55 protein-coding genes and 3 tRNA genes (1 of these 58 only partly in view) are annotated in these 57,671 nt (G+C 51.6%); 36 read left to right on the top strand and 22 right to left on the bottom strand.

Annotated features, from left to right (window positions below; all coding sequences use genetic code 11):
* Positions 1 to 123: 123 nt before the first annotated feature.
* Positions 124 to 576: a hypothetical protein gene (locus L0665_RS05690; protein ID WP_274924729.1), complete on the top strand. Its 453-nt coding sequence runs from the start codon at positions 124 to 126 to the stop codon at positions 574 to 576.
* Between the two features lie 139 nt (positions 577 to 715).
* Positions 716 to 2,185 (top strand): MFS transporter, encoded by a 1,470-nt coding sequence (locus tag L0665_RS05685; RefSeq protein ID WP_274924728.1) that lies wholly within the window; start codon positions 716 to 718, stop codon positions 2,183 to 2,185.
* Between the two features lie 114 nt (positions 2,186 to 2,299).
* Here L0665_RS05685 and L0665_RS05680 read toward each other — a convergent pair.
* The 5 genes from L0665_RS05680 to L0665_RS05660 form a co-directional block, all read right to left on the bottom strand.
* Positions 2,300 to 2,371: transfer RNA gene (locus tag L0665_RS05680), tRNA-Ala, on the bottom strand.
* Positions 2,372 to 2,415: 44 nt separating this feature from the next.
* Positions 2,416 to 3,423: a transcription initiation factor IIB gene (locus L0665_RS05675; protein WP_274924727.1), complete on the bottom strand. Its 1,008-nt coding sequence runs from the start codon at positions 3,421 to 3,423 to the stop codon at positions 2,416 to 2,418.
* A 12-nt stretch (positions 3,424 to 3,435) separates the two neighbouring features.
* Positions 3,436 to 3,660: an H/ACA ribonucleoprotein complex subunit GAR1 gene (locus L0665_RS05670; protein ID WP_274924726.1), complete on the bottom strand. Its 225-nt coding sequence runs from the start codon at positions 3,658 to 3,660 to the stop codon at positions 3,436 to 3,438.
* 201 nt (positions 3,661 to 3,861) lie between these two features.
* Entirely contained in the window at positions 3,862 to 4,539 is a 678-nt protein-coding gene (locus L0665_RS05665; protein WP_274924725.1) for a histidinol phosphate phosphatase domain-containing protein, read from the bottom strand.
* 16 nt (positions 4,540 to 4,555) lie between these two features.
* A complete protein-coding gene (locus L0665_RS05660; RefSeq protein ID WP_274924724.1) occupies positions 4,556 to 4,819 on the bottom strand; it encodes a signal recognition particle subunit SRP19/SEC65 family protein in 264 nt (87 codons plus the stop codon).
* A 54-nt stretch (positions 4,820 to 4,873) separates the two neighbouring features.
* Here L0665_RS05660 and hypB point away from each other — a divergent pair, with 54 nt between their 5' ends.
* From hypB to L0665_RS05640, 4 genes are all read left to right on the top strand, one after another.
* Positions 4,874 to 5,521, top strand: a complete 648-nt coding sequence (gene hypB / locus L0665_RS05655) for a hydrogenase nickel incorporation protein HypB (RefSeq protein WP_274924723.1) — start codon at positions 4,874 to 4,876, stop codon at positions 5,519 to 5,521.
* A gap of 96 nt (positions 5,522 to 5,617) precedes the next feature.
* Positions 5,618 to 5,992 (top strand): 30S ribosomal protein S8e, encoded by a 375-nt coding sequence (locus tag L0665_RS05650; protein WP_274924722.1) that lies wholly within the window; start codon positions 5,618 to 5,620, stop codon positions 5,990 to 5,992.
* A 72-nt stretch (positions 5,993 to 6,064) separates the two neighbouring features.
* Positions 6,065 to 6,487 (top strand): hypothetical protein, encoded by a 423-nt coding sequence (locus tag L0665_RS05645; RefSeq protein WP_274924721.1) that lies wholly within the window; start codon positions 6,065 to 6,067, stop codon positions 6,485 to 6,487.
* Positions 6,488 to 6,958 (top strand): DUF2240 family protein, encoded by a 471-nt coding sequence (locus L0665_RS05640; protein WP_274924720.1) that lies wholly within the window; start codon positions 6,488 to 6,490, stop codon positions 6,956 to 6,958.
* Positions 6,959 to 7,002: 44 nt separating this feature from the next.
* Here the strand turns inward: L0665_RS05640 and L0665_RS05635 are convergent, their stop codons facing one another.
* Both L0665_RS05635 and infB read right to left on the bottom strand, forming a co-directional pair.
* Positions 7,003 to 7,401: a 30S ribosomal protein S6e gene (locus tag L0665_RS05635; RefSeq protein ID WP_274924719.1), complete on the bottom strand. Its 399-nt coding sequence runs from the start codon at positions 7,399 to 7,401 to the stop codon at positions 7,003 to 7,005.
* Positions 7,402 to 7,491: 90 nt separating this feature from the next.
* Positions 7,492 to 9,294 (bottom strand): translation initiation factor IF-2, encoded by a 1,803-nt coding sequence (gene infB / locus L0665_RS05630; protein WP_274924718.1) that lies wholly within the window; start codon positions 9,292 to 9,294, stop codon positions 7,492 to 7,494.
* Positions 9,295 to 9,883: 589 nt separating this feature from the next.
* On the opposite strand from infB, the gene L0665_RS05625 reads away from it, so the two are divergent.
* The 3 genes from L0665_RS05625 to L0665_RS05615 all read left to right on the top strand — a co-directional run bounded on the left by L0665_RS05625 (position 9,884) and on the right by L0665_RS05615 (position 12,991).
* Positions 9,884 to 9,955 (top strand) — tRNA-His (locus tag L0665_RS05625).
* Positions 9,956 to 10,090: 135 nt separating this feature from the next.
* Positions 10,091 to 10,615, top strand: a complete 525-nt coding sequence (locus L0665_RS05620; protein WP_274924717.1) for a DUF6141 family protein — start codon at positions 10,091 to 10,093, stop codon at positions 10,613 to 10,615.
* 204 nt (positions 10,616 to 10,819) lie between these two features.
* Positions 10,820 to 12,991: a PAS domain S-box protein gene (locus tag L0665_RS05615; RefSeq protein WP_274924716.1), complete on the top strand. Its 2,172-nt coding sequence runs from the start codon at positions 10,820 to 10,822 to the stop codon at positions 12,989 to 12,991.
* 39 nt (positions 12,992 to 13,030) lie between these two features.
* On the opposite strand, the gene L0665_RS05610 is transcribed toward L0665_RS05615, so the two are convergent.
* Positions 13,031 to 14,446, bottom strand: a complete 1,416-nt coding sequence (locus tag L0665_RS05610; RefSeq protein ID WP_274924715.1) for a PAS domain-containing protein — start codon at positions 14,444 to 14,446, stop codon at positions 13,031 to 13,033.
* Between the two features lie 181 nt (positions 14,447 to 14,627).
* Here L0665_RS05610 and acs point away from each other — a divergent pair, with 181 nt between their 5' ends.
* Complete coding sequence (gene acs, locus L0665_RS05605; protein ID WP_274924714.1) at positions 14,628 to 16,520, top strand: acetate--CoA ligase; 1,893 nt, start codon at positions 14,628 to 14,630, stop codon at positions 16,518 to 16,520.
* 163 nt (positions 16,521 to 16,683) lie between these two features.
* Here acs and L0665_RS05600 read toward each other — a convergent pair whose 3' ends face one another.
* From L0665_RS05600 to L0665_RS05560, 9 genes are all read right to left on the bottom strand, one after another.
* Positions 16,684 to 16,920 (bottom strand): hypothetical protein, encoded by a 237-nt coding sequence (locus L0665_RS05600; protein WP_274924713.1) that lies wholly within the window; start codon positions 16,918 to 16,920, stop codon positions 16,684 to 16,686.
* A 77-nt stretch (positions 16,921 to 16,997) separates the two neighbouring features.
* On the bottom strand, positions 16,998 to 20,141 hold the full coding sequence (locus L0665_RS05595; RefSeq protein ID WP_274924712.1) for a DEAD/DEAH box helicase: 3,144 nt from the start codon (positions 20,139 to 20,141) through the stop codon (positions 16,998 to 17,000).
* 63 nt (positions 20,142 to 20,204) lie between these two features.
* Entirely contained in the window at positions 20,205 to 20,618 is a 414-nt protein-coding gene (locus tag L0665_RS05590) for a DUF4377 domain-containing protein (RefSeq protein WP_274924711.1), read from the bottom strand.
* 72 nt (positions 20,619 to 20,690) lie between these two features.
* A complete protein-coding gene (locus L0665_RS05585; RefSeq protein WP_274924710.1) occupies positions 20,691 to 21,563 on the bottom strand; it encodes a PhzF family phenazine biosynthesis protein in 873 nt (290 codons plus the stop codon).
* A gap of 131 nt (positions 21,564 to 21,694) precedes the next feature.
* Positions 21,695 to 22,996 carry a methyl-coenzyme M reductase glutamine C-methyltransferase gene (locus L0665_RS05580; protein WP_274924709.1) on the bottom strand — a complete coding sequence of 434 codons (1,302 nt, stop codon included), beginning with the start codon at positions 22,994 to 22,996 and terminating at the stop codon, positions 21,695 to 21,697.
* 71 nt (positions 22,997 to 23,067) lie between these two features.
* On the bottom strand, positions 23,068 to 24,384 hold the full coding sequence (locus tag L0665_RS05575; protein WP_274924708.1) for a PEGA domain-containing protein: 1,317 nt from the start codon (positions 24,382 to 24,384) through the stop codon (positions 23,068 to 23,070).
* A gap of 133 nt (positions 24,385 to 24,517) precedes the next feature.
* On the bottom strand, positions 24,518 to 25,819 hold the full coding sequence (locus L0665_RS05570) for a PEGA domain-containing protein (protein WP_274924707.1): 1,302 nt from the start codon (positions 25,817 to 25,819) through the stop codon (positions 24,518 to 24,520).
* A 54-nt stretch (positions 25,820 to 25,873) separates the two neighbouring features.
* Positions 25,874 to 26,950, bottom strand: a complete 1,077-nt coding sequence (locus tag L0665_RS05565) for an ABC transporter permease (protein WP_274924706.1) — start codon at positions 26,948 to 26,950, stop codon at positions 25,874 to 25,876.
* A 2-nt stretch (positions 26,951 to 26,952) separates the two neighbouring features.
* Positions 26,953 to 28,740 (bottom strand): ABC transporter permease family protein, encoded by a 1,788-nt coding sequence (locus L0665_RS05560; RefSeq protein WP_274924705.1) that lies wholly within the window; start codon positions 28,738 to 28,740, stop codon positions 26,953 to 26,955.
* A gap of 184 nt (positions 28,741 to 28,924) precedes the next feature.
* Between L0665_RS05560 and L0665_RS05555 the strand changes: the two genes are divergently transcribed.
* Positions 28,925 to 29,815, top strand: coding sequence for an ABC transporter ATP-binding protein (locus L0665_RS05555; protein ID WP_274924704.1), 891 nt, complete (start codon positions 28,925 to 28,927; stop codon positions 29,813 to 29,815).
* Between the two features lie 111 nt (positions 29,816 to 29,926).
* On the opposite strand, the gene L0665_RS05550 is transcribed toward L0665_RS05555, so the two are convergent.
* Positions 29,927 to 30,000, bottom strand: a tRNA-Lys gene (locus L0665_RS05550).
* Between the two features lie 91 nt (positions 30,001 to 30,091).
* On the opposite strand from L0665_RS05550, the gene L0665_RS05545 reads away from it, so the two are divergent.
* Genes L0665_RS05545 through L0665_RS05535 form a run of 3 tightly spaced genes read left to right on the top strand, consistent with a single transcriptional unit; the run spans position 30,092 to position 33,816 of the window.
* Positions 30,092 to 31,561: a DHH family phosphoesterase gene (locus tag L0665_RS05545; RefSeq protein ID WP_274924703.1), complete on the top strand. Its 1,470-nt coding sequence runs from the start codon at positions 30,092 to 30,094 to the stop codon at positions 31,559 to 31,561.
* Positions 31,551 to 32,171: a 6-hydroxymethylpterin diphosphokinase MptE-like protein gene (locus tag L0665_RS05540; protein ID WP_274924702.1), complete on the top strand. Its 621-nt coding sequence runs from the start codon at positions 31,551 to 31,553 to the stop codon at positions 32,169 to 32,171. The genes L0665_RS05545 and L0665_RS05540 overlap by 11 nt, the downstream gene beginning before the upstream one ends.
* Positions 32,161 to 33,816 (top strand): radical SAM protein, encoded by a 1,656-nt coding sequence (locus L0665_RS05535; RefSeq protein ID WP_274925726.1) that lies wholly within the window; start codon positions 32,161 to 32,163, stop codon positions 33,814 to 33,816. The genes L0665_RS05540 and L0665_RS05535 overlap by 11 nt, the downstream gene beginning before the upstream one ends.
* Before the next feature lie 36 nt (positions 33,817 to 33,852).
* On the opposite strand, the gene L0665_RS05530 is transcribed toward L0665_RS05535, so the two are convergent.
* A complete protein-coding gene (locus tag L0665_RS05530) occupies positions 33,853 to 35,031 on the bottom strand; it encodes a CBS domain-containing protein (RefSeq protein WP_274924701.1) in 1,179 nt (392 codons plus the stop codon).
* A 43-nt stretch (positions 35,032 to 35,074) separates the two neighbouring features.
* Between L0665_RS05530 and L0665_RS05525 the strand changes: the two genes are divergently transcribed.
* Both L0665_RS05525 and L0665_RS05520 read left to right on the top strand, forming a co-directional pair.
* Positions 35,075 to 35,347 (top strand): PRC-barrel domain-containing protein, encoded by a 273-nt coding sequence (locus L0665_RS05525; protein WP_338036420.1) that lies wholly within the window; start codon positions 35,075 to 35,077, stop codon positions 35,345 to 35,347.
* 49 nt (positions 35,348 to 35,396) lie between these two features.
* On the top strand, positions 35,397 to 36,137 hold the full coding sequence (locus L0665_RS05520; protein WP_338036419.1) for a tRNA(His) guanylyltransferase Thg1 family protein: 741 nt from the start codon (positions 35,397 to 35,399) through the stop codon (positions 36,135 to 36,137).
* A 163-nt stretch (positions 36,138 to 36,300) separates the two neighbouring features.
* Here the strand turns inward: L0665_RS05520 and L0665_RS05515 are convergent, their stop codons facing one another.
* Both L0665_RS05515 and ileS read right to left on the bottom strand, forming a co-directional pair.
* Complete coding sequence (locus L0665_RS05515) at positions 36,301 to 36,489, bottom strand: hypothetical protein (protein ID WP_274924700.1); 189 nt, start codon at positions 36,487 to 36,489, stop codon at positions 36,301 to 36,303.
* 88 nt (positions 36,490 to 36,577) lie between these two features.
* On the bottom strand, positions 36,578 to 39,748 hold the full coding sequence (ileS, locus tag L0665_RS05510; protein ID WP_274924699.1) for an isoleucine--tRNA ligase: 3,171 nt from the start codon (positions 39,746 to 39,748) through the stop codon (positions 36,578 to 36,580).
* A gap of 104 nt (positions 39,749 to 39,852) precedes the next feature.
* Between ileS and L0665_RS05505 the strand changes: the two genes are divergently transcribed.
* From L0665_RS05505 to L0665_RS05445, 13 genes are all read left to right on the top strand, one after another.
* A complete protein-coding gene (locus L0665_RS05505) occupies positions 39,853 to 40,362 on the top strand; it encodes a TIGR00725 family protein (protein WP_274924698.1) in 510 nt (169 codons plus the stop codon).
* Positions 40,359 to 41,690 (top strand): D-aminoacyl-tRNA deacylase, encoded by a 1,332-nt coding sequence (locus tag L0665_RS05500; RefSeq protein WP_274924697.1) that lies wholly within the window; start codon positions 40,359 to 40,361, stop codon positions 41,688 to 41,690. Before L0665_RS05505 ends, L0665_RS05500 begins: the two co-directional genes overlap by 4 nt.
* Positions 41,687 to 42,793 (top strand): cell division protein FtsZ, encoded by a 1,107-nt coding sequence (ftsZ, locus tag L0665_RS05495; RefSeq protein ID WP_274924696.1) that lies wholly within the window; start codon positions 41,687 to 41,689, stop codon positions 42,791 to 42,793. The genes L0665_RS05500 and ftsZ overlap by 4 nt, the downstream gene beginning before the upstream one ends.
* Before the next feature lie 8 nt (positions 42,794 to 42,801).
* A complete protein-coding gene (locus L0665_RS05490) occupies positions 42,802 to 42,984 on the top strand; it encodes a protein translocase SEC61 complex subunit gamma (RefSeq protein WP_274924695.1) in 183 nt (60 codons plus the stop codon).
* A complete protein-coding gene (locus L0665_RS05485) occupies positions 42,984 to 43,463 on the top strand; it encodes a transcription elongation factor Spt5 (protein ID WP_274924694.1) in 480 nt (159 codons plus the stop codon). The genes L0665_RS05490 and L0665_RS05485 overlap by 1 nt, the downstream gene beginning before the upstream one ends.
* Positions 43,464 to 43,578: 115 nt before the next feature.
* Entirely contained in the window at positions 43,579 to 44,055 is a 477-nt protein-coding gene (locus L0665_RS05480; RefSeq protein ID WP_274924693.1) for a 50S ribosomal protein L11, read from the top strand.
* A 57-nt stretch (positions 44,056 to 44,112) separates the two neighbouring features.
* The gene (locus L0665_RS05475) at positions 44,113 to 44,757 is read left to right on the top strand and encodes a 50S ribosomal protein L1 (protein ID WP_274924692.1); all 645 of its coding nucleotides are present in this window, start codon (positions 44,113 to 44,115) and stop codon (positions 44,755 to 44,757) included.
* Positions 44,757 to 45,605, top strand: a complete 849-nt coding sequence (locus L0665_RS05470) for a 50S ribosomal protein L10 (RefSeq protein WP_274924691.1) — start codon at positions 44,757 to 44,759, stop codon at positions 45,603 to 45,605. The genes L0665_RS05475 and L0665_RS05470 overlap by 1 nt, the downstream gene beginning before the upstream one ends.
* A gap of 25 nt (positions 45,606 to 45,630) precedes the next feature.
* On the top strand, positions 45,631 to 45,933 hold the full coding sequence (rpl12p, locus tag L0665_RS05465; protein ID WP_274924690.1) for a 50S ribosomal protein P1: 303 nt from the start codon (positions 45,631 to 45,633) through the stop codon (positions 45,931 to 45,933).
* A gap of 191 nt (positions 45,934 to 46,124) precedes the next feature.
* Positions 46,125 to 46,892, top strand: coding sequence for a DUF6159 family protein (locus L0665_RS05460; protein ID WP_274924689.1), 768 nt, complete (start codon positions 46,125 to 46,127; stop codon positions 46,890 to 46,892).
* The gene (locus tag L0665_RS05455) at positions 46,889 to 47,260 is read left to right on the top strand and encodes a cupin domain-containing protein (RefSeq protein ID WP_274924688.1); all 372 of its coding nucleotides are present in this window, start codon (positions 46,889 to 46,891) and stop codon (positions 47,258 to 47,260) included. Before L0665_RS05460 ends, L0665_RS05455 begins: the two co-directional genes overlap by 4 nt.
* A gap of 59 nt (positions 47,261 to 47,319) precedes the next feature.
* Complete coding sequence (locus tag L0665_RS05450; protein ID WP_274924687.1) at positions 47,320 to 48,564, top strand: cytochrome c biogenesis protein CcdA; 1,245 nt, start codon at positions 47,320 to 47,322, stop codon at positions 48,562 to 48,564.
* A gap of 243 nt (positions 48,565 to 48,807) precedes the next feature.
* Positions 48,808 to 49,206, top strand: coding sequence for a response regulator (locus L0665_RS05445; RefSeq protein WP_274924686.1), 399 nt, complete (start codon positions 48,808 to 48,810; stop codon positions 49,204 to 49,206).
* A 22-nt stretch (positions 49,207 to 49,228) separates the two neighbouring features.
* Here the strand turns inward: L0665_RS05445 and hypF are convergent, their stop codons facing one another.
* Positions 49,229 to 51,445 (bottom strand): carbamoyltransferase HypF, encoded by a 2,217-nt coding sequence (hypF, locus tag L0665_RS05440; RefSeq protein ID WP_274924685.1) that lies wholly within the window; start codon positions 51,443 to 51,445, stop codon positions 49,229 to 49,231.
* A 59-nt stretch (positions 51,446 to 51,504) separates the two neighbouring features.
* On the opposite strand from hypF, the gene L0665_RS05435 reads away from it, so the two are divergent.
* From L0665_RS05435 to L0665_RS05405, 7 genes are all read left to right on the top strand, one after another.
* Complete coding sequence (locus L0665_RS05435; protein ID WP_274924684.1) at positions 51,505 to 52,017, top strand: ArsR family transcriptional regulator; 513 nt, start codon at positions 51,505 to 51,507, stop codon at positions 52,015 to 52,017.
* Positions 52,001 to 52,810, top strand: coding sequence for a DUF7839 domain-containing protein (locus L0665_RS05430; protein ID WP_274924683.1), 810 nt, complete (start codon positions 52,001 to 52,003; stop codon positions 52,808 to 52,810). Before L0665_RS05435 ends, L0665_RS05430 begins: the two co-directional genes overlap by 17 nt.
* Positions 52,807 to 54,822: a DEAD/DEAH box helicase gene (locus L0665_RS05425; protein ID WP_274924682.1), complete on the top strand. Its 2,016-nt coding sequence runs from the start codon at positions 52,807 to 52,809 to the stop codon at positions 54,820 to 54,822. The genes L0665_RS05430 and L0665_RS05425 overlap by 4 nt, the downstream gene beginning before the upstream one ends.
* 303 nt (positions 54,823 to 55,125) lie before the next feature.
* Entirely contained in the window at positions 55,126 to 55,569 is a 444-nt protein-coding gene (locus L0665_RS05420; protein ID WP_274924681.1) for a nucleoside deaminase, read from the top strand.
* Between the two features lie 436 nt (positions 55,570 to 56,005).
* The gene (locus tag L0665_RS05415; RefSeq protein WP_274924680.1) at positions 56,006 to 56,170 is read left to right on the top strand and encodes a rubredoxin; all 165 of its coding nucleotides are present in this window, start codon (positions 56,006 to 56,008) and stop codon (positions 56,168 to 56,170) included.
* Between the two features lie 3 nt (positions 56,171 to 56,173).
* A complete protein-coding gene (locus tag L0665_RS05410) occupies positions 56,174 to 57,358 on the top strand; it encodes an FprA family A-type flavoprotein (protein ID WP_274924679.1) in 1,185 nt (394 codons plus the stop codon).
* 18 nt (positions 57,359 to 57,376) lie between these two features.
* Positions 57,377 to 57,671: the 5' portion of a desulfoferrodoxin family protein gene (locus tag L0665_RS05405; protein WP_274924678.1), read on the top strand. 107 nt of this gene lie beyond the right edge of the window; the window shows 295 of its 402 coding nt (coding positions 1-295); it begins with the start codon at positions 57,377 to 57,379; its stop codon lies beyond the right edge, outside the window.

Raw genomic sequence — 57,671 nt, 5'->3', positions numbered from 1 at the left:
TGGTACGATGGTTTAAATATGGTGATGGAGGTATATGCTGCGTGGCTCTGCAGATCAAACAGGCATGAACTATTGTTCAACGGTCCGCAGTAGTCAGTAATACTGTATCATTCGGGTGATTGATTGAAGATGGATTGTGTCAGGTCCGGCAGGAAATGCATGTACAATAATATCCGGCTCCTTGCCATGTTCCCGGCCCTTTCGGTGATTGCCGACTATACTCTGACGTTTGTCTTTGCGCATGGTCTGGACGAAATTCTCATGTATGAGTTTTCACCGATCGCACGGACAGCTGCGGTGTACGGCCTCGTACCGCTTGTGGTGATGGGCATTGCGGTATCCTATTTTCTCCTCTCTTACCTGGCGTTGCGGACACTGGACGGCACCTGTGTCTATCCCTTTACCGTTGCCGTTCTGGTAGTCGTCTCGATGACTCATGTGATGGGCGGCCTTTCCTGGCTGGTGCGGGTACCCCTCTATTCCAATATGGTACAGGGGCTCTCTATAATGGCGTTCGTCCTCGCGGTGGTGGGGATTATCTGGGGAGTGTGCCGCTGCCCTCAGCATTTAATCTGACTGTGTTATTGGTCAGCGTGATATTCCGGCTGAGTGTCCCGTTCCGGTATTTTTTCCCATGGTTTATGGGTTGCCCAAAAAAAGCAATCCTCAAATATCACCCTGAACAACCGTTTGATACGAAACTCCGGAGCCCCCCATGGAAATTCCCCCTGTAATAAAAAATCAAAAGATGCTGCTCTTTGCGATATCCATCGCTTCATTTATGAGCGCCCTGGACAGTTCCATTGTCAATATCGCCCTGCCAACAATTTCGACTTCTTTTGATGTCTCGACTGGGCTTGTCTCCTGGGTATCAACCATGTACCTCTTGGTTCTTACGAGCTGTCTGATGATCTTTGGAAAACTATCGGACCGAATCGGTTTTCGGCAGATATTTCTGGCGGGGTTTCTCGTATTTGCTGCAGGGTCACTCTTCTGTGCACTCTCCCCGTCGTTTCTCATACTGGTAGGCTCCCGTGCCGTACAGGCAGTGGGCGGTGCGATGCTCGGTGCCATTAGTATGGCAATGGTCTCTGTCTTTCTGCCGCCGGGAGACCGGGCAAAGGCCATCGGGTTTGTCGTGACGATGTCGTCTCTGGGTGTCGCTGCCGGTCCGTTTCTCGGTGGTATTCTCACCGAGATGCTCTCCTGGCACTGGATCTTTTTGATCAACGTCCCGGTGGGCATTCTCGCCTGCATCCTCGGTGCAGCCGTCATCCCGTCGCTCCCTGCCCGTGAGAAGACAGAATCGTTTGACAGCCTGGGTGCCCTGTATCTCTTCGCCATGCTCGGAGCCTTCATCTATGCCCTGAACATGGGAATCTCCCTCGGGTTCACTTCAGCCCCGATTATTGCAGCCTTTGTTATCTGTATCGCCGGCGCCGTTCTCTTTGTCCGTCAGGAACGGTCCGCACCCGACCCCCTGCTTGACCTGCAGCTCTACCGGAAACGGGATTTCCTCTTCGCAAATGTCGGGGCGATGCTGATGATGTTTGCCTACTGCGGGTCAAACTTCCTTCTGCCCTTTTTCCTCGAGTATGTGCAGGGAATGTCAACAATGGTGGCCGGCCTCTACCTGACGGTACCCTCTGTCACTCTGATGCTTGGCGGGACAATGTCCGGCTCTCTCTACCACCGGTTCGGGCCCCGGAAACTCTGTGTCGGGGCGTCTGCCATCTATCTTCTTTCGTTCCTTCTGCTCTCCACATTCGGGGTGGCAACTTCAACACTGCTCATCATCACCACCCTTGCTCTCCTTGGCTTCGGTCTCGGTCTCTACTACTCGCCGAACACGAGCGAAATAATGTGCCTTGCGCCGCGGGAGAAGCAGGGCATGGTCTCCAGCCTTGCGACGACAGAGAGGAATGCCGGGGCCACGGTGGGCATAGTTATCTTTGAACTGGCCTTTATCCAGTCGCTCATCACTATCTCCAGTATGAAGGGACTGACTGAGGGTTCACTTGCTACCCAGCCCCAGCTCGTGGAAGCCTTACTGGCTTCTGCCTTTGACATTGCATTCTTTGTGGGTGCGATTGTGGCATTCGTCGTTATCATCCTCTCATTTTTTACTCATGATCCGGAAAACGTGGAAGAATGTGATGGTGAAGAAGCAGGGATGATGGCGTAAAGAAAAGGAAAAATCAGATATTTTTTTTTTAAAAACCGTTTGTCGGTGATCCTATCTTTCGCAGGATCTTCTCCGTTTTACGTAAAGTCCCTGTCTGGAGGGAGGACAAAAGTATGGACCTGGCGGGATTTGAACCCGCGGCCTCTACGTTGCGAACGTAGCGATCTACCCCTGATCTACAGGCCCATCGAAAAATACCAAAATAGTATTGGTGGGGGTGATTATTAATCTTACAGAATAATCTCGATGTCGAGCTTCTCTGCAAGTTCTTTGTAGCGGTTCCGGATGGTCACCTCAGTGACACCGGCAACCTCTGCCACTTCACGCTGGGTCCGGCGTTCGCCGCCCAGAATGGAGGAGATGTAGATAGCTGCTGCGGCGACACCGGTTGGGCCCCGTCCGCTTGTCAGTTCACGCTCGCCCGCCTGTCGGAGAATCTCAACCGCACGCGACTGAACCTCTCCTTTCAGGTTCAGACCGGAGCAGAACCGTGGGACATAGTCAATCGGTGAGGTGGGGAGCAGCTTTAATCCGAGTTCACGTGAGATGAACCGGTAGGTCCTGCCGATCTCCTTACGGGAGACACGGGACACTTCTGCAATCTCATCGAGGGTACGTGGGACATTACACTGACGGCATGCTGCGTAAAGAGCTGCTGCAGCGACTCCTTCAATCGACCTGCCACGGATAAGGTTCTTATCGACTGCGTCACGGTAGACAACTGCTGCTGTCTCACGGACGTTACGTGGCAGACCAAGGGCAGAAGCCATCCGGTCAAGTTCTGAGAGTGCAAACGCAAGGTTTCTCTCGGTCGCGTTTGATACACGGATACGTCGCTGCCACTTCCGCAGACGGTAGAGCTGGGCACGGTTCTTTGATGAAATAGCACGGCCGTATGAGTCACGGTTCCGCCAGTCAATCATCGTGGACAGACCTTTATCGTGAATGGTAAAGGTCATCGGTGCACCGACACGTGACCGCTTCATCCGCTGGTCATGGTCGAACGCACGCCATTCGGGGCCGCGGTCAATGACTTCATCATCGAGGACAAGACCACAGTTCTGGCATACCAGTTCTGCACGCTCGTTGTCCTGCACAAGCTGGCGGCTGCCACATTCAGGACAGACCGTTTTTGTCGTCTCTTCTGTCCGTGATTTTAAACCCTCTCCTTCTTTGGTTCTTTTCCTGAGGGTTTCCCGCTGTGACTGGAGTTGTTTTAATTTTTCAATTTCCTGCATAATTCATCATCCTTATTCTGTAAACAGCTGGTCGCCCACATTGCATTCGCATGGTCCTTTGCAGACCACAAGTGCATATGGTGTTTTGATATTGCCGAACACTTCTACCAGTTTTCCGACAGGTTTCTTTCGCTGGTCAACAACCTCGCTGTGGAGACGAGGCAACTGCCCTCCGTCAATAGTGATGACGGCACTGTTTTTACTGCAAATAGTATGAACTTGACCAACGATCTTCACGTTATAAAACCTTCCAAAAATTTGGTACCCTGTGGGTTCGTAACTGTTATAAATTGAATCCAATAGTATTTAAAGATTGGCATAATTTTTATATATTGCATGGATGGGGATAAGGGTAATGCATACTCTTTCGCATGCAAATGAGGGGTATATGGCTCTTGTGTTTCATTTTGGTGCACACCCCCCCGGATGGTAATATTTCTATGCGCGCTTTTTTTGAAGGAAGGGGAGGTTCTTTCCGGAGAGAATTGAGACACTCTCTATTTCAGTAAGGCCCGCCCCCCGTGCAACCTGCATCCGTTCGGCCATTCCCATCAGGTCAGACGGTGCGTGGGTATCCGAATTGACTGCAAGCAGACATTCCTCTGCCCTCGCCACGCAGACAACATGGCCGTTGGTCCGGTTGTGGCCACCTCTTGAGGTGATCTCAAGTGCTACCTGGTTTTCACGGGCCATCCGTGCATCCTGTATTGATATGAGTCCGGGGTGGGCCAGGACATCGACGTCAGCACAGGCACAGGCTGCAGCATTGGTACCCGGTGCTACAGGTTCTGTGATTGTCTCACCATGCACGATGATGATGTCAGCCCCTGCATCTCGTGCTTCACGGGCAAGGGTGGGGATTTCCACTGGCGGAACATGAGTTATTTCAACGCCGACGAGGAGCTGGATTCCGTATGCCTGTGCTGTCTCACGCATTGGACAAAGGGTGTGGACAAGTGAGGTTACATTCGAACGGTCGGCGTGGTCAGTGATTCCTAACGTCAGGTATCCCAGCACTGCTGCCCGACGAATAAGTTCAGCCGGAAGCAGTTCGCCGTCAGAGTAGATGGTGTGAGTGTGGAGATCGTACATGGTGTGAGTGTGGAGATCGTACATGGTGTCCTCCTCCCTCTCAGATTTTGTTTGCGATCTTTTTCATCAGCTCTTCTTTCGTTCCCTTCCATTCGACAATAACTCTGCCATCCTGTTTGCCCCAGTATGCGGGGTGTGAGGCCCCCTCTTCAATCCGTGCAGAAAGGCCTGACTTCTTTGCAGCCTTATGGATTGCTTTGGCTTTTGGCGTCTCCCGTGCCATCTCCCGGGATACCCTGCGGCCCTGACTGCGGGTGAGAGCACGGTCAAAGTAACATGGGTAGAGTGTCCGCTCAGGATTCATACAATATATATGACTTTGTGAAGGTATAAACGATACTTTGTCGTACCTACTACTATGCATCACATTGACGTCAGTATCGAAAAGGACATCTTTGAAGCAAATAATCGTCTTGCTGCGAAGAATCATGCCGCGCTTGCCGCAGCTGGCATTCGTGCCTTTGACCTTCTCGGTGCCATCGGGTCCGGCAAGACCTCACTTGTGGAACAACTGGTGCCTATGCTGAAGGAACGCGGGCTGAATACAGGGGCCATCGCAGGTGATGTCTATGGGGATGATGATTTCCAGCGGATTGTTGCAACCGGTGCTCCTGCGGTGAACGCAAATACCGGTAAGGAATGCCACCTGGATGCACACCTCGTGGAGCATGCCATTTCTCACCTCCCCCTGGACGAGATTGACATTCTCTTCATAGAAAATGTTGGGAACATGGTCTGCCCGACTGACTTTCTCCTCGGCGCGGAGAAGCGTATTGTGGTGGTCTCCACCACAGAAGGTGATGATGTCGCAAACAAGCACCCGATGATGTTCCGGGAGAGCACGATGGCTGTCATCAACAAGGTGGATCTGGCAGAATACGTCGGTTGTGATGTTGGGCGGCTGGAGTCCGATATTCATCGCTATAATCCGGAAATGCCCGTATTCCGGACAAATATGAAGACCGGTGACGGGATGGAAGCCCTTCTTGATGAGATAATCCGGTGATCAGTGAGATTAAATAGCTACAGATGCTATATTTATAGACTTCAGCGAAGGGCTTAATGCCCTTCCGAATACATTTCATAAAATTCAGGTGTTAAAATGCAGTGGCATGGCAGATCAGTTCGGAAAGAAACCGGTGGAAGAATCCGGTTTGCACGGGGTAAGAGGAGAAATGAGATTGGCAGTTCACCTGCTGATTCGCATATTGGCGAGGACCGCACAAAGATTATCCGTACTCTGGGAGCAAACCAGAAGATTCGGGTCATGCGTGCACAGTTCGCAAATGTGGCAAACAAAACCAACGGTGAAACACGTCGGGTGGCAATTGAAACCGTTGACAAGAACACTGCGAACCCGAACTTCGTGCGCCGGAACCTTCTCACGAAGGGCGCCATCATCAAAACTGAGATTGGCGAAGCACGTATCGTAAGCAGACCTGGTCAGGACGGCGTTATCAACGCTATCCTCATCTAATAGTTCTTTTTTATCATTCTTCAGCAGGCGAGCGCATGCCTTTATTATGCATATAATCTAAAGAATGGTATAATGCGCAGAATATACCACCGTTTCCCGATAAGAAGCGATCTGGTTTTTACAATACAGCGCCCGTTCATTGACGTGGTGTCAGCACTTTGTGCCCTGCATGGGACGCATGATGTTGGCAAAGCACCCGGGGGGGAGATGGTACGGATTGATTTTAGTGCAGCAGTGGCAGAGAAGAAGATCTCCTTTGTTCCGGTTGACCGCGTTCCTGACCTGCTCTACACGATTACCGAGGCAGTTGATTTCCAGATTGAACTCAAAGAAACAACGCTCATGTCAGACCGGCGTATCCCCCGTTCAAAGAATGTCTTTCTTCTTCATATTGCTGAAGTGGGGATGGCCAGTGAGTGTGTTGTGGTGAAGACCAGTACGATGAATGGGCTGGATGCAATGGATTTGAAGACTCTGCTTGAGGGTGTGGTATAGGTGGCTCTCAGAACCGCTGTAGCAGCGCCTTTCCGGCATATGCATCGGGATCGCCTGCGTCGTCCGGAATTTATCTATTTTCTTGCAATTGACCGGCGCTGGATGAATCGTGATCAGGCGGGTTCCCTCATTACGATTGCTCTTCGTGAAGGTCTTCTGCAGGAGGAGGGGGGGGTACTGGTGCCTTCCTTTAATCCGGCAGAGGTGGAAATTCCACTGGGGTTCCGCCCGTCAGAGGATATCTTTCTTCAGGGGGAGAATTATTGTGATACTCTGATGGTCCGTATTGCTGAGGCACGGGGTATGTCGCAACAGGAGGTGGCTGCAGAGATTCATAGTATCATCAGTGAGCAGTTTGATGGTCGTCTTCTCCCTGAAGCTGGTGCGGTTATCCTTGCCCGGAAATATGCGGTGCCGTTTGAGGATCTTATTGAAAAACTGCGTGAATCACTCAGCGGTTCTGGTTGCTGAGTGAAAAATCAGCAAAAAAAAAATATTTTTAATTTTTTTCAGGGTTACTCTGCTGCTGCTTCTGCAGGTGCAAAGTAGTCCTTCAGGCTCTTTTCGCCATATTCAACAACCTTTGCATTGATCTGGACAAAGTCCCCGTTGATCTCTGCGCCACGGATGGTCATTCTTCTGCGCTGACCGTTGTAGGTAGGGCGGAAGCCAGTACCATTTGCGAGGAGAAGTTTCCTTCGGGTGAGTCCCGGGAGATCGCGACGTGCGGGGATTCCCGTCTTGTCGGTTGCTCCGGTGATTGCGATCTGGTACCCTGCGAATCCGAGTGCATCGCCTGCAATGATGTCGCCTACGCTCTTACCGATGAGTGCTCCTGCCATGCCGCCGGTCGCCTCAACTTTGTATGATATGCCCTCCTGTGGATCTGAGAGAACTACTTTGAAGTCTGCCATATTGTAATGCTCCTTTTTGAAAGTGTCTACTATGTTCGTTTGAATGATATTAAAAATTGTGGGGAGTGGATGTTTGCATATTTGAACACGTTACTTGCCCCAGAACGGCCGTTCTTTCCGTTTAATGCGCGTATACTCCTCTAAAACATCGATCATTCCGCCGGTGAGGTGGGTGGTCATCTCTCCTTCGAGCACCTTGACATGGTGTTCGGGGATCTCGACATAGAGGTCATCTCCCACATTGATCTGGCGACCAACTGTTGGTCCTTCAATGGAGATTGCAACCTCGGCACCCTGGTTTGCTTCGTTAATATTTTCCTGCCCCATCTTCATCTGTTTGATCCGGCCGATCCTCTTTCCTGACGGGAGGACGAGGTTGACACCTGACTGCAGTTTTCCAGACAGTACCCGGACACCAACCACTGCCGGGTTGGACTGCCGGAAGACACAGTCCGGGAGAAGGGATATTTTTGCCGGGAGAATGAGTTTCTCAAAACTTTCCTTGTGCATGAGGCGGCGTGTCTCCTTTTCCCAATCGATGTAGTCATCGATGAGGTGGTAGATGACATCCGACTCAAAGAGACGTACGTGGCCCATCGAATGCTCGGCAAGGATGTCGATGGCATCCGGGAGGATGGGGGTGTTAAAGGCGAGAATGATGGAGTAGAGTGGGTCTTTTATGGTGGAGACTTCTACAATGTCATGTCGGGAGACCGGACCTACCTCTGCATGCATGATGGGGATCTTGTTCTCCTCCAGTTCCTTGGAGAGTGCCTCCAGAGCGCCGATGGTGTCGGCCTTGATGAATACTCCCTCATCGGAGAGGTTCACCTGTATGTCCTGCATCTCGTGGAGGACAGAATCAACAATCTCCTCACGGTTGCCTCTCACCACGCGGAGAGGTGATCCGGCGATGGCACCTTCCAGTTTCGGGGCGGAGACCTTGATACCGGATGCAGCGCTCACCTGTTTCACCCGCTCAAACCGTTCTTCGGTAAGAATTTCCTGCATAGGTCGGGGTTTTAACAGGGAACGAACCTTTGTCTCGATGACGCCGTGTTCCCCGCCGACTACGATCTCATCTCCCACGCTCAGCTGGCCATCAATAAGGATAACGTCAAGGGTGGTTCCGAGCCCCCGTTCTTCTTTCACTTCCAGGACAGTGCCGTATCCCGGGCCGGTGGTGGAGAGTGTGAGATTTTCTGTCAGGTACCGCTGTGCCAGGCCGATCATTATCATCAGAAGGTCGGGGAGACCTTCTCCGGTGATGCCTGAAACCGGTACTATGGCGATATTCCGGGCGAAATCCCGGACCCGATCGAAGCGGTCGCAGTTGAACCCCATCTCTGAAAGCTCGCCGACCAGTTCATAGGTCTTTGTCTCAATCATCCCCTGAACCCGTTCGTTCTGAGCTGCATAGGTCTTCATGAAGGGTGCGTTCTCCTGCACTCTCCAGCCATGGATACGGTCTATCTTTGTGGCAGCGATGACAAAGGGTGTCTTGAAATTCCGGAGAATCTGGAGCGCTTCTTTGGTCTGTGGCTGAAACCCGTCGTTGATATCGACTACGAGGATGGCCATGTCAGCAAGTGCCCCACCGCGGGAGCGCAGTGTGGTGAAGGCATGGTGGCCGGGTGTGTCGATGAATAGCAGTCCCGGGACGTCAAATTCCTTCGCCCCGCTGGTGTTACTCATCTTCTGGATCGCGCTGAGAGGTACAATGGTTGCCCCGATATGCTGGGTGATAGAACCTGCCTCACGATCCACCACCGATGAACCCCGGATGCGGTCCAGGAGTGATGTCTTTCCATGGTCTACATGTCCCAATACGCAGACCACTGGTGTACGAATGGATGGTGCAGCTTCTGATGCTTTCTTCTTCTTTTTTGCCATGCGTTCCGGTCTCCATATTTAGTATTGTTATAAAAAAAATTCAATTCATTCGCCGCTCATCCGGTATGCTCCGTGTTGCAGCTTTTTCATATAAATAGTTCACCTGAAGTATTAATGGTGTTTGTGTGGGTGGTTGCCATGCAGCCTTCCTGTTGGGTTCTAACCATCTTTTTTTGTGATTTAGCCCATTATTTGGTGTCCTGTGGGGCGTGGGCAGATGGAGGGGGTGCCGGATGTGTGGGTGACTTCGGTACGGCCGCGGGAAAGGTGCGGAGAATGCCCAACTGTCTCATGATCTTTTTATCGGGTGGTGAGTTCCGATGGTTTTGGAGGTATGGCTGTACTCTCGTTGGCGATGAAGAGGGGATATTGGGTTATTCTGTTCCTCTCTTTGACTTAATAATTCGTTATTTCCTGTTTATTCCTGGAAGGGGGGTCTTATCCGGAATTTTGTGCAATATATTTTGTTCTGCTGCCTAACGGTGCGTTCATGTCTGTTCTTGTGCCAAATGATGGTTTTTACCTCGGTTGTGTGAGGACAAATAAGATAGATTAAATACTGTTCGTGTCAAAATAAGAGAGGCATCTTGCCGGGGTAGGGTAGTGGTTATCCTCAGGGATTGTGGCTCCCTGGACTCGGGTTCAAGTCTCGGCCCCGGCCTCTTTATTTTTTTGGATTCTTTTGGAAATAGTTTGTTTTTGGGCATAGCTCTGTTTTTGCTCTGGTTTGTTTCTCCGGTTCCTCTAAATGTGAAGAACTCCCTATCCTGTTTGGATGTGGGTGGGGGCAGACGATATGCGTGATGGTGTTCTCTTTTCAGAGGTGCAGTGGTTTCGTACTCAGGGTCTGGTGATGATTGTCTGGTTTGGTGCCCTTCTTATCTGGTACGGATTTTATCTCCAGATTGTGGCGGGTGTGCCCTTTGGGGACAATCCAGGGCCGGACTGGTTGATGTGGGTGCTTCTGGTGGCATTTGGTATTGGTATGCCGGTATTTTTTCTCCTCCTCCGACTTGAAACAGAAGTAGTGGACGGGTGTTTGTCCTATCGGATGTATCCGGTTCACCTGCAGTTCAGGGTGGTGGCCTGTCATGAAATTGCGGCAGTTGAGGCTATTTCATACCGACCGCTGCGGGACTATGGCGGTTGGGGCATCCGGCGGGGGAAGATGGGGCCTGCTTATACCGTTTCGGGTAATCAGGGTGTCCGCATTTCCCTTGTTGATGGCACATCCCTTCTCATCGGGTCACAGCGGGCAGATGAGCTTGCCGTTGCGATTTTTCCGGGTATAATGTATGAAAAAAGGGCATCTTCGGTGTGATGGTATTCATTTGTTCAGGACAGGCGCCTCCCGTTTAGGGAAGATGTGCATATTTATCTCATTTGGTCTCGGATTTTTCTCATAAGAGAGGGGTTTTGCGATGTTCTTTCTCCCGTGCTCCGGGTTGTGCCGAAATGCTAAACAATAAACGTAGGTACACTCAAATTTTAAGGACTGAGGCAGGTTTCTGTCCTGGATGATATCATGCGTGTCCTCTATATTGACAATGATGAAGATTTTCTATATACGGCAGCAAAATGCTTGTCTGATACGGGGAGTTTTCATGTCGATGTCTCATCATCATCTGTCGATGCGCTTCTCAAACTGAAAGAAAATAGATATGATGCTATCATCTCGGAACATGTAATCCCTGCAATAGATGGAATCGGGATTCTGAAAGATCTCCGTCTTGCCGGTGATGCTATCCCCTTCATCTTTTTTACGGCTTATCATGGAGAAAATACTGCCATTGAAGCCCTGAATGCGGGCGCTGATTATTATCTCCGGAAAGATGGGTTTTCCTCTGCACAGCAGGAAGTACTCATCAATATTCTCCATCGGCTGGGAGCAGGGAAACGGGCATCCTGCCCGCCGGTGCCACTCCAGTCTGAGCTGCGGATGATTCTGGACTCATCGGATGAACCTACCGTCTTCACTGGACTTGACCATGTTATTCTCTGGGCAAATAAGTCCTATATCGTTTGCCATGGGGCGGAGAGCCATGGTGTCGTCGGCAGACACTGCTATGAGGTTGGATGGGGGAGGGATGTGCCCTGTGCATATTGCAGGGTCTCTGAGGTCATTTCCACCGGAAAAAGTGTGTCTTCTGAAATTGCTCACCCTGATGGTCGGTTTACCTGGATCACTGCCTATCCGGTAACGGACAATGAGGGGAGGGTATGTGGGTTTGTCGAGAAAGAGACTGACATCACTGCGATAAAAAAGTCTCAGGAGGCTGTCCGGCAGGAAAAAGAGAAATATAATCTTCTGATTCAGTCGGCCAGTGATATGATCTATCTGTATGCGCTGCTGCCGGGAGGTAATTGCGGAAGAATTCTGGATGTTAATGCTGCTGCGTGCAGGAGGATGGGTTATTCGCGGGAAGAATTTCTTCAGATGGTTGCCACTGATATTGATGATCCCGATATTGAGCAATTCCGTGACTCTCTCATCTATGAAGTTGGTGAGATGGGTCATTTTATCTTTGAATGGCAGCACGTGACAAAGGAGGGGGGGGCGGTGCCTGTTGAGGTCTCCGTAAATCACTTTATGCTGGATGGTGCGCCTGTCGCACTCTCTGTTGTCAGGGATATAACGGAGCGCAAAGTTTCAGAACGGGCCCTCAGAATGCGTGAGCAGGAATATCGTGATCTGGTTGAAAATATCGATGAGGTTATTTTCCGAATTGATCCCGAGGGAAATTTTACCTATCTTAGCCCTGCCATTGGGAAGATGGCGGGGGGGGCCGGATATAGTCCGTCAGAACTTATCGGGAAGAATTTCATTGATTATATCTATCCTGCCGACCAGCCCATGTTGCAGAGACATTTCCGGGAGCGTCTCTTGGGGATTACCAAAAAGTCGACGTTCCGGTTGGTGACGAAGGCGGGAAATGAGCGCTGGGTGCTGGAATCCAGCAGGCCAATTAGGGAAGATGGTGCGGTGGTTGGTGTTCAGGGGGTTTTTCTTGATATCACTGATTTAAAACAGATGGGGGCTGCCCTGAGGAAGGCAAACAAGAAACTGAATATCCTCTCCAGTATCACACGCCATGACATCCTGAACCAGATCACTGCAATGAATCTGTATCTGGAACTTATTGAGGGTGATTCCGAGGATTCTGGGAGGCTTAAGGAATTTTTCGAAGCAACCGGGAAAATAATGGGGAATCTGGAGCGGATCATCACCTTCACCCGTATGTATGAGGATCTGGGTGTAAATGAACCTGAATGGCAGGATATTGGTGCCATTGTTGAGCAGGAGATGATTCCGGTCTCTGGTGGGCTGACGGTCAAAAATGAGGTGCATGGCTACGAGGTCTATGCCGACAGCATGCTGGGGAAGGTCTTCTCCAATCTGATGGGGAATTCAGTGATGCACGGGGGGGATGCACATGGTGTCACGGTCTTGCTTGAAGTGCATGGTGCTGAAGTGTGTATCCTCGTCGCTGATGATGGTGCGGGCATTCCGACAGATATGAAAGAAAAAATTTTTCAGAAAGGTGTCGGGAAAAATACCGGATTCGGATTATTTTTGTCCCGGGAAATTCTTGACCTGACTGGATTATCAATCAGGGAAATCGGTTTGCCGGGTGTTGGTGCCTGTTTTGAGATTCATGTTCCCGAAGGGAATGTCCGGTACGTTTCCGGTGCCTGACCAGGCCTTTGTTGTTAGCCAGTCTTGTAAGAGATTTTGTTACTTTGATTTGATTTCCCGTGCAATAGAACAGAAATACATCTCCTCGTCTGCTTTCACGAATGTTCGTGAAAGGTCGACATCAAAGATGGTTCCATCCCGTCTGCGGTGCACTGATATGGTTCGCTCTTTTCTGCCGGGTTCCGGTTTGTTCCACATTGTGTCCCATTTTTCCTGAGTGATTGAAGGGTTTACATCATAGATGGTGCATTCTGCAAGTTCTTCCCGTGAATAGCCCATCAGTTCCTCAGCCGTCCGGTTTGTCTGGCAGATGCTTCCGTCCCGACTGAAAAGGAGGATGGAATCTGAAGCCTGGTCAAAGGCCTGTCGTGTGAAGAGCAGTTCCTGTTCAAGATCTTCTTTTTCTGCAAGAACTGTCATAAGTGCCTGATTTGCCTGCTGCATCTCTGCTGTACGCTTATGGATATTCTCTTCAAGATTCTGGTGATACTGGAGGACTTGTTCCTCGTAGTGCTTCAATGCTGTAATGTCATGTCCGGTGGCATGATATCCGGTGATAGGGCCACCAACCTCTCCAATGGCACGGATGGTCCACGTTTCCCAGCCGGGGGATCCGTCGCGACGGATGGCATGTATGTCTTCTCTCACCGGGCTGCCGGCGGGCTGGAGGGATGCAACGAGGGAGTCCAGGTGGCGGCGTTCATCCGGCCGGAATGCCGGCATAAATCGGATGCCTGGCATGTGGTTTGCCGGGCGCCCGACATGACGGCAAAATGCTTCGTTTGCATATTCGATAGTCATCGCGGGTGAGGTGGAGACAACCCATTCGGTGACATCTTCACTGAGTGCAGTATAGCGTTCTTTCCAGGTATTGAGCTCTTTTTCTGCGGCAGCTTTTCCGGTGATGTTGATGAAGGTGACGGCACATCCTGTGGTGCCACTGGTGAATACGATGGGGATGAACCGGATAGCAAGGTCTGTCTTCTGCCGGTTTTGGGTGATGGCGGTGTGGTATTCTCCTGGTGTTCCTGCCACTGCATTGTGGCATTTTGTGAGGAATGCCTCGTCACGGAAAAGTGGTGTGGGCACTGCCGTATATGGGGTGTACTTTGTCTCTCCCGGGAGGTTGAGGAGTTGCACTGCCTCTGGGGTGGCTTCTGTCACTTCCAGACGGCTTGTCAGGCAGAGACAAGTGGGTGGAGTGACGAGTGGGAGTGCCTGCACCGGCACCCGACGGGATGGGAAGTAAACCTTGGCGGGTCCCATGCGTTTCCGGTCAATTTCTCCGGTGACGACCAGCATGTCCAGATATTTGGCGGTGGTATTGCGGTGCATGGCGAGGCTGGTGGAAATTTCCGTGATGGTCATACCTTTTGATGATTTCTGCAAAAGATTCCGTATCTTTTCTGTTTCTTCAATTTTTGGTTTCATCTTCCATCCTTTTCTGATTTTCATCGCCCTGCTTATGCAGTGCATATGTGTTGTGCTTAAACAATATTTATACGGTGCACTGTCAATAAAGGTGTAGCAGTGCATTGCATTGGCACGCTATTTCTCCTTTTTCGGTAGCCATACCCGGGAGGGAGGGATCAACGCAACAAAAAATATACATGATTAATCATGTGGGTGGAATATCATGCCAGGTTCATTTGATGTAAAACTCGAAGAAACGGTGTACCTTCCTGATCCTTCAGTTCGTGAACAGTCGTGGATCGGTGACTATGATACTGAATATCAGCGATTTCTCCGTGATCCGGATGGATTCTGGGAAGGGATCGCGGATGAACTCGACTGGTTCAGGAAGTGGGACCACGTGAAGAAGTGGAACCCTCCGTACGCGGAGTGGTTCACAAATGCACAACTCAATATCACTCACAATTGCCTTGACCGGCATGTGAAAGATGGGCGGCGCAACAAGGTGGCTCTCATCTGGCGGGGTGAGAAAGAAGGGGAAGAGCGGGTGCTTACCTACCGGCAGCTTCACCGGCAGGTTATGCGATTTGCCAGTGCCCTCAAAAAGATGGGTATTGAAAAGGGGGATACAGTCTGTCTTTACATGCCGCTTGTGCCTGAACATATTGTGGCACTTCTGGCGTGTGCGAGAATCGGTGCGGTTCATAACATCGTTTATGGAGGGTTTGGGGCAGGAGCACTGAACTCCCGCATTCGTGATTCTGGAGCAAAACTCGTTATAACATCAGATGTCGGATACCGTCGCGGCAAACGCGTGGCACTGAAGGCAATTGTTGACGAAGCGGTGGTCAATGCCCCAACGGTGGAGAAGATAATCGTCCTCCGCCGGTCTGATCCGGGCCCTGAACTCTTCAGTGAGATGGAGGTGGACTTCTACGAGGTACTGGAAAGCGGGGATGAAACCTGTGAGGCAACCGTGATGGACGCGGAAGATCCTCTCTTTATTCTCTATACCAGCGGGACGACTGGCCAGCCGAAGGGCATTGTTCACACCTGTGGGGGATACATGGTCGGTGCCTACTATACGACAAAATATGTATTTGATATGAAGGAGAAGGATGTCCATTGGTGTACGGCTGACCCCGGATGGATCACCGGCCATAGTTACATCGTCTACGGGCCGCTCTCCGTGGGTGCGACAGTTCTGATCACCGAGACCGTGCCGGACTACCCTGACCCCGGCATCTTCTGGCGCATCATCGAGGACTTCGGGGTGACTATTTTCTATACTGCCCCAACGGCCATCCGGATGTTTATGCGGGTTGGAGAAGAGTGGCCGGATAAATACAATCTCGACTCCCTGCGGGTCATCGGTTCGGTTGGTGAACCCCTCAACCCTGAGGCGTTTGAGTGGTATTACCGGGTCATCGGGAAGAACCGCTGTCCCATCCTTGACACCTGGTGGCAGACCGAAACGGGGATGCATATGATCACAACGATGGTTGGAGAACCAATGAAACCGGGATTTGCCGGTCGACCAATTCCTGGTGTGGTTGCCGATGTTGTCGATGCAAAGGGCAACCCCGTTGAGCCTGGGACAGGTGGGTTGCTTGTCATAAAGGAACCGTGGCCTTCACAGATGCGGGCGGTGAATAATGACGATGCCCGCTACCGTGCATACTGGGAAACGATTAACGGCTACTATACCGCAGGTGACCTCGCGGTAAAGGATGAGGATGGCTACATCATGATACTCGGGAGATCAGATGACATCATCATCGTTTCCGGCCACAACATAGGGACGGCGGAAGTAGAGAGTGCGCTTGTTTCCCATGAGGCGGTGGCAGAGGCAGCTGTTGTTGGTCTCCCTGATCCGGTGAAAGGCCAGATGGTGAAGGCCTTTGTCATCCTTGTTGATGGGCACACACCCACAGAGAAACTGAAGTCTGATCTCATCTACCACGTGCGGATGGGTATCGGCCCGATTGCGATGCCTTCGGCAATTGATTTCGTGGAATCGCTTCCAAAGACCCGCAGCGGCAAGATCATGCGACGGGTCTTAAAAGCTCAGGAGCTGGGGATGGACCCCGGAGACCTCTCGACACTGGAGGAGTAACTCCTCTCTCTTTTTTCGCATCAAATACCACCTGAATAGCAAACTGCTGAACAGAGGGGATGGTTCTGTCTGATAGGAAAGATGATACCGGTGAGTGTTAGTGGGGTTGGTTGGTAGAAGGTGTGACCATCATGGATGCCGCCGGTGCCCACACTCCTTAACCCTAAACTGCTGCCGCTGTCAGGTTATCCGTCGGTTCACAGACAATTGTCGGGGATGGGATGGGGATGTGGGTCGGGCGGATGGTCGGCTCAAAAGTGGAGGGTTGGTATCCATCATCATCCGTTCCGGAGGAAAAGGAGGTGCACCCACAGGCAATGCAGGAAAGGATGAGGCAGACAGCAATAGCTGTGATGAGTGTGATACGCCGGAAGAAAAATGGAAATCCTGATTTCGGCATGTGCTACGATCGTGTTTAGGGCGGTGGAGCATTTATGAGTGTTGGTGGGGGAGAACCGGCACGGTAGGGATGACGGTTCACACACTCATCTTCAGTGCCTTCTCCAGAAGGCGGGGCGGCATCGGCACGTCCAGTTTCCAGATGATACTCATCGGCCGGCTGCCTTCGTGCCTGACGTAGGTAGCTGTCCCAAGGCAGGTGTAGGGTTCGGCACGGCCATTTTTCTTCTTATTCTCCCGTGCAAAGAGAAGCACCTGTGTCCCCTGTTCGGCGTGGTGAATATAGCGTTGTCCTGTAGGTGATTCAACAGATGTGGTGCTCTGCGACTGCCAGTGGAAGAGTTCATCATTGATTGCATAATCCTCGTACATGGTCGTGGGTGAATAGTCTTCCTCGGTTTTGTTGAGGTTGATAAAGAAGACATCGAGGTTTTTCTCCACAAGATGGACCACTCCCTCCCGTTGCCCTCTTGCCGGTTTGGTGGTGGCGGTAAACTGCCCGAGTCCTGCAAAGATCTGGTCGCGGGTGTAGACCCCGTGCAGGGAGAGTGGTGTCCATGATGAAAGGCCGAGGGGTTTTTCCATGACTGAGAGATGTGCAGAGAGATACGCGATGATGGTTCGCACCTCTTCTGTCATCCATGGATGCGCACCGAATTCTGCAAATGGTTCGTGCAGTGAGACGAAGGTCTCCTCGTAGGGCCGTGTGTAGAAGGTATAATAGAGCATGGCATACTGCTGTTTTTCCCGTTCAGTGAGTGACGCACAGGGCCGGGGTGTGTGTGCCCGGAAGAATCCGGCACAAAACGAGAGGAATGATGATGAATTAGACGGAAGAAGGCGAAGAATACCATCTTTGAGCAGTTTAGCGGTATTTTTATCCGGTTTTTCCCCGGTCCCCGCGGCATAGCACAGCTCCTGAAATGTTCCCTTCTCATATATTTCGCGGGGCGTGAGATCGAAATAATCCATAAATGCAGAGAGGGTGAGTTTTTCCCCGGTCTGGCCTTCATAATTTCGTATCTTTGCAATGAGACGTTTTTTATTCTGAATTGAGTCATCAATATTTTGGAGTATGTGCTTTTGTGCCACACGTTCAAGGTGAATATTGCATCCTTTCGGGAGGAAGAATGACCCTGTTGTCACCTGCCTCTGGAGTGATTTGCAGGACTGGTAGAGTAGTGCCTCCAGATGTTCGGCACATTTATACTGTGCCCGGTGGTGTCCCACAAAGTCCAGGACGGTGAGGCATTCCTTTCCATCAGCCAGGCGGAGTCCACGTCCCAACTGCTGGAGAAATACCGTCAGACTTTCTGTTGGACGAAGGAAGAGGATGGTGTTCACCTCTGGAATGTCCACTCCTTCGTTGTAGAGGTCTACGACAAAAATGAAGACGATTTCACCGTTGACAAGGCGCTTCTGAATAGTATTTCGTTCTTCATGCGTGCTCTTTGCATGGAGAGATGCCGATGGAATGCCTGCATCCGTGAATGCCTGTGCCATGTACTCTGCGTGGTTCACCGTCACACAGAATCCAAGTCCGATGACGCCTTTTATGTCTGCCACATACCGGTCGAGTGCTCCGAGAATGGTTGCAACACGTTCGGTATTTCCGGTGAACAGATGGTCCAGCTCCCCTCTGTCATATCCGCCGTTCATCCAGCGGATCTGATCCAGGTCAACGCCATCGGCGACACCAAAGTAATGGAACGGGGCGAGCAGTTTCCGGTCAATTGACTCCGGGAGGCGAATCTCTGCAGCAACCCGCCCATCAAAGTGGGAGAGGATGTCGAGGCCGTCCATTCGTTCAGGCGTTGCGGTGAGTCCAAGGAGAATCCGGGGTGTGTAATACGAAAGTAATTGTTCATATGAGGGTGCAGCAGCGTGATGAAATTCATCGACAACGATGTAGTCGTAGTAATCGGGGGGCGTTTCTTTGTAGAGTTCCCTGCTGTTAAAACTCTGGATGGAGACAAAAAGGTGGTCTTTCTGCGTTGGCATGTGGTGACCGGTCAGGAGTTCTCCAAAATTCTGATCCTTAAGAACACCGCGAAATGTGGCACAACTCTGTTTTAGAATCTCTTCTCTGTGTGCCACAAAGAGAAGGCGGGGGTGTCTGGCATGTGTCTGTGCAAATGCCTTGTAATCAAAGGCCGCAATGACGGTTTTCCCTGTGCCTGTGGCGGCAACGATGAGATTTTTGGTGCGGCCAAAAAGCGTTCGTTCAGTCTGCAGCTTCTCTAAGATCTCTTTCTGATAGTAATAGGGCTGAATATCAAAGGGAGATATGAATACTTCGTCTGTGTTTCTCTGATGTTCACTCTGTAATGCCGTTCTCAGAATATCTTCATCTTCTTTCGGTCGATACTGATGAAATTCCGGGTCATTCCAGTATGTCTCAAAGGTCGCCTCCATTTTCTTCATGATATCAGGGGCATCCTGTGCCGTGAGTTTCACATTCCATTCAAGACCACTTGTAACGGCAGCATTTGAGAGGTTTGAAGAACCTACATAGGCAGTTGAAAATCCTGAGTAACGCTTGAAATAGTATGCTTTCGCATGCAGACGGGTCCGCTTTGTATCATATGATATCTGTACTGTGGTCTGTGGAAGGGATGACAGAAAGGCGACCGCTTTGAGATCGGTTGCACCCATGTAGGATGTGGTTATCACGCGAAGTGTTCCCCGTTGTGTGAATTCACGCAATTCATCCATGATGAGGCGGATGCCGCTCCACTTCACAAATGAGACCAGAATGTCGATTCTGTCTGCAGACTGGATCTCTTTTTTGAGTTCTCCCACCATGCTAGGTTCAATGTGGGATCCGGTAAAAAGAGAACTCAGGGAGAGTGATGTTTCAGGGCGGGTGATGGTGAGGTTTTGATACTGTGCCGTATGCGATTTGTCAATGATGGAGAGGAGGACTTCACCATCTTCTCCAATACGGCACCGATTGAGTGAGGCGTCACCGGTCTTCTGAGCGAGAGTTTCAATGAGGGCATTTGCGGTATGTATCTGGAGATCTACAGAATCTGATGATTCCTTCAGGGAAGCAAATGATTTCCTGAATATCCGGGTGAGATATAATGATATGAGTGTTGTGGTGTCAAATTTCAGAATGCTCTCGCAGGAGTATTCCGATAAATCGGCTGCAGGTTCATTCCGTTTTTCTGCAATGTACTCATTGATGAGCTGTTCATAGATGCCGGGGGCGAGACCCATTTTTGTTTATTTAAATATTGAGATGAAAAACCTGTGGATTTTGGTGTGAATGGTCTTTTTCGTTCATAATGTTGGTTTCTTCTCCATCACTTCAATCAGTTCATACCGCAGGTCTGGTGCATCGGCTGGTGGGTTTTCGACTTCTGTCACGTTCACCCGGAGCGTCCACAAATATCCTTCTGCATATGTGAATCCCTCAATCTGGTCGTAGAAGAGTTCCCAGCCGCCGTCTTCCGGGGCCGGTATCTCGCGGATGAGCATACATTTTTGTGGCCCGACACCGGTGCAGTCTTCCAGGGTGGGTGCAATCTGGATGGTGATTATTGTGGTTTTATTTTCTGTACCGTTCTGGTATCCCTGGTATGGATTTTCAGTGACGGTGTCCAAAAGCATGGTGCCGCCGATAACAAGCAGAACCACCACAGCTCCGCCGATGAGATATGGCCAGCCACGTTTCTCCCAAAATTTACATCTCATTTGTTCTCTCTCCGAATTTTTTGCAGTGTCCTCCGCTCACCGGTTTCCCTGGTATCCGCATCCGGCATCTGCTCATGTGAGTGTCCCTTTCATCACCGTTATTGCATTTCCGGTGAGAATCACCCGCCTACCGGTGGTACCTTCTTCGGTTTTGTCCCCGCCTTTGCCTTCTTCCAGTACCTCCACTATCAGTTCCCCTCCCCGCCGGGATGCCTGGAAGGCGTGGAACCGGTTTCGGCCGGTGAGGTGCTGCCAGTATGGCCCGAGGACGCAGTGGGCAGAGCCTGTCACCGGATCTTCAGGTATCCCGATTTTTGGGGCAAAGAACCGGGAGACGATGTCATAGCGTCCGCCATCAGCAGCGCCGGTGAGGATGATGCCTCGTGGTGGCATGGCGGCAATCGCTGCCATATCGGGTTCTGCTGCCTCGACCATCATCGCACCGCCGGTCCGTACCAGCCAGTCCATTGACGAGATACAGAAGTCTTCCACCGGTACGCCGAGTGCTTTCTCCAGTCCGTCCGGAACGGGTGCGGGTGTTGCCGGCAGGGCGGGAAAAGTCAGGGTGACGGTGCCCATATTCAGAGACTGGCTCCCCCCGGTGTCTCCTGATGTACACGGTTCTGATGCCGCTATGAGTGGGCCGCCACGGGAGGAAAATCGAATGTCTGTACCCTCCTCTTCCTCCCCCTCCTGCACGAGTATATGGGCGGCAGCACAGGTGGCGTGTCCGCAGAGGGTGACTTCAACCTGTGGCGTGAACCACCGTATGTCCCAGCCATCTTCTGTTTTGGAGAGGAATGCTGTCTCTGAGAGGTTCATCTCACGGGCGACATCCTGCATCCATCTGTCTGTTACGGGTGTGTCGGTGATACAGACTCCTGCCGGGTTGCCGGCAAAGGGCTGGGAGGTGTATGCATCCGCGATGAAATATCTGCCTGCCATTATCTGCGTAGTGTGGCGTGATCGGGTAAATATGTGCCGTGGGTGTGGGGTGTGCCTCTCTGAAATGTTTGGAAGTTTCAGGGCGCTAAAAAATGAAAAAAACAGAAAAAGATCTTCAGAACGGTGATCGTTCAGGCATACCTGCGGATTAATTTCGTTGCCCGTCTGACCGTATCTCCGTCCTTTCTCACTTCCGCAAGGTATGCGTTAAATATCTGGTCTGTCACAACATGCAGGCCCGGTTTAAACAGATCTGCATGCATCCTGAGGTCAAAAGACCGTGCCTCTGCTTCTGTCAGATGCAGGGATTTGTATTCTCCTGTATGTGGAGCGAAGGCAGGATTCTCAGCATCCGGTGTCCGCAGAGCAAGGTCTGCAAGCGGGGTGCCGGGAATAGGTTCTGCTGTGGAGATGAATACATCGTCAAGAGCATATTGTGCGATGAAGTCTTTGGTCTCTTCATATTCTGCAGCAGTTTCGGTGGGATATCCCACAATGAAACTCCCTGCGACATGCAGACCGTGTGCCCGGCATGCCTCAATCGCCTCACCTGCCTGTGCTGCAGTCGCCCCCTTTCCCATCAGACGCAGCACCCGATCGCTGCCAGACTCCAGTCCAAAGAAGACCCAGCCTATCGTATAGTCGCGGATGGCGTCAAGGACGGTGTCAGAGATGCAGTCCACACGGATGTCGGGGGATGAGACATTCTTTTGGCCCATGATTCCGGCCATCCCCTGCAGGAGTTCTGCAAAGGCTTCATCGTTCAGTTTCCCATCTGCATATCCATAGAGTGATCCTGTCCCACCGGAGACGGAAAGCCGCTTTGCGCCTGCACCTTTGAACGCCTGTACCTCCGCAAGGATCTCGTCGAGTGGTCGTGAACGGATATCACGCCCGAAGAACCGGGGCACCTGGCAGAAGGTGCAGGCGCCGATACAACCCCGTTGTGTCTCGATATAAGCCGATGCTCCCCGTATATCCTGCGTGGCGATATCGGACGGGATGAAGGGCAGTGGGCGGGAAACCTGACAGGGCGGTGCCGGGCCGGAGAATACGATTCCGTCCGGACCCATGAAGGCGATTCCCGGTACTGCTGCAGATACACCGTCCTCTAAGACAGCAAGTGCCCCTGTTTCTCCCTCGCCGCAGATGACCGCGTCCGGGGCAAGTTCACCAAGAACCATGTCCGGCACGGCAGAGACTGGTCCCCCCACATAAACTCTGCCTCCCGTCTTCCGGTATGTGGAAATAAAAGATTTGAGTGCATCGTCCATCAGGTTCTGTGTGGAATACAGGCTCAGAAACACCGTTTCTCCTGGCGATGCCTCAAGCGTGCGAGTGAGTGTCACTTCATGTCCTGCATCACGAACGATGCCTGCAATGACCATTGCACCATACGTGTACATTCCCGGAGAGATGACGAATACCTTCATTACCACTACTCTTGTTCTCAGTATGATATAACGATACAGATTCACGTACCGGGTGAAAAAAAAAGATGTGATTATTCTTGTTTGCGTGCAGCAAGAATCATTGCACAGGCACCGAGGGCACCGATCACTGCAAGCATGGGTGCGGGACTCTGGGTGGAAGTAGGTGTTGGGGCAAGGTTTGCCGAAACCGTTGATGTTGCACCGGCGTTCACCTGAGCCACTTCAGACCAGGTGGTGTATCCGGAGAGCTCAAGAGTGACAGTATAGCCACCAGGGGTCAGATCACTGAGTGTTACCGGAGTGATGCCCTTGTTCACATTGTTCAGCAGAACCGTGGCACCGGTTGGTGATGATGTGATAGTGATTGCACCGTTTCCGGTTGCACCGCCGCCAAGGTTTGCGTTCACGGTTGTGGTCTGGCCGGAGTTGACAGTCACTGTCGAGACTGAGTCATCATATCCTGAGAGGGTGACTTTCACAGAGTGACTGCCTGCTGCAATGTTATTTGCAAGGAGTGCATTTCCCGGGTTGGTTGTGCCGTAGTAGACGCTGTCAATATAGACTGAGGCATACGACGGGTTTGTGGTAACAGAGATGGAACCTGTTGTTGACTGTGGGTCTGCGGCGAGTGTTGCCGTTGCATAGGTCACTTGGTTTGAGTGGATCTGGATGGTGTTTGCCCATTCCTGGTATCCGGGCATGGTGACTTCAAGGGTATGTGCACCCTGGGAGAGACCGCCTATTGTCCGTGGGGTTGTGCCTTTGTATGCCCCGTCCAGGTAGATGTTTCCATTTGATGGGGAACTTGTGACAGAGAGCGTACCATAGGTCACCTGTGACTGGAGGGTAGCATAGGTGGTGGTTGTCTGTCCTGCGACGACCTTGACTGTGTCACGGTAATCATTATACCCTGAGTAGGTGAGCCTCAGGTCGTTATTTCCGGCAGGGAGATTATAGACTGTGTGCGGGGTTGTACCATAGTAAACGCTGTTCACATAGACTGCTGCACCGGATGGTGAGGAGCTTACCTGGATGTTTCCGGTTGTGGGTGTATTTGGGTTTAACGTCAGGTAGACAGACTGGTGTTCTCCCGGACTTGGTGTTGCAGGGAGAGACTTTGATGCAGACGAGTAGCCGGACTTTTCCGCCCTCACGGTGCTGTATGGAGCTGCGGTGGAATACACTCCGACACTCAGGACTCCACCTGTGGTTACTCCCTTGTATTCTCCGTCAAAGTAGATGGAACAACCATCGACATTGGTGTAGATGTCATACCATCCCTGGTCACCGCCAATGCTGGGACCCAGGGGGAGTTCAGCCAGTGCAGCAGGGACTGCAGCAGCGATGATGAGCATGCTTATGATAAGCACGTAAAATTTTCGTATCATGATGATCATTGAACGATTATTTTGCCGGATATAAATAATCTGCTGTTTTTTAATTGGCAAAATAAAAAAATTGTTCCGATTTTCAAAAAAATGCTCTAATATGAGTGAAATAAGGTAGGAAAATGATCTGCTTTCAGTCTTTCCTGTGCTCCCTTCTACAGAGGAAAAAACCGCCCAGTGCCATAAGTGCACTGGCGGGAAGCAGGAGGGAGAAGGGTGACTGCTTGGGGAGAGGTGAGAGGCTTGCTGAGACAGATGAGGTTGAGCCTGCTGTCACCTCAGTAACTGATGACCATTCCGTGTAGCCTGAAAGGCGGATGGTCACGGTATATGATCCGGGCTGTACCTCATTTGAGGTGACGGGGGTTATTCCCACCTTTGCATTATTGACATACACCTCCGCACCGGTTGGGGAGGATGTAACAGAGATTGTCCCATATCCGGTGCCTGAGGGAGAGAGTTCAGCACTCACCGTGGTGGTCTGACCGGAGTTAACTGTGACTGTCGAGACTGAATCATCATAGCCGGAGAGGCGAACCATCACAGTATGGCTGCCTGCGGTGACATCGCTGATAATAAACGGCGTACCGGGTGCTGTCTGTCCTTCATAGGTTTCGTCCAGGTAGACAGCGGCATAGGATGGGTTTGATGTGACTGAGAGGGCGCCTGTTGTTGGTGACTTCACCGGCACCAGTGCCGGGGAGACGGAGGTGACCTGACTGGCATAGACCCGTACTGACCCGGTCCAGTCCTGGTAACCGGGTTTTGTGAGTTCGACAAAGTATGAGCCTGCGGTGAGGCCACTTATCGTCTGGGTGGTTGTGCCGCGGAAGTTCCCATCCAGATATACATTCGCCTGAGACGGTGAGCTGGAAATCGAGATGGTCCCGTATGAGGTGGACGGAACAAGAGACGCACTCACGGTCGTAATCTGGCCGCCATAGACATAGACTTTCTGGGTGTAGCTGTTGTAACCGCTGTGCTCCAGCCGGAGCGTATACTGGTTGTTTGTGAGGCTAATCTGCTGTGGGGTGAGTCCCTGATATACATTATCGACATAGATGGAAGCGCCGGTTGGGGACGAGGTTACTGAGAGGGTGCCGTATGATGGTGTGATGGACGTCAGGGTGAGACTGACGGAATATATTCCTCCCGGTGAAGCGGATGGCAGGTTTACATAGGCATTGTTATACCCTGCACGGGATGCCATCGCCTGTGTGTATGATGCAGGTGTGTTGACGATCACCTGAAGATACCCGGATGAGGTCCTGCCCATATATTCGCCGTTAAAGTAGATATCGGCCACATCCACATTGGTATAGACATCATATTGGGCAATGCCTGCAATCGGCAGTGTCACGACTTGGGCCGCTGCCGGAAAGACAACACCTGCAGCAATCGTGCAGGCCATAAGAAGAAGTGCAAACCATTTCATTCTGATCAGACTCCCCCTTTCATGAAATGATATTTAATTCTATGGTATGCCTGCTCACTGCAGGGCCGTCTTCTCCACCACATGCATATACCGGTTGAGTGCGGCAATTCCCAGAGCAAGAACGCCAATCATCACGGCAAAAACTATCCAGTGCTCCCCCCCAACAGCGCCAATGGAGAGGAGGACAATCAGATTTGCCGGGTTTGCTGGGAGGGAGAGGACGCCTATTAAGACCACCACAAGGGCTGTTGAAAAGATGAACTGGGCACTGGTCCGTTCCCGGTAGTGCAGGGCCACAAAGGTGGACAGGAGGATCATAAGAAGCGATGCCACACTCACGTGCAGAAGAATTGGTACAATGCCTGCCACATATATGCCGTTTATCACCATCAGAGCAATCCAAAGGGCTGCCTGCACCGGCACAATCACAAAACAGGCGGCTACTTTGCCCCAAACCATCTCGGCGAAGGTGATGGGTGTGGAGATGAGGGTTTCGATGGTGTCATGCTGGAACTCCTCTGTGATCATGTCGATTATTAGTGCCGCTGAAATGATGGCAGGCATAAAGATGAGGAGGGGGATGAGAAGTCCGTAGACAAACTCATAGAAGTTTGTGCCGGGCACATCCGGCGGCAGGTTCACCACGATGGGGTCTGATGAGATGCGGTCTCCCCGGATGTCACGCAGACTCTCTTCGTATGTGACAAAGACATCTCTCAGTTTACTGTTCACGACCGATGACTGGATGTCGTTTTTGATGGTGTAAAGGGTGATTTTTACGGGGTCGTTCGCATCCGGGGCCGTATCCGGTACCCAGATAACCGCACTGAGTTTGCGTTCCTCAAGAGCGGTAACCGCGGTTGCAAGGTCCATCTCATAGACAACAAAGTCCCCGCTCTCCCGCAGCAGCTCCTCCAGTGGTGATGCTGACCCTGTGTAGGCGACTGAATATTGCTGCCGGGAGTATTCCGAGAGGGCATCCGGGTCATACATTGCAGCAAGACCGACGATGAGAAATGATGAAAACATCGCAATGAATAGCTGGAGAAGGATTGCGAGGATGATCGTCTTCTCGGCATTGATGGACCTCAACTCCTTTTTTGTGATGACGTAGATGTGCCGCAGGTCCATTTTCAGAATCCTCCTGTGATAAAGTAGAGATTATACATTCCATGGACGAGGGATGCCACAACCAGTGCCAGGGGGTAGACTCTCTTTCCGAATACTTTTAGCAGAGATATGGTGATGAAGGCGCCGGTGAAGTGCAGGGTGAGAGGCATCCAGAGCACCTGGAGGCTGGAGAAGAGGGCCGCGCCAAAGATTGACTCTGAGATCTGGGCGAGGGTTGCAAAGAGGAGCAGTTTCTCGCCCAGAAAGAACCCGGCCATCACGGCAAGGGATGCGAAGATGACATTTCTCCACGTGAGAAATGCCGGCCGTTCCACAGCAATCGCATAGATGCCGATTGATTTTGCCCACTCCTCGATGAATGCCGCCGCAAAGATGAGGACAACGAGAGAGAATGGCATTGGGAGATTGAAGAGGAGGACGAGGAGCATCAGCTGTGCCATCAGCACAAAGGGGATGGAAAAGAGGGTAATTCCGAAGAGTGAGACAAACGGATATTTCTCTGAGACAGCGCTCCCGATGTACTCCCGCACCTTTTCCCGCAGGGGGTGGAGGGTGAAGAGGCGTTCTTCATTGAAGTTGATGATGCATATTGCAAAGAGAATCGCTGCTGTCACCCAGAACAGGAAGGTGGAGTAGAAGTAATTGGCGAGTGTGAAAGGGGTACCCTCAATCGCATAGATGATTAGAGTCAGAGGGGAGATGAGGGAGATGACATGTATATTTGCAAAGATGCTCGGGAAAAAGAGATACGATGTTGCGACAGTCGAGAAAAAGATGGATATGAACGAGAGTTCTTTAAAACTCCGTGCGGCCATTCCGATGAGAAGAGCTGCTGCAAGGAAGAAGAGGATGACGGGAAATACGGCCGCAAGGACGATTGTAGTCTCACCGGTGGTAAGGGAGAGGATGGTGGTTACCACGATCATCACTACCAGATAGGGCAGCATCTTTCCAATGACAATGGCTGACGGCCGAAGCGGGCTTGAGAGGAGAATTTCTCCCCTCCGTTCTATTCTTTCGTTCATCACCGACATCATGTAGAACTGTGAGGTGAAGTAGAGGGGGAAAATGAAGACAAAGACCAGCACAATGGCGTCGAAGGGCAGGGGCGGAGTGAGTTGGGACGGGGTTTTGAAGTCGCCCAGTGCTCCCTCTCCTGCGACCACATCGGTATAGCGCGCAACCGTGCTGTCTTCGCCTTCTGTTCCGACCAGTTCGGACCTGAGTTCTTCTTTGGTATATCCGATATCTGCAGATGGTTCATCAACCACCTGCACCGGACGGTCGGGGACTGGGTTTACATAGGGGTTTGGAGCGCCTGATACGCCGGTTCCTGCCTCGGTTGCGGTGAAATCAAGCTCGCTCCTGACATACTGAACATCGATCCAGAGAGGGTATGCGGCGAATAGGTCGTCTTCGCGGTTATATTGCGCCGTCTGATATCGGTTATAGTCGGTCTGGAAGGCCTTCAGGGCGGCTTTGCCCCGATCGGTATCTCCCCACCGTACGTCTGGCGGGGAGATGGTGAGGTCGGTATCTCCCGCGGTTCCCAGGTAGATAGTAAACCGTGGGTCTCCGAGGATGATGGCGCCGGTATCCGCTGAATTGACACCTGCCGTATACATCCGGTCCTGAAGGTGAATCCCACTCTCCTGTGTGTACCCGGTCACCACAATGAGGAGGATGAATAGCACTACCGCTACCGGAAGAACTTCACGCGGCATGGTGGTTGCAGAGCGGCGCACCTCCCATTTGCCGATGGTCAGTATCTGGCGCAGTGGCGGCAGCATTCTTATCCTGAGATGGCAGTCAATCCTATTTTAAGTATTGGCACCGCTCATGAGGGAAAATAACGGTATATTTCTGGTAAATAGCCTGATTGGCACCCTGGCAGGGGAATATGTGGCAGAGGATTTTATCTGACCCCGGGGATTAAATCATATAACTTCCAAGCACTCTACCATCGGTGATTACATGATTGAGGCACGGGGACTGGTAAAAGATTACGGCACATTCCGGGCACTGGATGAGGTAAGTTTCTCCTTTGATGATCCGGGTATATTTGGGATCATCGGGCACAATGGTGCAGGGAAGACAACGCTTCTGAAGTGTATGGCAGGCCTGATTCAGCCGACCGCAGGCGACCTTGTAATCGAGGGCATCGATGTCAGGCGCAACCCCGCACGCCTGAAGGAGATGCTGGGGTATCTCCCGGAGGAGTCCCGGTTGTATGAGACAATGACGGTGGAGAGCTATCTCAGATTTTTTGGGGATATTTATGGCATTCCTGCAGACGAGTGTCGTATCCGGAGCGATAAACTGTTATCTTCACTCAAGCTTGATCCTCAGGGGAAGCGTATCGGTGAACTTTCGAAAGGGATGAGGCGCAAGGTTGCGATTGCCCGTTCTCTGCTGCACAAACCGTCTCTCCTGATTTATGATGAACCAACGTCCGGGCTGGACCCGATGACCTCGCGCTACATCATCGGCTATCTTGCACATCTGCGTGACACCATGCAGAAGACGATCCTTCTCTCGGCCCATAATCTCTATCAGGTTGAGGAAATCTGTGACCGTGTGCTCATCCTTCGGCAGGGAAAGATCGCCGCCTTCGGGACAATGGATGAGCTTAGAGAACAGTTTGGTTCCCTATCTTACCATATTCGTTTTGTCACAGCAGATCCTTCTGCCCTGCCCCATTCGCTCAGTTTTGAAGAGGAAAGCGGGGAGTATGTGGTCATTGCTGAGAGTATGGATGACCTCAATTCCGTGACTGCGGCTGTTGCCTCTGCAGGGGGGACTCTCCGGGGGATTGAATCGCGCTATCCCAGTCTTGAGGAGATGCTTCTCATGATTGGAAAGTGAATTTGTATGCCCTCTCTTTTGCATTGAGACTTGGACCACGCAGAAATAATCCAGATGTCTGAATATTGATAATCTTCAATAATCAGTTAAAACAACAAAAGAAATCGTTAGCGGGCCAGAAGGGATTTGAACCCCTGACCGCCGGATTAAGAGTCCGGCGCTCTTCCTGACTAAGCTACTGGCCCCTGTAAAGTGAACAGCTAATGTTGTAAGTTCATCACGATATACTTTTCGGCTATCCTTATTATTCTTATAAAAACAGAAACTTGTGGTATCATGCCGGAGAATCTTCCTAATGGATCTCAGTTGGCGTCATCGGTGGATTACCTGATACTCGGGTGCGGCAGTATCGGGTACAATGTGCTATACGAACTTCTCAAGGAGACTGATGATATCATCATCATTGATCAGGATGAGAAGAAGGTGCAGGATCTCCGTGACCAGAAATATGAGGCGTTCTGCAGGGATATCAGCGACAAGGATATGCTGAAAGACATTCCGGTTCCAAAAGTTGCATTTGTCCTATCCAGTGAGCAAAAGGCAAATCTCTCAGCGGTGCGGACGATAAAAGAGGTAAATCCTGCGGCCTACATCATCGCACGTGCGGTAGATTCCGGAGGGAAAGATATCTATGATGCGGTGGGCGCCGACGTGGTGCTTCACCCGCAGGAGGTATTTGCCAAAAAAGCTGTGCACCATGCACGCAAACTTCAGTCTTCGCGGCAGGCGCATAAACTCTTTGAACTGCTCGCCTCCTGGCGGGGCACACTGGGTATTGTGACGCATACAAATCCGGATCCTGATACTATCTCCAGTGCAATGGCACTCTGTGCTCTTGGAAAGGCGGCATCCAAAGGAAATCTCGAATGCCGGATTCTTTATGATGGGAAGATTGGCCATCAGGAGAACCGTGCATTTGTGAATCTGCTGGATATCCGGATGGACCGTATCTCCCCGGAAGCACTTGGAGAATGCAATTATCTCGCCATTGTCGATTCACCGGGCCCGGGAATCAACAATGCACTTGCAAAAGATGACCGGATCAATATTGTCATCGATCATCATCCAAACGATGATGTAAAAAACGGATACGATTTCCTCGACCGCCGGCCGGATATGGGTGCGACAGCGAGTATGATGACCCAGTATATGCAGGAACTGCATGTTCTGGTGGATAAAAACGTCGCAACTGCCCTTTTTTACGGAATAATGGCCGATACGCGTGGTTTCCGCCGCAATACCTCTCCTCTTGACCTCACTCTTTCTGCCTTCCTTCTGCCCCTGACGGATAATGAACTTCTGGCGAAGATCACCTCTCAGTCGGTCTCGCAGGAGACACTTGAGGTGATGGGTGCAGCAATACGGAACCGGAAGATTGTTTCCGGTTATCTCTTCTCCAATGTTGGCTATGTGCGCAACCGTGACGCCATACCACAGGCCGCAGATATGCTCATTCAGCTGGAAGGTGTCAACACCGCAGTGGTTTATGGCATCACCGATCAGCTGATCTCCTTTTCATCCCGCAATAAGGACCTGCGCCTTAATATTGGACAGGCGATGGAGGAAGCCTTTGGTGAGATCGGTGAGGCAGGCGGGCATTCCGGTATGGGTGCTGCCAATATTCCCCTGAGCGTCTTTACGATGGCGCGCAACAAGGATGTCCTGCTGGATCTCATCATCGATCCTATTCTTCACCGTTTCATGGAGATTGTCGGTGTAGAGGAAGAGGAACCGAATGAAGTTTGAGGACTGGGAACCTCACTACACCGCTATCTGCGAAACGTTCGGCTTTGAACGGGAGGGGGATGAGGAGGCGGCCCGTCTGCTTTCCACTCTTTCGTGTGTTGATGATTCCGTGCTGCTTGCGAAACGCATCAAAGGAGAGGTTGTCACCGTATGTGGTAATGCTCCCTCCCTGATTCGTGAGACAGGCTCCATTGTGGGAACCGTCCTCGCAGCTGATGCCGCAGCCGATGTTCTTTTCAAAGCAGGAATTCTGCCGGATGTGGTATTTACTGACCTGGACGGTGCTGAAGACTCGTTTTTTGAGATGAACCGCGAGGGATGCGTGATGGTAGTACACGGGCATGGGGACAATATGGCGCTTCTCCGGAACTGGGTGCCACGGTTTGAGGGACCACTGGTCCTAACCTGCCAGACACGGCCTTTTGGTCATGTGCATAACTGGGGCGGGTTTACTGATGGTGACCGGGCAGCTTTTGCAGCGGATGCCCTTGGGGCGGCAGAGGTACGGTTTGCCGGATTCGATCTTGACGACCGGTCGGTTCCGCCGATGAAACAGGGAAAACTTATCTGGGCGCGGGACTTGCTTGCCCTTATTGGCCATGATATCTGATCCGCCTGAAGCCTGGATTGTTGATGGGTATGTCGATGAACCGGCATGTCTGGGTGTTTCGCCCTACATCTCCCCGAATATACGGGCGGTGGCAGGCGTCTGCACCGAAGCCGGATATCATGTCCGCTACCTGACCATCGATCAGCTGAGAGTAGATTCATCCCTATTCACACTGCTTGACCGTGCAGCCCTTGTGGTGATGATTGCAGGGGTCACTGTGCCAGGTACCTATTTTGCCGGCACACCTGCTACCCTGACCGAGATTCGGCAGGTAGCGGCCACGCTATATGGTCCTGTGACCGTTCTTGGGGGACCGGTCACCTTCGGTTACAGTCCGGGTGGAGGTTCTGTCGCCGTTCGGCAGGCCATCTCCGGGTTTGACCACCTGTTGGAAGGGGACGTTCCGGCAGCACTTGCACATCTTCTTGCCGGTGGAAGCCCTGAGGGAACCCTCTCCTATCCTGATTTTTCGCGCTGGCTTGTTGCAGGGAGTGGCATTATCTCTGACCATCCCCGGTTTCCGTGGCTCATATGTGAAATTGAGACTGCCCGTGGTTGTTCCCGGGCGGTGACCGGGGGCTGTTCGTTCTGCACGGAACCGTTTTACGGTCTGCCACAATATCGCCCGGCAGAAGACGTTCATGCTGAGATTGCTGCTCTTGCCAGCCACGGGGCGGTGCACTTCCGCCTCGGACGCCAGCCGGATATTCTTGCCTACGGGACGAAGGGAAAAAAGGAATTTCCTGCACCTGATGTAACCGCACTCGAGTCACTCTTCGCCGGTATCCGGGAGGCAGCACCCGACCTCCGGACTCTGCACATCGACAATGTCAATCCCGGCACCATTGCCCGCAACCCGGACGCTGCCCGGGAGGCTCTTTCTGTTATCGTCCGCTATCATACAGCAGGGGACGTTGCCGCCTTCGGCATGGAGACCGCAGATCCCGCTGTGGTCGCTGCAAATAACCTCAAGGCAGACTCCACGATGATGATGGACGCGATCCGCATCGTAAACGAAGTAGGGGGCATCCGGGACAGGGGTATCCCCCATCTTCTTCCGGGCCTGAACTTTGTCTGCGGCCTTGCCGGTGAGACAGAAGAGACGTATGATAAAAACGAGGCATTCCTTGAGGAACTTCTTGCATCCGGTCTTTTGGTGCGCCGGGTCAATATCCGCCAGCTGATGCCTTTTGAAGGCACGAAGGCATGGGAAAATAATACGCTTGGTGAGCATGATGCCCGGTTCCGCACCTTCCGTGAGCATGTGCGCAAGACGTTTGACACCCCTATGCTGCAGCGGGTATTTCCGGCAGGCACACTGCTGCGCGATATTTTTGTTGAGGAATCCGGCAGAATTTCATTTGGACGGCAGATGGGGTCATATCCCATCCTTACGGGCATACCCGCAGAGATTTCTGAAGGAACCGTGCTTGATGCTGCCGTCTGTGATCACGGGCGGCGGTCGCTGACTGCCATGTCGGTTCCGGTCAATATCAATACCCTGCCTGCAGCAGCACTTCGGTATCTTCCGGGAGTTGGAAAGAAACGGGCCGCGTCCATCATCACCAAACGGCCGTTTGTGTCTCTGGCCGCATTTCAGGAGATAGCCGGCGAGACGCCGCTTGACCCGTATCTTACGTTCTGAAAAAAAGGGTGTGAGCACTGTTTTTCTGCACTGCTCCTATGGTTTAAGCAGACTCTGGACGGTTTTGGTGCCGCTCACTTCCCGTATCTCCATCAGTTTGAGAATATCTGTTCTGGTGACAATACCTGTCACCTCTCCGTTCTCGACGACGGGTATCCGGCCGATGGTGTTGGGTGCAAGGATTTTAAGGGCATCGTAGAGGTCATCTTCGGGTTTGATGGTGATGACCTCCTGTGTCATGATGTCGCGGACCTGAAGGGCATCTCTGTCGATACCAGAGGCCGTCTGTATGTCATGCAGAGTGACCATCCCTGCGAGGTTGCCGTGTTCCAGTACCGGAAATCCGAGGTGGCGGGTGGAATACATCAGATCCATTGCGTCTGTGACCGGCATCTCCGGGGACACTGTGGTCACTGGTGTGGTCATTGCATCCCGGACGGTTACGCCTGCAAGCAACTGTGTATACCGGATCATCGTCACTTCCTGTCCGGCGCCGAGATAGATGAATACGGCAATCAGGATGAGGATGACGTTAAAGGAAATCAGGCCGATAATGCCGAATATTATAGCAACCACCCTCCCGATTTCTGCTGCAATGCGTGTCGCCTTTTCAATCGGAAGCCAGATAGCAAGCAGGGCGCGGAGCACCCGCCCTCCATCCATGGGGAATGCAGGCAGGAGATTGAAGGCGAAGAGGATGATATTGAGCAAGCCCAGATACCCGAAGATGTAGAAGAAGAGGCCTGCAACTGCGGGGTCCGGGATGGAAATGAGGCTTGCGTAGGCGATTCCTTCAGAGACAAGTCCGATAAAAAGACTCATCAGTGGGCCTGCGATGGCCATAGGGAGCTCGTCCCGCGGCCGGGGTGAGACCTCGGTTTCAATTTCTGAAGCGCCTCCCAGGATGAAGAGGGTGATAGAACTGACCTTCATGCCCTTGTGGAGAGCGACCACCGAATGGGCCATTTCATGCAGAAATACACCCACAAAGAGGAGGAATGAGACCAGCACGCCCAGGATATATGGCATGAAACCCTCTGTGATAAGTGATGTGTCAATTGGTTCTGTGAGGCCGAATACCTGTTCTACGAGGCTTACGGTCAACTCAATCTGAGTTCCGATGATGATGGCAAAGATCGGAATGATCAAAAAGAAGGTATAGTGAATCTTTATTGGAATACCTGCCAGTTTTCCGATTTCAAAAGAACCGTCCATATGAATGGACTATATTTTTAATATTTAATGATTATATCTTCCAATGATTACGATGAAGAGCGCAATAACCGAATTGTTCGGGATGAAGGTGTATACCGAAAACGCCGTCTACGTGGGTGATGTGGACGATGTTATCATCAATGTCGATACAAAAAAGATGGAATCACTTGCGTTGGGGAACGTGAATCGTGAAGTGCTTGAACTCACGAATTTCAAGGGGGTTAAGATCCCGTACCGCATAATCCGGGCTGTTGGGGACATTGTTATTATTCGTCACCTTGCAGGAATGACCCGGTCTGAAACTATTGAGGACTGATGGTTCCGGATGGGTGGGTGGGGGCTCCTTGATCCAGAAGAACCCGGAGATGACAAGTATGCAGGACCGGGAAATATTCAGCAAACTTTCAATCTTCCCCCCATTTGTCGTCCGGCTTGATGGGCGGGCTTTTCACCGTTTTACTCGTGATATGGGGTTTGAAAAGCCCTATGATCGGAGGTTTTCAGACGCCATGGCGGTGGTATCCGAGCAGTTGCTCTCGTCATCCGGCCTTGAACCATCGTTCGCCTACACCTTCTCTGACGAGATCTCCCTCTTCTTTCCCCGTGTGCCGTTCAACGGAAGGGTGGAAAAAATTGATTCGGTCTGCGCCTCATATGCAGCAAGTGCTCTCACGCTCGCCCTTCGTCTGGATACACCGGTGGCGTTTGACTCGCGGGTCATTGTTGCAGACGTCCCGGCGACCATTGCCTACATGGCAATGCGTCAGCGGGAAGCATGGCGCAATCACATCAATGGTTACTGTCAGCATGCACTCATTGATGAAGGAATGACGGCAGTACAGGCTGCGCGTGTCCTTCGGGGGATGAAGGGCCCCGGAATGCACGAGATGATGTTTGGACGCGGTATCAATCTTGCAAAAACCCCTGCCTGGGAACGGCGCGGCATTGCCTGTTATCGCACAGAAATCATAAAAGAGGGGTATAATCCGGTCACTGATGAGAAGGTCACCACAACCCGCCGGGTAGTTGTGCAGGATGATGCTCTTCCACTCTTTGGTGAACCCGAAGGGGATGCCTGGCTGCGCTCACATCTCTCTCTTGTTTGAGATGAATGTGTGACTCAAAAAAAGGCTTTTCGCTGTTTTCTGTGGGCATTCATTCAACTGAATCGAAAAGCAAGGGAGGGGGTGCTCCTCCCTGCAAGACTCACCCCATCAGATGAGATAGGTCACGGGGGTGGGCCAGCATCCCACCTGCTCTTTGTTTTGTTCAGATAATCCTGCATTCATGGGATATTTCACCCGGATCAGAAATTGTATAGGGATTTCTGAGTGGTATGTGCCTGTCAAAAAGGAATTTTACTCCCCTTGTTTTTACCGTATTTTTGGTAAAATATGTGAATAATGAAGGTGTGTTTCCGTTCTCAAACAAAGGTGAATTATCAGGATATTCACTCATACTGATTCGGGAAGAGTTTTTTTAAAAAAATAGTTCATTTTGGAAATCACAATGTGATTTCTCATATGAACATACGAAACCTGGCGATTTACTGTTCGTTTTTCTGAATGTGGATGGAAATTGTTACTCCTTCCACATCCCATTCTGTTGTCAGGCCGTCTTCTCTGGTCTCCCCTGCTGCAGGGGTGATGGAAAGTGCTGTGGCCCTGACTTCTCCGGCAATATTATCTTCGTGGGTGCCTGCAAGAAGGCCCCGCACACGGGTGTCTGTGATGGCAACATCTGCTGTGATGAAGTCTTCGACATTCAGGTCAAGCTGGCGTCTCATCTCCTGAATTCTCCGCACGACTTCGCGGGAAAATCCAATACCCTCCAATTCCGGGGTGAGGGAGATGTCCACGCAGACGGTGGCTTCTGCCATCTCTGCTGCAAAGATATTATCCGGCATCTTTTCTGAGAAGGTGATGTGCTTTTCTGTGATGGTAAAACCACCCACTGAAACCTCACCTTCAGCAACGATCGCTCTCTTCAGGGTTGCGGCGTCGGCCGCTTCTATTGCTGCCTTCACTTTTGGACCGTCTTTGCCAAATTCAGGGCCAATACCCCTCATCACTGGTTCTGCGGAGCATCCCATCCGGTCCCATGCACCGCGGACAATGGTGATGGCCTGGCTGTTGGCCCGCTGGCGGGCAAGGTCATCCATCTGTGTGATGGCGTTTTCCACAGCATCGCTGTCTGTAAGGACAAAGGTCTCTCCGATTGGCCAGCGGAGTTTGCGGCCGCCTTCCTGCCGGGCGGTTGCTACTGCCTCGTCAAAGGAACGGATGACGTCCATATCTGTTTCAAGGACGGTGTCGATGAGTGTTTCATCGCCTGCAAACCATGGCAGCATGTGAATGCTCATCGGGTCTTTCTCTGTGCGAAGGTTGGCATAGATATTCTCGGTGATATGTGGTGCAAACGGTGCTAGAGCCGAGCAGATGCGCCGCATGACGTAGTACATCGTCTCGTATGCTTCACGCTTCTCCGTTGCATCTTCTTCCAGCCACATTCGTGGCCGGACAAGCTGGACATACCAGCGGGAGACATCTTCTAAGATGCAGGTGAGGCAGGCGCGGGTGGCCTTGTGGAGCATTCCGTTATCGATATCCTTTCCGACCTGTGCGGTAAGGGTGTTGACGCGTGAGATGATCCAGCGGTCCTCTTCCGGCATCTCAGAGAGATGTGCCCGGATATATTCTCCGTCCCATGTGCCATCTGCAGCCGTCTCCGGTGAAAATGCGTCAAGAATCATGTATGGCAACGGGAAGCGGTAGACATTCCAGAGGATGTTGATGGTTCTGTTAGTGGTCTTGATACCTTCCCAGTTAAACTTCAGGTCGTCCCACGGTGCGCTTGCGGAGAGCAGATAGAGGCGGAGGACGTCCACTCCGACCTTTTCCACCACTTCCTCTGGTGTGACCACGTTACCAACAGATTTGCTCATCTTGCGGCCATCTGCGTCCAGCGCAAAGCCGTGCATGAGGACCTTGTTGTAGGGTGCCTGGTCAAAGGCAATCACCGAGGCGCCCAGCTGGGAGTAGAACCAGCCGCGTGTCTGGTCCTGCCCTTCGGTGATGAACGCCGCAGGCCAGAGACGTTCGAACTCAGCCGTCTTCCGGGGGAATCCGAGGGTGGCCCATGAAGCCATTGCCGAATCAAACCAGACATCAAAGATGTCTGTGACCCGTCGCATCGTTCCACCACAGGTGCAGGGGATGGTCACATCGTCTACATACGGGCGGTGTGGGTCAGTGAGATTTGTCCCGGCGGCCTCGTTGAGTTCTGCAACCGTGCCGAAGACCTTTCGGGCATCGCACGCGTCGCACTCCCAGACAGGAATGGGGATGCCCCAGTAGCGCTGGCGTGAGATGCACCAGTCACGGGCGCCCGCCACAAAGTCGTGGAACCGTGCTGAACCGGCCCATTCTGGCTGCCATTCTACCCGGGCGATCTCAGCGAGCATCTGGTCTTTTATCTTTGGGATAGCAATGAACCACTGTTCTGTTGATATCATGATGATAGGGGTCTTGCAGCGCCAGCAGTGCCCATAGCGGTGGGTAATTTTCTTCTTTGCAAGGAGATAGTCTCCGAGGGCATCCATCACATCCGGGTCGGCGTCCTTCACAAATTTACCCGCAAAGATACCGGCATTGGCGGTATAGATGCCGGCGTTGTCCACCGGACAGAGGCTCTCGAGCCCTTCCTTCTGACCCACGAGTGAATCATCCCATCCATGGCCCGGTGCCATGTGCACGAGGCCGGTGTTCTCCATTGTGACAAAGTCGGCATAGACAACCCGGTGCTCTACATTCTTCTGGATAGGCACCTGCTCCTCCAGCGGTGAACGGTAGTGCATGCCGATGAGTGCATCGCCGGTGACGGTTTCAAGGATGGTGAAATCCTGATACCGGCCTTTCCTGAGCACTTCTTCCACAAGTGGTTCACCGATCCAGAGAATCTCTTCTTTGCCGTCTTTGACTGCCTGAACGCGGGCATAGGTAAAGTCATCGCGCACGGCCACTGCCACATTGGCAGGAAGCGTCCACGGGGTGGTGGTCCAGATGACGAAAAATTCGTTTTCCCTGTCCTGAACCGGGAACTTCACAAAGATGGACGGGTCTGTCTCATCCCAGTACTCCACTTCAGAGTCGGCAATTGCTGTTTCACAGCGGGGACAAATGTTGACAACACGGTATCCACGTTCAAGAAGTCCCTTCTCCTCTGCACGCTTCAGCGTCCACCATGCTGCCTCAACGTAATCAGGAGTGATGGTCTGATAGGGATTGTCAAAGTCCATCCAGATGCCGAGATCACGGAACTGATCAGACATAATTTCCTTGTGGGTGATGGCAAAGTCCTTGCAGTTCTCAATGAATTTGTCAATCCCATAGGTCTCGATGTCCTTTTTGGAAGAGAAACCGAGTTCCTGTTCTACTCTTACCTCGATGGGGAGGCCGTGCATGTCATAGCCTGCCCGATCGATGACGTCAAAGCCCTGCATGCGTCGGAACCGCAGAATTGAATCCTTGAGTATTTTATTCCATGCGGTGCCGAGATGGATGTGGCCGGTTGTGTAAGGGGGCCCGTCCACAAAAAACCAGGGAGGGCTTCCTGCATGTTGTTCCTTGACCTGTGCGTAAATATTGTCGGTATCCCAGAAGGAGCGGACTGCGGCCTCCACCTCCTCTGCATTAAAACTGCTAGTGACCTCTCTCATACAATAATTCCTCTGGATATATGTCCAGAGATTTTGTATCTGCAGAAAGATAGGTATTTGTGTGGGATTACATGTGTACGATATATACAGGTGATGATGAGAGAATGGATGAGATGCCCCCCCTTCAGATTGCAGTCATAGGTGCTGCATCCTGCGATGATGAGACAGGACGTGTAGCAGAAGATACGGGGAGACTGATTGCCAGGGCAGGGGCCACGCTTATCTGTGGTGGCCGGGGCGGAGTAATGGAAGCCGCCTGCCGGGGTGCTGTGGGTGCCGGCGGTGTTACTGTAGGTATTCTTCCCGGGGATGTGTGTGAAGCAAATCCGTTTTGCACGGTTACCATCCCAACCGGCCTGGGAATTGCCCGGAATGCTGTGGTGGTCTCTGCAGCCGGGGGTGTTATCGCGGTGGGGGGTGCATATGGCACCCTTTCAGAGATTGCAATAGCCCTGAAACTGGGGCGGCCGGTCTATGGCATCCACACATGGGAGATTCCCGGTGTGGTCTCCTGTGGATGTGCAAAAGAGGCAGTAATCCGCGCTGTTCGTGCCGCGGGGGCCGGGAAAGGCACTATTGCAGGATATGCAGTAGAAAGGGGGGAGTGCCGATGAACATAGCTCTCATCCATTCGTCAATCGACCCGGCGGGCATCAATATCGCAGCCCATCTAGCCCCCCGCGTCGGTGCAGAAGGGCGTGATGGTGAGGTGTGCACCTGGGCGGGGCACACTCTCCGGTTTATGACCGCGCCGGGGCGACTCATCTATGAAGAAAACCTGGATGAACGGGCGGCAGCAGATATGATCATATTTCTCTCCCGGCATACCTCTCAAAATCCGGTACCTGCCCTGACGGTTCATGTCACCGGTAATTATGGCGATGCAGCGCTTGGTGGTGAATCCCGTACTCTCTCCCGTGCTGCCCCTGCATGGATGCATGCGGCATTATGTGCCCTTGCCCCCCGTGCTCCCGAGGGATTTCGTGTTTCCTATGAGGTCACACACCACGGACCGACCGGGCTTTTGACTCCGTCTTTTTTCATTGAAATCGGAAGTACTGAGGCTGAATGGACTGACCCTCTCTGTGGAGCAGCGGTTGCAGATGCTCTTGTGAGTGTTCTCACAGAAGGGCCCGGCGATGTTATTTCTCTCATTGGATTCGGGGGCAATCACTATGCTGCACGTGAGACTGATATCGCACTTGCGGGCCGGGCGGCGTGGGGACATATTGCCCATACGCGGGAAGTAGCTGGTTTGGATGCTTCAATGATCCAACAGATGGCGGCGATGACCGGGGCTGTTGCAGCTTATATTGACAGGAAAGCCCTCCCAAAGGACACTCTGAATAAAATATCCGTTCTTCTCCGGGAATGTGGCATACCCCGGGTTTCTGAGAGTGAACTGCGGATGATTGGGGCTCTTTCTCTTCCGGTATTCCTCCGAATGCGGGAAATGGCACAGGGAGAAGTGCCTGGCGCTTCTCTAAGAGTAATGGATATCTCCGGGGACGGCGATCCCGTTTTTGTCCATATTCCTGTCATTCTCCTTCGGGAAGCACTAAAATGTGATGAAAAGAAATATTTGCGTTCTGTTTTGGGAATTCCTGCTGTATTAGTGTTATCTTTGGAGGGCGCACCTTTGCCGTTTGTCCTCACATATGAGAGGTATGAATCACAAATACTGCATCTTTTAATATCATCGTGTGTCAAAATCTTAACCAGCGATGGATCTGCCCACGTCAGCGATGATGACATCATCATACGAAAGGTGAGTTTCGACCCGGAAAAAGCATGCAATCTGGGGGTTCCGAAAGGACCACTTTTCGGCAGGCTGGCGGCAGGACAGGAGATCGAGATTGACGGCACAATAATTTCGCCGGATATGGTCTCTGTCAGGACTGAGCGGGTGATCCACGTCCCGGGATTGGAGAACTACCTATGAGATCAATCGTAGAAGAGGCAATTAAACGGACAAATGAGGAGTCCGGATATATCGTTGACGCGTCCAACGAACGTGATCTGGAGCTTGAGGAGATCCTTAAAGAACTTCAGACGCGGATCGCGGTCATCGGGTGTGGTGGCGGCGGATCGAACACAATGACGCGGATGTCAGAAGAGGGCATCCATGGTGCAAACCTTATTGCATTGAATACCGATGCCCAGCACCTGATCCGGACGAAGGCAGATACCAGAATCCTCATTGGCCGGAAGCGCACCCGTGGTCTTGGTGCCGGTTCAGTCCCACAGGTTGGAGAAGAAGCTGCCATCGAGACCATTGAGGAGATCAACAAGTCTGTGGGTGAATGCGATATGGTATTCATCACCGCAGGTCTTGGCGGGGGCACCGGCACCGGTTCCGCACCGGTAATTGCAAAAGCCGCACGAGAGACGGGTGCGCTTACAATTGCTGTCGTTACCCTTCCCTTCACTGTAGAGGGTGCTATCCGGATGGAAAACGCCGAGGCAGGACTCGAACGTCTGCGTGACGTTGCAGATACCGTCATTGTCGTACCAAACGACCGACTCCTTGAGGTCGTGCCGCGCCTGCCTTTGCACGCAGCCTTTAAGGTCTCTGACGAAGTCTTAATGCGTGCAGTAAAAGGCATCACCGAGCTGATTACTCAGCCCGGTCTGGTGAACCTTGACTTTGCCGATGTGCGAACTGTCATGGAACGTGGCGGTGTTGCGATGATCGGTATGGGTGAGAGCGACAGCGAAGACAAAGCAATTGACTCGGTAAAGAAGGCACTGCGTTCCCCTCTGCTCGATGTTGATATCTCCGGTGCGTCTGCTGCCCTCGTGAATGTGGTTGGCGGCCCCGATATGACAATGTCTGAGGCAGAAAGTGTGATTCAGGAGGTCTATGAGCGCATCGATCCGGAAGCACGGATCATATGGGGTGCTCAGATTGACCCTGATATGCAGGGTAAAATGCGCACGATGCTTGTCGTAACAGGCGTGAATTCTCCCCAGATATATGGACGTAGTGAGATGTTCTCTTCAAAGAGATCCACTACAGAATTTGATATCGATTTCCTCAGGTGACAATAAAAATGGCTGATCTAAAAACGGTAAATGAAGAAATATTCAAGAAATACTGGCGTGTCCTGAAACTTGCCCGGACACCCACCCGTGATGAATTTAATAAAATCGCAATCGTTGCCGCGATGGGTATCCTGTTAATCGGACTGGTTGGATTTATTGTATATGAACTAATGGCATTTGCTACCCTGTGATGACTATGGCGAGTGAGTTCGGAAACAAGATTTACGCGCTCAAGACGACGGCCAACAAAGAGCGAAAAGTCGTAGATGATATCGTCAAGGTCCTTGAGGATCATGATGAATTTGTTATCACTGCGATTATGGCCCCGGATGAGGTGCGTGGATATGTCTTCATCGAGACTCCGGATGAGTACGCCCGGATGGAGCAGCTGGTCCGCCTTGTTCCCAATGCGCGTGCAGTGGTGAGGGGTGAGACAGATTTCGCTGAAGTTGAGCATTTCCTTGAGCCGAAACCGGCAGTGAGTGGTATCGAAGAGGGCACAATTGTTGAGCTTATTGCAGGTCCTTTCAAGGGTGAAAAAGCTGTTGTCAAGCGTGTTGATGCAGGAAAAGAAGAGGTTACTCTCGAATTGTATGAATCGATGGTGCCCATTCCCATTACGGTACGCGGTGATAATGTCCGCGTCATTGAGAAAGCACACGAAGATTAATTTCTTTCCATTTTTTTCGAATGCCCGTAGTTTTAAGTGGTAGTATGCAGACCTGTAATGACCCACGCCAAGTGTTACCTGTCTACAGGTGGCACTGAGGTTTGGTGATATTACAATGGGAGAAGTAGTCGAGGTATTGGTACCCGGCGGAAAGGCAACGGCTGGCCCTCCATTAGGGCCTGCCCTGGGACCTCTCGGAATCAATGTGAAGGCGGTTGTTGATGAAATCAACGCCAAGACGTCTGAGTTTAACGGTATGCAGGTTCCTGTAATCGTTACTGTCGACGACAAGAAGAACTTCACTGTTTCCGTGGGTGTTCCTCCCACCACTGCCCTCATCATGAAAGAGGTCGGTCTGACGAAGGGTTCAGGAGAACCCAATGTCCAGAAGGTAGGAGATCTTCCGCTCGAGGCTGCTGTTCGCATTGCCCGTATGAAGGCAGATGACATGATCTCATACGATCTGAAAAACCGCGTAAAAGAGGTTATCGGGACGTGTGTGAGTGTCGGTGTCACGGTCGAAGGGATGGATCCAAAGGAGATCTTCCCAAAGATCAATGCAGGCGAATACGACAGCATTCTCAGTGAATAGACTATGAAAACCTATAGAAGATCCGTATTTCGGGTCGTTGAACTATGGAGAAAATGAATGGTTAATAGGGTCCAGATTCTGGATGCCGTGAAAGCGGCAATGGAGGCAGCACCTGAGCGAAAGTTCCAGGAGAGCATTGAAATTTCAGTGAATCTCCGGAATATCGACATGTCGCAGCCAAAAAACCGTATTGATGAGACGATGATTCTTCCACAGGGCACAGGACAGCCACAAAAGATCTGTGTTCTTGGGAAAGGAGATATCACCACTCAGGCGAAAGCTGCAGGTGTAGACCTCATCATCGGACCTGAAGAGATCGAGCGTCTGGGAGGAGAACCCCGTGAAGCCCGCTTATTTGCGGACCAATATCGGTTTTTCCTCGCAGAACCCGCTGTCATGCCGCTTGTCGGTCGCTGGCTCGGTACGCGTCTCGGTCCCCGCGGGAAGATGCCCACCCCTGTTCCGCCAACGATGGATGTCGGCCCTACGGTCGAACGTCTGCGCAAATCTGTTAAGTTCCGTTCAAAGGACAAGACCACTTTCCACGTGAAGGTTGGTAGTGCTGGTATGGACGCAGATGCGCTTGCAGATAACATCGAAGCGGTAATGCACAGGGTTGAGGGATCACTTGATAGTGGTGCAATGAATATCCGGTCAGTGTATGTAAAGACATCCATGGGTCCGGCAGTGAGGATTATATAATGGCATTATATACGACGAATCTGCCACAGTGGAAACAGGATGAAGTCGAGCAGATTGTTTCGTATTCAGGGGAATACGCACTTACAGGTCTTGTTGACCTGCATGGTATTCCTGCAAAACAGATGCAGGAGATGCGGCGTGACCTTCAGGGGAAGGCCGTCCTGCATATGACGCGAAACACTCTCGTTGAGCACGCCTTTACAGCTATGGGTGCGCCAATTGATGGCATCACCTCATACATTGACGGACACAGTGCACTAATCTACACAAACGACAATCCATTTCAGTTGTACAGGAAGCTCCAGCAGACGATGACCAAGATGGCAGCACGCCCCGGCGATATTGCGCCTGAGGACATTGTCGTTGAGAAGGGTCCCACCAGCTTTAAGCCGGGCCCCATCGTTGGAACATTCCAGCAGGCAGGTCTTCCTGCCGCAATTGAAGGTGGAAAGGTTGTTATCCGCGAGAGAAAGGTCTTTGTCAAAGCGGGCGAAGAGATCAATGCAAAGCAGGCCGAAGTTCTGTCTAAGCTTGATATCCGCCCAATTGACGTTGGTCTGAGCCTTCAGGTAGCCTTCTACGATGGCACATTCTTTGAGCCGTCCACGCTGGCAATCGATGAGACTGAATATTACAACAATGTGGTTCTGGCAGCCCAGCAGGCATTCAATCTTGCTGTATTCGCAGCCTATCCGACTGCACAGACGATTGTGCCTATCATTACAAAGGCTGCAGGCGAAGCTCGCAGTCTGGGTGTTGAGGCCGCAATATACACGAGCGACATTGTTGAACTGATTATCGGACGTGCATCACTTCAGGCAAAAGCCCTGAAAGGGATGACTGAATAATATCAAACATTTGAGGTAAATATAAATGGAATACATCTACGCAGCACTTGTTCTGCACAACGCAGGAAAAGACGTAACTGAGGAAGCAGTCAGCGCAGTTCTGGCAGCAGCAGGAATTGAAGTTGAGGACTCCCGTGTAAAGGCACTCATCGCAGCACTTGATGGTGTCGACATTGAGGAAGCTGTCGCAAAGGCAGCAGCAGCACCAGTAGCAGTTGCAGCAGCACCTGCAGCAGCTGCAGCAGCAGCAGTTGAAGAAGAAGTAGTGGAAGAGGAAGCAGAGGACGAAGAGGGCGGCATGGCTGGCCTCGGCGCTCTCTTTGGCTAATCCTTTTTTTCTTTTTCATTCAGTAACTATTTCCGACTCTGTTTTTCCCGTTTGTTTCCGTTCTTAGGCATAATCCTGCACAAATCGTGACTCATTTATGCAATCGTGTCTGATGGATATTTATGTCACGTATCAGCCGTGGGTTTCAGTTATTCAAAGAAACTTTTGGCATACTTAAAAAAGATCGGGAGATGCTTCTTTTTCCAATTCTCTCGGGTGTAGTCACTCTGCTGGTGGTGGCGACGTTTTTGTTGCCACTCTTTTTCTCAGGACTTCTTGCTGAAACATACTCGGGTGGTTCGATTCTTCTGTATGTTCTCCTGTTTCTCTTCTACGTTGTGAGTTACTTCATCGTTATTTACTTCAACACAGCTCTTGTCAGCTGTGCCCTGATGCGACTGGATGGCAGGGATCCAACCTTTATGGATGGTATCCATGCAGCATCTGCCCGCATCGGAAAAATTCTGTCATGGACACTGATTGCAGCAACCGTTGGGCTCATTCTGCGCCTCATCCGTGGTGACGGGGACAACTTCCTCGTATCGCTCGCATCAGCCCTTCTCGGAGCGGCCTGGTCACTTGCAACGTTCTTTGTAATTCCGGTGATTCTGGTGGATGATGTTGGTGGATTTGCTGCGATTGAACGGTCGTGGTCTCTCTTTAAGAAAACATGGGGTGAAACTGTTATCGGCTCGGCATCTCTGGGGCTTATCTTAATTCCTGCATTTGTGCTTCTTTTGGGAGGTATTATTGTTATTATCGTAGGGTTGTTTGAAATTGGTGTCGTGATTGTTGGAGTTTCTCTGCTTCTTTTGGTTGTTTCAGCAGTTCTCTATGGCGCTCTGCAGGGCATCTTTGTCGCTATTATGTATCGATATGCAACAACAGGTATGGTGCCGGATGTGATTGACCGGTCTCTTGTCGAAGGTGCCTTTGTGCCAAAGGGGTCGCACCGGTGATCATCCGCGATCTTGGTGTCTGTCCGGTTGGTGATGCCCGGGACGGGACTCATCTCCGTGAAATACTGCACCCCTCTCATTTCTCCGGTGCGGTTGCTTGTCGTTTTAGTCTTGCTCATGCATATCTGGAGCCGGGGGAAGTCTCCCATCCACATCGTCTTGTGGAATCCTGTGAGGTGTATTACATCCTCTCTGGCATCGGTGTGATGCATATCGGTGATGAGGCAGAAGAGGTGCACGCCGGTCAGGTGGTTTATATTCCGGCCGGTGCGGTGCAGTACATTGCAAATGCCGGTGCGAGCCGTCTGGAATTTCTCGCAATTGTTGATCCGATGTGGGCTGAATCGGATGACGAGCGGGTGGACTGAATCCGATTAATCCTGACTCCATCGTTATGCTTATTTCCTGTATGGCACAACGGCATACTATGGGACGGAGTGATGGTAGTGGCGGCAGGTGTGGCCGTCGGTTCCTTCTTCCATCCATCATTATTTTGGTTCTTCTCTCTGCATACCTCCTTCCGGGTGCCTGCAGTGCTGTCCCTGTGGGTAGCAATGCTTCTTCTGGGTATTCTGGTTCAGAATATATTCCGTCTGAATATTCCTGCATTGAAAATCTGACGGTCTCATTTTTTTATAGTGAGCACTGTATTGCCTGCAAGAAGGCACTGCCGGTCATCGATGGCCTCGCAGCAGAGTATCCTTCGGTCACCTTTGTGCAGTATGCTGTCCTGAACAGTTCAGAAAATGAGTCCCTCTTCTTCTCGTTCGGCAAGGCGTATGGCAACCTGTATCCACGTTATCCAACAGCCTTTCTGAGTGATGGTACGTTCTTTGAGGGGTATGGTGCAATTTCAACAGATCTGCCACTCTATCTTGTATCTCTGGTCTCAGGGCCTGTCATGACGAACGATTCGGTGACTTCAGATGTGGCTGCCATGGATTCTGGGCAGAATTCGGTTCCCATTCCGGCGGCAAATATTTCCGTGTCGCCTGCTCCTCCTCTCCCGCCGTTGGGTCTGGTCATCACCGCAGGTCTCATCGATGGGATTAATCCCTGTGCGGTAGCGGTTCTCATATTTCTTCTGGTCACTCTTATGGGTGCAGGGGGGAGGAGGCAGATGCTCCGGTTTGGGGTCGCCTATGTGGCTGGCATCTATCTGATGTACTTCATCTCCGGTTTTGGTCTTCTCACGGTAGTCCGTGTAACGGGGCTCTCGTGGTATTTTTCCTGTGCGGCAGGGGTCATTGCCATTCTCCTCGGGGTGGTGATGGTTGTGGATTCATTCCGACGGGATGGGGCGGCTCATTTTCGTATTTCTGCCTCCCGACTTGCATCTGTTCGGAAGGTTGCATTGCGTGGGGGAATAATTTCTGCGTTTCTTGTGGGTATCGCGGTCGCCCTTATTGAACTGCCCTGCACCGGAGGTGTCTATCTTGCGATCCTTGCAATGCTCTCCGGTTCGGACGTTTGGGCCGCATCAGGGCTCCTTGCTTTATATAATCTGATGTTTGTTTTGCCGCTCCTTACGATCATCATTGCTGCTGCCGCAGGCTTATCTCCGGAACGAATGAATCTGATGCGGCTGGATTGCCGGCAGTTACTCCGGCGGGCGGGAGGATGTGTTATGATTCTTCTTGGAGTGGCAGTTCTTCTCTGGTTTTTGGTATAGGATATTCGGGGCATATTGAATAATTCACGTGAATCCTATTGGATATGGTGAGGGGTGTCGTGGTAGGGCTTTTTCAATTGAATCATCTTTTGCAGGCGGGCGTGGCAGATACATTTATACATTTGATATGCATATTTTGTAAACGTATCTGATATGCAATAGAGCATGTCGGGTTGCATGCATTGTTGACGGCAGGTTGTTCCACAAAAATGCCGGGTCAGTAGAATGGGGGGAGAAAATTAGATGATAGATACACCCGGAAAAATCCTCGTAATGGATGATGAGGATAATATCCGAACAATTACCTGTATTCTCCTTGAAAAGATGGGATACAGTCCGATGGCAACTCCGGACGGCGAAACTGCTGTCGAAGAATATCGCAGGGCATTCCTTGTAGGGAATCCGTATGATGCAGTGATTATGGATATTACCGTCCCTGATGGCATGGGGGCAACGGAGGCAATTAAGAAGATGAAGGCTATTGACCCCGGTGTGTGCGCCATTGTCACCAGTGGACTGGTGTCAGAGATGAGCTATGATGATCTATACGGGCAGGGATTTTCAGGTATACTGAAAAAACCCTATCGTTCCGCAAATCTTCGTGAAGTTCTTGATTCTGTGCTTGAACCCAATAATAAATAAATACGCAAACCCAGTTTCTCCCTTATTTTCTGACCTGTTTCAGGGTAGTACCTGCCCAGACACACTGTCCATATGAGATACACCCGTCCCCAAGGGGATAGTTTGTATTGAGGATGTACTCATTGCCTGATGCAACAATGGTTTTGCGGATGGTGGATTCTATTGCATGGTTGTATGCCACACCGCCCGAAAGGGCAACTTTTTTATACCCCTTCTCTTCTGCAGCCATGACTGCGATCTCAGCAATACCTGTGGCAAGGGTCTGCTGGAAGGATGCGGCGATGTCTGCTGGTCGTTCATTTTTCATCCGGGAAAATGCCTCTCTGAGAAGAGATGATGTTGAAAGAATGGTCCGTTCGTTTTCCTGGGTGAATTCGCGGTCCCAAAGGGTAGGAGTGCCCGTAACTGCCGTGGTTTCCAGTACCTGTGCGGGTTCTCCATCGAAGGTGCGTTCCCGACAGACGCCGAGGAGTGCTGCCGCTGCATCCAGTATTCGGCCTGTGCTGGAGGTGATGGTGACATTGAACCGTCGCTCCACCTGTTTCTCCAGCACACCGAGGGCAGTGGCATCCCATCCACGGGCTCTGAGAAGTGCTGCTGTTTCTTCTTTAGGGAGAATACCATAGAGCATCCTCTCAGGATAGCGGGTGGCGAGATCTCCCCCTGGCATCATCACCGGTTCAAGGTGACCAACGCGGGTGAGGTCCGGCACTGCACCGGCAAAAATCTCACCTCCCCAGACTGTTCCGTCCTCACCATAGCCGACTCCGTCGATTGCAATGCCGATGCATGGGCTGGTGGTGGCCGCGGCGATGTGTGCCTTGTGGTGCTGCACCGGCATCAGGGTAGCTCCTGTTTCCTCTGCGAGTTCGTGGGCATAGCGTGTGGAGAGGAACTGCGGGTGCAGGTCATGGGCTATCACATCGTATTTTGCACCCAGCAGGCATGCTGTCCGTTCCACCGTCTCCTGCAGGTAGGCAAGTGTCGCCGGGTTGCGTACGTTGCCCACGTGGGGTGAGGTGATGCAGTAGCCTTCTTTATAGATGGAGATGTTTGCATTGAGTTCCGGGCCAATGCCAAGGATACAGGCATTGCCAAGGTCCCGCCTCTCCCGTTTCGGAGCAAGACCCCTTGAGAGGCGGAGTATTTTTCCATCGCGCACCACTGAATCATCGCATCGGTTCTGGATGACACGGTTGTGGGTGAGGATGTAGTCCACGTGCCCTTTGAGTCTCTCACATGCCTCGTGGGTATTGGTGATCATCGGGTATCCCGGAGGATTGGCACTTGTCATGACAAGCATCGGTTGACTGAGGTATCTGAAGAGGAGATGGTGGAGGGCGGTATAGGGGAGCATGCACCCAAGAGTATGCAGTTTGGATATTCCTTTGAGGGCTTCCCTGTCTTTTTTTACCAGGACAACGATGGGGTGGGAAGGGCCGGTGAGACACTTTCTCTCTGTCTCTGATATGATGGCCACCCGTTCGATCTCCTCTTTGGTTGCCATCACGGCAAGGGGTTGCTCAGGCCGACCAAGGGTGCCCTTCAGGCGCCCGGTCGCCTCTGCGGTGCAGGCGATGTGGAATCCACCCAGGCCGCGGATGGCAACGACAGCACCGTTGTCCAGAAGGGATGCTGCGGTATGCAGGGGGTCGCCCGGGACAGAGGTGCCGTCGGTGCGCAAAAGAGAAAGTTTTGGCCCGCAGGTGGCGCAGGCAATTGTCTGTGCATGGTGGCGCCGGGATGCGGGGTCGGTGTACTCGTCTTCACATGCGCCGCACATGGGGAATTCGTCCATTCGTGTACGTTCCCGGTCGTAGGGCAGCCCGCAGATGATACTGTAACGTGGGCCGCAGTTCACGCAGGAGGTGGCCCAGTACCCTTCATACCTGCCGCCGGGGGTGAAAATGTCCCTGATGCAATCGTCACAGGTGGCGACATCTGCCGGAATAAAGCCGGATAGTGAACCTTCAGCACTCATAAGGATTACAAATCCTGCCGGAACCGGTTCGTCTGAGTCGGTTACCGTGACCGAGTCAATGCGTGAGAGGGGGGTGCCCTGAGAGAGGCAGTGCACAAATGTTTCAAAATTGGTTCCCTGTGCAAGTACCAGCACTTCACTGCCGAGGTTGCGTACTGTGCCCTGTATCCCAAGTTCATGAGCTGTTTTAAAGACAAAAGGACGGAATCCGACTCCCTGAACGATGCCTTTTATAGATATTTGCCCTCTGATTCGCATAACTGTAGTCTAGAGAATCTTTATTGTTTTATACGCTTAATATTACATGGGTTTTTACTTTGACAGGGCATAATCGGATTGTTAATGATCCACTCGAATTAGTTCCGCTCATTGTTACTTTCAACAACTCAAATTTCAAAAGAGCCTACGACCTTCTCACAAAACAATGGATGACTGAAGAAGAGATCTGTGCTGAAATAGGCCCAGAATGCGTGGCGGAATGCCTCGGACTTCTGATGAAAGGAAATCTAATTGAGGAGCAGTGGCGGATGCCGCAACCGGGGGAGCGGCCCTCTAAAGAATATAAAACAACATACAGCCGATTCAGGGCAGGATTTCAGTGTTCCATGGAAGATCTTGGGGATATTCTTTATATCTCTACATCTACGGATGAAGAACTCCGGGGCATGGTTGACAATATTGAGCAGGATGTACGGTCAGGAATAACATCATACAATGACCTTGCGCGCAAATATAAGGTGAGTCCGGTTTACGTGAAGGGGCTTGCCAAACGGATGCCAAATCTTGATGTGAAGGGCCAGGGGCTGGTGCTGCTTGACGAGTCACGGTGATGACCCGTATTACACTGTGCTTAAGAGCAAACGTGAAGCAACACGATTTCAGATCTTAGTTGAGATTGCCGCTCACCAGCCTTCTGTCCGGCAGCAGGAGATCGCTGAAAAGATGGGCGTCACACCGCAGGCAGTCAGTGAATACATCCGTGAGATGGTAGAGAGCGGATTTGTGAATTCAAACGGCAGAGGCCGGTACAATGTCACAAAGAAGGGTGTGGAGTGGGTAACAACCGCAGCTGAAACACTTGATACCTATCTTAAGTATGTAACAACTGAAGTCATCCAGGAGGTTTCTGTATGGACCGCCATTGCAAAAGAGCCTCTTATGAAGGGGGAGATGGTTGGTGTTTTCATGCAGGGCGGTCTCCTGTATGCCTCAAAAGCTGAGCAGACTGCTATGGGTGAAGTGACCGTTTCGGCGGAGTCCGGAGAGGATGTCGGGGTGGCAAAACTTTCTGGTATTATCGCTCTTGATGAAGGAACCATCCGTGTCTGCAAGGTACCGCGTATTCAGCGGGGAGGGTCACACAGTGTCTCTCCCGACCGCATCCTCGATGCCCTGGAAGGCATGGACTATATTGGAGCGGTAGGTCTTGAGGCGGTCGTTCTCCTGAAGAGTGTTGGTGTCACAGAGGACGCCTTCTTCGGCGCCCGGGAAGGGGTGCTGGAGGCGTCATTTCATGGCATTAACTGTGCGATGGTAATTGTCGATGAGGAGTTCACCGGGTTTCTGAAACGGCTTGAGAGTGCAGGTCTCCCGTATGAGATTTGTGATTTGAGCATTCCATGAGTATTATTGTTAATCCCAGGCGGGGACCGTACCGCCTCTATTTTTATGACGGCCGGCGTGTTACAGGCATTGGTGACCTGGATCTTTCAAAGACCGGGAAGGGTTGCCGTCCGAAAGAGTTCCGGTACCGTGAAGCAGGCAGGCGTCAGCCACGGCATGTCCCTACGAAGGATCTGATCCGGTTATTTCGGAAAGAGAAAGTATATCTCACCGGAGAGGATGAGGCATTCCGATCCATGTGCAGTGACCTGCAGATCCCTGTTGTTGTAATCCGTCTCTGTCGTATCTGTCTTCTGGGCGACCGGGTTACTCTCCTGAAAACAAAGAATGCGGTGAAGTACGGGCGTGAGGAGATCTGTGTTGGCTGTGCCAAAAATGAACTCCGTCGCGAAGCGGGCTATCTGGGGGGGATGGGCATGAAGTCTATCGGCCATCTGGAGCATATGCTGGAAATGTACCGGGATCTTGATCGGGTTCTTGGGATGTTGCAGCCTGATACCGGCAAACCTGCACAGACGCTCTTTGACAAGCTTGAGGCCCATGCTGTAATGAAAACGCAGCCCATTACTGATCTCCCTCTTCCGAAGAATTTTGTGGAGGCATCCGGGGTAAAATACCTGATGCCGGTCCAGCAACTCTGTGTCGAGGCGGGCCTTTTAAAGGGGAAAGACCAGCTGGTAGTGGCAGCAACAGCAAGTGGGAAGACTTTCATAGGCGAGATGGCAGGGGTTAAGAATCTCAGTGAAAGTAGGGGGAGTACGTTCTTTTTAGTTCCTCTCGTTGCTCTTGCAAACCAGAAATATCGCCGTTTCTCAGAACGGTATGGCGATTTTATGAATGTCTCACTTCTGACCGGTGTCTCACGGATTCATCTTCCGGGGAACCGGGAAAATGCACGACGCAGCATGAAGTCCGATATCATCGTCGGCACCTATGAGGGAGTAGATCATCACCTCCGGATGGGCAAACACCTGGCAAAGGTGGGAACGGTCGTCATCGATGAGGTGCAGATGCTGGAGGATGCTGACCGGGGACACCGGCTCGACGGGCTGATTGCCCGTCTGCGGCATGTTGCCCCGAAGGCTCAGTTCCTCTTTTTGAGTGCTACCATCGGGTCGCCTTCTCTGCTTGCAAAAAAACTGAATGCTGAGCTCGTCCGGTATGACGAACGGCCGGTAGGACTTGAACGCCATCTGATCTTCACGGAACGAAAAGAGAAGATTCCGATTATCCGAAAGATGGTCGCTGAGGAGTTTAAGAAGACTTCGTCCAAGGGATTTCATGGGCAGACGATTGTCTTCACCAATTCACGGGCCCGGTGCCATATGGTAGCAGAGGCTGTTGGGAGTGGGGCGATGCCCTACCATGCCGGGCTTTCTCCACAGGACCGGCGTAAGGTGGAGAAGATGTTTGAGAAGGGAGAAATTGCAGCTGTAATCACCACAGCGGCCCTTGCCGCAGGTGTTGATTTTCCTGCATCCCAGGTTATCTTTGACGCCCTTGCAATGGGTATCTCATGGCTGAAGGTGCAGGAGTTCTCCCAGATGATGGGTCGTGCCGGCCGGCCGGATTTCCACGATCTGGGGAAAGTGGTCATTCTTGCCGAGCCGGGCGGTGTATATTCACGGGAGTCCGGCACTGGCACCGAAGAAGAGGTGGCGATGCGCCTCCTGAAAGGAGAGATGGAGGAGGTTGCACCAGTCTATGATATTGAAGGCTCATCTGAGGAGTATGCAGCAAATGCTGTTGTCTGTGGTGGTGATATTGGATGCCTTTCCGTGATTTGTGAAACGATGGTCGGGGAGCTTGAAGATGTCGGGCCTCTCATGAAACATGATGGCTACGTCTACGAACGGAAGGGAAAGATTGTGCTCTCCCCTCTTGGGCAGGTTATGGCCGAGCATTTTATCGGTGTCGAACGCCTCTCCCGGATTCTTAAGATGGTCAGAAAGACAAAAGATCCCCTTGAGATTGTTGCTGAACTCGACTGTGTCGAGGATCAGGATGCGTGAAGGTGACAGTGCCCGTTTCGGGTGCTGTATAACTCATCAGGGATTTTCTACTGAATTTTAACAATATCCTCTTATTTTTCTGTTTCCGTCGTTCTCTGTTTTTTTTACCTGATCCTTTGGGTAAATTGTGATAATTTTGGATACTGTTGGTTACTGCTGGTTTTGCAGAGGTGACAGACAGGATTGTGATAATATCAGAGCCGTTTTGTGTTGGTGCAGTTGGTGCAGTTGGTCTGGCACCACGGAAGAAGGCAGTCTTTATCCACCTGTGTTCTCAAAACTGACACTATCAGGAGCAGTTTCATGGACGAAGATCAGAAGTATATGCAGGCAGCGATTGACGAGGCAAAACTGGGTCTTTCTGAAGGCGGAATTCCCATCGGTGCCGTGCTGGTGAGGGACGGAGTCATCATCTCTCGCGGGCACAACCGGCGGGTGCAGGATGATGATCCCCTGATGCATGCAGAGATTAACTGCCTCAGGAATGCCGGGAGAATCGGGCGGTATGGGGATACGGTGCTCTATTCAACTCTCATGCCCTGTTATCTATGTGCGGGTGCCGTTGTCCAGTTTGGTATCCCGAAGGTGGTTATGGGGGAGTCTGCCAATTTTGCAGGGGCAGAGGATTTTTTACGGGAGAAAGGCGTTGAGGTGGTGAATCTCAGTCTGCCTGAACTGAAGAAGATGATGGCGGAGTACATTGAGAGCCATGCTGATATCTGGAATGAGGATATCGGGACGCTGTAACACATCACCGGTGGTAGTGGTGGCAAATTTGTCTGAATTATTTTCATTCTGTTTATCCAGAGTATAACTGAGGAATAAACTGTCCGGATACGTCCAGAAGTATTTCGCGGGATAATAATTCATATAAATATTCGTGCGTGCTTCTTCCGTGGAGGGTTCCATGCAAAATTTGTTTTTGTGTGACGAATGGTGCTGCCTTGTCAGTGCTGCAGCGAAAGAAAAGTTTCGTGAGATGAAGTGAGGCCATCGCACAGGTGATTTGCCCCGGCAGATTTGTGGGACATAATCCCACCGTTGACTGTGAGACTCAGGGTATCTGCTGAACAAACAAAAAATGAACAATTCTTTTATGGAATGATGCTGTATAAACATTCATCAGAACGTTCCGGCTTATTCCGGCTTTTTTGCGGGATATTCCGGAACAGGAGATTATACTATGGATACAGCAATTCGGATGAAATGTATGGTATGCGGGCATATTTATGACCCGAAGAAAGGTGACGAGGGAGTATCTGTCGGGACAGCATTCACGGATATCCCTGACGAGTGGTGCTGCCCTGTCTGTGGTGCAGCGAAGGCAAAGTTCAGTGAGGTGAAATGAAGTATGGTCGTACGTGAAATTATTCCCGGCATAGATTCAGTGGGTGTCATTGACTGGCACCGGATGGCATTTGATAACCTCATGGATCTCCCGGACGGGACGACATACAATGCCTATGTGGTCCGGGGGAGTGAGAAGACCGCACTTATTGACACGGTGGAAGCAGAGTTTGATGAGGAGTATGTTACAAACCTCATCCGGGCAAAAATAGATTCTGTGGATTATATCGTGGCCAACCATGCAGAACAGGACCACTCCGGTTCACTGCCCCTTCTGCTGGAACTCTTTCCCATGGCAAAGGTTGTCACAACAGAGAAGGGAAAAGAACTGCTATGTTCCCTTGTCTTAATTGAAGAAGGGCGCATCCTGACTGTGGAGGAGAATGATTCCCTCTCCCTCGGGGATAAGACCCTCGTATTCTATCCGATGCCCTGGGTGCACTGGCCGGAGACGATGGTAACCTGGGTCCCGGAAGACCGCATCCTCTTTTCCTGTGATCTTTTTGGTTCACACCTTGCCACATCAGATGTCTTCTCTGACGGGTCCTGCCGGTTGCATGAAGCTGCGAAACGCTATTTTGCTGTTATCATGCAGCCCTTCAGGGGGAAAATCCGCACATACCTGGATGCGGTGGATGATCTCAGTCCCGCTATTATCGCACCGAGCCACGGGCCGGTATACTGTGACCCGGCAGAGATTCTCACCCTGTACCGTGACTGGTCATCTGAAGAAGGCAAAAACCTCGTGGTCATTCCCTTTGTCTCCATGCATAACAGCACAACGTGGATGGTGGAGCGGCTGGTGGATGCACTGATCGATCGGGGTATTCAGGTGCGTCCCTATGACCTTGGGAATGCCTCGCCGGGCATGATTGCAATGGACCTTATTGATGCCACGACCATCGTCATCGGCACACCAACGGTTCATTTCGGGCCGCACCCTAAAGCTGCACATATTGCATTTCTTACCAATATTCTCAAACCGAAGGCACGATATGCGGCGGTCATCGGTTCGTACGGATGGGGTGGAAAGACTGTGCAGGCACTTGGTGAGATGATGCCGAAACTCAGTGCAGAGATGCTCAGTCCGGTATATATCAAAGGAAAACCGCAGGAAGAGGATCTTGTCGCTATCATAAATCTGGCTGACGAAATCTATAAACGCCATCAGGATAATCACCTCGTCTGAAGTAAGAGGTGAATTCAAATGGAAAAAATTCCAATTTTTTTTAAGTGCCCTGGCTGCAGCGGCACGGTGATGGTGATGGATTCCGGAATGTGCAAGGCACCATCGACTGGTGCTTTGTCGGTCAGTTGTTCCGGAAATGAGATGGATCTGCTCTCAGAACAGACGGCAGATTTTGCCACCGAGAAGCATGTGCCCATCGTTGAGAAGGTAGAGGGGGGTATTAAGGTCACCGTTGGTTCAACTGCCCATCCGATGACCGATGAGCACTATATCATGTGGATCGGTGTGCAGGCGGGAGACGACCTGATGATCC

Source organism: Methanogenium marinum, assembly GCF_028912405.1.
Taxonomy (GTDB): Archaea; Halobacteriota; Methanomicrobia; order Methanomicrobiales; family Methanomicrobiaceae; genus Methanogenium; species Methanogenium marinum.
The sequence above is the reverse complement of the archived record's forward strand: the minus strand, read 5'-3'. Positions and strand labels throughout refer to the sequence as shown.

Bases quoted from the DNA above. Each gene is read 5' to 3' on its own strand.
- infB (WP_274924718.1), bottom strand. From the start codon at position 9,294: ATGGCAAAAAAGAAGAAGAAAGCATCAGAAGCTGCACCATCCATTCGT.
- L0665_RS05415 (WP_274924680.1), top strand. From the start codon at position 56,006: ATGGATACAGCAATTCGGATGAAATGTATGGTATGCGGGCATATTTAT.
- ileS (WP_274924699.1), bottom strand. From the start codon at position 39,748: ATGAGAGAGGTCACTAGCAGTTTTAATGCAGAGGAGGTGGAGGCCGCA.
- L0665_RS05475 (WP_274924692.1), top strand. From the start codon at position 44,113: ATGGTTAATAGGGTCCAGATTCTGGATGCCGTGAAAGCGGCAATGGAG.
- L0665_RS05445 (WP_274924686.1), top strand. From the start codon at position 48,808: ATGATAGATACACCCGGAAAAATCCTCGTAATGGATGATGAGGATAAT.
- L0665_RS05525 (WP_338036420.1), top strand. From the start codon at position 35,075: ATGATTACGATGAAGAGCGCAATAACCGAATTGTTCGGGATGAAGGTG.
- L0665_RS05560 (WP_274924705.1), bottom strand. From the start codon at position 28,740: ATGCTGCCGCCACTGCGCCAGATACTGACCATCGGCAAATGGGAGGTG.
- L0665_RS05545 (WP_274924703.1), top strand. From the start codon at position 30,092: ATGCCGGAGAATCTTCCTAATGGATCTCAGTTGGCGTCATCGGTGGAT.
- ftsZ (WP_274924696.1), top strand. From the start codon at position 41,687: ATGAGATCAATCGTAGAAGAGGCAATTAAACGGACAAATGAGGAGTCC.
- L0665_RS05665 (WP_274924725.1), bottom strand. From the start codon at position 4,539: ATGTACGATCTCCACACTCACACCATGTACGATCTCCACACTCACACC.
- L0665_RS05490 (WP_274924695.1), top strand. From the start codon at position 42,802: ATGGCTGATCTAAAAACGGTAAATGAAGAAATATTCAAGAAATACTGG.
- L0665_RS05585 (WP_274924710.1), bottom strand. From the start codon at position 21,563: ATGGCAGGCAGATATTTCATCGCGGATGCATACACCTCCCAGCCCTTT.
- L0665_RS05635 (WP_274924719.1), bottom strand. From the start codon at position 7,401: ATGGCAGACTTCAAAGTAGTTCTCTCAGATCCACAGGAGGGCATATCA.
- L0665_RS05675 (WP_274924727.1), bottom strand. From the start codon at position 3,423: ATGCAGGAAATTGAAAAATTAAAACAACTCCAGTCACAGCGGGAAACC.
- L0665_RS05570 (WP_274924707.1), bottom strand. From the start codon at position 25,819: ATGAAATGGTTTGCACTTCTTCTTATGGCCTGCACGATTGCTGCAGGT.
- L0665_RS05575 (WP_274924708.1), bottom strand. From the start codon at position 24,384: ATGATACGAAAATTTTACGTGCTTATCATAAGCATGCTCATCATCGCT.
- L0665_RS05615 (WP_274924716.1), top strand. From the start codon at position 10,820: ATGCGTGTCCTCTATATTGACAATGATGAAGATTTTCTATATACGGCA.
- L0665_RS05460 (WP_274924689.1), top strand. From the start codon at position 46,125: ATGCTTCTTTTTCCAATTCTCTCGGGTGTAGTCACTCTGCTGGTGGTG.
- L0665_RS05620 (WP_274924717.1), top strand. From the start codon at position 10,091: ATGCGTGATGGTGTTCTCTTTTCAGAGGTGCAGTGGTTTCGTACTCAG.
- L0665_RS05450 (WP_274924687.1), top strand. From the start codon at position 47,320: ATGGGACGGAGTGATGGTAGTGGCGGCAGGTGTGGCCGTCGGTTCCTT.
- L0665_RS05540 (WP_274924702.1), top strand. From the start codon at position 31,551: ATGAAGTTTGAGGACTGGGAACCTCACTACACCGCTATCTGCGAAACG.
- L0665_RS05500 (WP_274924697.1), top strand. From the start codon at position 40,359: ATGAACATAGCTCTCATCCATTCGTCAATCGACCCGGCGGGCATCAAT.
- L0665_RS05650 (WP_274924722.1), top strand. From the start codon at position 5,618: ATGCAGTGGCATGGCAGATCAGTTCGGAAAGAAACCGGTGGAAGAATC.
- L0665_RS05660 (WP_274924724.1), bottom strand. From the start codon at position 4,819: ATGAATCCTGAGCGGACACTCTACCCATGTTACTTTGACCGTGCTCTC.
- L0665_RS05425 (WP_274924682.1), top strand. From the start codon at position 52,807: ATGAGTATTATTGTTAATCCCAGGCGGGGACCGTACCGCCTCTATTTT.
- L0665_RS05595 (WP_274924712.1), bottom strand. From the start codon at position 20,141: ATGGGTCTCGCCCCCGGCATCTATGAACAGCTCATCAATGAGTACATT.
- L0665_RS05600 (WP_274924713.1), bottom strand. From the start codon at position 16,920: ATGCCGAAATCAGGATTTCCATTTTTCTTCCGGCGTATCACACTCATC.
- L0665_RS05505 (WP_274924698.1), top strand. From the start codon at position 39,853: ATGGATGAGATGCCCCCCCTTCAGATTGCAGTCATAGGTGCTGCATCC.
- hypB (WP_274924723.1), top strand. From the start codon at position 4,874: ATGCATCACATTGACGTCAGTATCGAAAAGGACATCTTTGAAGCAAAT.
- L0665_RS05515 (WP_274924700.1), bottom strand. From the start codon at position 36,489: ATGAGTGAATATCCTGATAATTCACCTTTGTTTGAGAACGGAAACACA.
- L0665_RS05580 (WP_274924709.1), bottom strand. From the start codon at position 22,996: ATGAAGGTATTCGTCATCTCTCCGGGAATGTACACGTATGGTGCAATG.
- L0665_RS05530 (WP_274924701.1), bottom strand. From the start codon at position 35,031: ATGGACGGTTCTTTTGAAATCGGAAAACTGGCAGGTATTCCAATAAAG.
- L0665_RS05420 (WP_274924681.1), top strand. From the start codon at position 55,126: ATGGACGAAGATCAGAAGTATATGCAGGCAGCGATTGACGAGGCAAAA.
- L0665_RS05565 (WP_274924706.1), bottom strand. From the start codon at position 26,950: ATGGACCTGCGGCACATCTACGTCATCACAAAAAAGGAGTTGAGGTCC.
- acs (WP_274924714.1), top strand. From the start codon at position 14,628: ATGCCAGGTTCATTTGATGTAAAACTCGAAGAAACGGTGTACCTTCCT.
- L0665_RS05590 (WP_274924711.1), bottom strand. From the start codon at position 20,618: ATGAGATGTAAATTTTGGGAGAAACGTGGCTGGCCATATCTCATCGGC.
- L0665_RS05555 (WP_274924704.1), top strand. From the start codon at position 28,925: ATGATTGAGGCACGGGGACTGGTAAAAGATTACGGCACATTCCGGGCA.
- L0665_RS05470 (WP_274924691.1), top strand. From the start codon at position 44,757: ATGGCATTATATACGACGAATCTGCCACAGTGGAAACAGGATGAAGTC.
- L0665_RS05610 (WP_274924715.1), bottom strand. From the start codon at position 14,446: ATGAAAATCAGAAAAGGATGGAAGATGAAACCAAAAATTGAAGAAACA.
- L0665_RS05535 (WP_274925726.1), top strand. From the start codon at position 32,161: ATGATATCTGATCCGCCTGAAGCCTGGATTGTTGATGGGTATGTCGAT.
- L0665_RS05685 (WP_274924728.1), top strand. From the start codon at position 716: ATGGAAATTCCCCCTGTAATAAAAAATCAAAAGATGCTGCTCTTTGCG.
- L0665_RS05645 (WP_274924721.1), top strand. From the start codon at position 6,065: ATGCGCAGAATATACCACCGTTTCCCGATAAGAAGCGATCTGGTTTTT.
- L0665_RS05410 (WP_274924679.1), top strand. From the start codon at position 56,174: ATGGTCGTACGTGAAATTATTCCCGGCATAGATTCAGTGGGTGTCATT.
- L0665_RS05480 (WP_274924693.1), top strand. From the start codon at position 43,579: ATGGGAGAAGTAGTCGAGGTATTGGTACCCGGCGGAAAGGCAACGGCT.
- rpl12p (WP_274924690.1), top strand. From the start codon at position 45,631: ATGGAATACATCTACGCAGCACTTGTTCTGCACAACGCAGGAAAAGAC.
- hypF (WP_274924685.1), bottom strand. From the start codon at position 51,445: ATGCGAATCAGAGGGCAAATATCTATAAAAGGCATCGTTCAGGGAGTC.
- L0665_RS05485 (WP_274924694.1), top strand. From the start codon at position 42,984: ATGACTATGGCGAGTGAGTTCGGAAACAAGATTTACGCGCTCAAGACG.
- L0665_RS05520 (WP_338036419.1), top strand. From the start codon at position 35,397: ATGACAAGTATGCAGGACCGGGAAATATTCAGCAAACTTTCAATCTTC.